We start from the raw sequence: 55,601 nt of genomic DNA on the forward strand, positions 1-55,601 counted from the left end.
CTCAAACTGTTTCAGCAACGCCGAAGCAGAAACAGCAAACGAGTGGCTCAGATCCTTTGCCTTCGCATGGAATCAGCTTATCTGAACACTACCGTTCGGCCCGGTCAGTCGAGCGAGACGACGACCTTCCCCTGGTGGTCGCCGCGCTCGACGTACCGGTACGCCTCGCTGACCTCGTCGAACCCGAAGGAGCTGTCGACGACCGGCGTCGTGCCCGTCGCCGCCAGCGCATCGGTCATGCGCCCGAACATCGCCTGACTGCCCACGCCCATCACGCCCTCGACCGTCAGCCCCTTCCCGAGGATCGGGCCGGGGTGGACGCGCCCCTCGCCGCCGGCGAGGACGCCGATGAGGTGGATGTGACCGCCCGGAGCCGCGGCGTCGAGCGACTGCTGGAGGGTCCCCGCGCCGCCGACCCCGACGACGTGGTCGACGCCGCCGGTCGCCTCGGCGACGGCGTCGCCCCCTCTTGAACCTCGTAGGCTCGCATGGCCGACGATCGGGGCCGGACGGGTATGCGCTCACGGCTCGTCTAACTCCTCGCCGCCACCGCCACCGAAAAGTCGGCGGGAAATTCCGGCCGTCGGGGACGCCCGTCCAGAGAGGACACCCGCCCGCCGAGCGCGCTCGTCGGCCCGCGTGGTCGAACGATCGGCCCGGACGCTCACCCGGTTCAGGCGCTCAGTCGGTCCGGGTGCTCGGTCGGTCTCTCGATTCAGCTCTCCTGTTCGGTCGGCCGGATTAGCAGTTCGTTGAGGCTCACGTGGGCGGGCTGGGCGACGGCGAAGCGGATCGACCGCGCGATGTCCGCCGGCTGGAGCGCGTCGAGCGACCCGACCCACTCCTCGGTCTGTGCCTTGATTTCCTCGTCCGGGATGTGCTCTTGGAGTTCCGTCTCGACCAGTCCGGGCTCGACGATAGTGGTGCGGATGCCGTCGGCGGCGACCTCCTGACGGAACGCCTCGGTGAACCCGTTGACGCCGAACTTGGTGGCGTTGTAGCCGCTGGCGGTCGCGGAGGCCCGCCGCCCCGCGACCGAGGAGACGTTGACGACGTGGCCGCCGTCCTGTTCCTGCATGACCGGCAGGGCGGCGTGGGTGGCGTTCATCAGCCCGAGGAGGTTCACCTCGACCATCTGCCGCCAGTTGTCCGTGTCGGCGTCCTCGACGGCCTCCAGCAGCATGACGCCGGCGTTGTTGACGAGCACGTCCAGTCGGCCGAACTCGTCGACGGTCGTTTCGATCAGATCCTCGACCGCCGCCTCGTCGGTGACGTCGGTCGGGACGACGAGGGCCTCCCCGCCGTCCGCCTCGATGCGGTCGGCCACCGTTTCGAGCGCCGCCTCGCGGCGGGCGGCCACCGCCACGCTGGCCCCGGCGTCCGCGAGCGCCTCCGCGGTCGCCGCGCCGATACCGGAGGAAGCGCCGGTGACGATCGCGACCTCTCCGTCGAGCGACGTCGGTTCGAATGACATCGATTCAATCGTCGATTCGACGACAAAAAAGGGTGTCAGAACCCGCACGGACCGAGGGGGAACGCAGGATTGAGTACCCCCCGTTCCGGGAGGTGCGCCGTCGGGCGAGGACGGTCACGCCTCGGGAACGAACACGTTCATCGACGGCGTCTGGATCCCCTGGAACTTGTTCTTCCAGTTGTACGCGATGTTCAGCACGCGCCGCCGGTCGTCCGGCGGTCCCGTCACGACGCTCACGGAGGTGCCGTCCTCCGGGATCTCGATCCGCGTGTCCTCCCACTCGAAGCCCGCGAGCAGGTCCGACGGGTTCTCGGCGGTCACCGACCCGGTGTTCCTGTTCACCTCGTAGAGGCGGTAGGCGTCCGTCTCGATCAGCCGCTTGATCTCGTCGAGGTCGCGGTCGAAGTGTTCTTCGAGCGCGTCGGCCGTGTGGTAGCCGCAGACGATCAGGTGCGCGAACGTCTCGATCGCTCGGGGGTCCTGCGCCGCCGCGCGGAGGTGATCGAAGTACGCCAGCTTTTCTTCCCTGTCGAGTTCGAGGATCTCGTTGATGATCCGCGCCGCCTCCCGCTCCGCCTCCGAGGCGTCCGGGTCCGCGAGGACCTCGTCGGCGCGCGACCCCGTGTTCTGGCCCCGCGACACGTCGACGACGTTCTTGAGGTGTTTCGCGCGGTCGTACACCGCCGACTTGTACGACCAGTCGCGGGCGTCGTCCGGGTAGTCGTCGAACTGCCGGAGCAGCGCCTCGCGGTCCTCGGGGAACCCGATCTCCTCGCGGAAGTCGCTCCACGCGGTGGCGTCTCTGAACAGGCCGAAGTCGGTCAGGGTGTCCTGGCCGAGGTTCGCCCGCGTGCCGCCGCTGGCGACGAACTTGGCCTCGACGAACGTCTCGCCGTCAGAGGACTCGACGATCAGGTCCCCGAGCGAGTCGTAGGAGTTGCCGGCGTGTCGCACCGCGGTCCGGTCCGGGAAGTCGCTCCGGAGCCGGTCGGCGAGCGCCTCGGCGAGGTCGGGTCGGCCGTCGTCCGTCAGGTCGTCGTCGGGCTCCGCGCCGTTCGCGAGCAGCGCCGTCAGCTTCTCCGTGGCCTCGACCCAGCCGCGCTCGTGTTTGCCCATGTGGTGTGCCGCTCGGCGGGGGAGGAATAAAAAAGCACGTACGGCGGCGGTCCGCCCGCTCGGGCCTCCGGCGGCCTACTCGTTGACGAGCAGGAGCTTCCCGACGAAGTCGCCGGCCTCGGCGCGGCGGTGGGCGTCCGCCACGTCCGCGAAGGCGTACCGCTCGTCGACGTGCGGGGCGACCGCGCCCTTGTCGACGAGCGAGGCGATCGTCTCCAGTTCGTTCCCGACGCGCTCCTGTCCCTCGCCGAGCAGCACCGGGAGGATGACGAGGACGACGCCGAGCGAGAGCGACGTGGCGTGCATCGGCGACAGGTCGACGCCGTCGGCGTCGCTCGACTCGGTCGTGACCACGGAGCCGAAGGGACGCACCGCCTCGAACGACGCGTTCAGGTGGTCGTCGCCGACCGGGTCGAAGACGAGGTCGAAGCCGACGCCGCCGGCGTGCTCGTCGACGTACGACTCGACGCTCGTCGCCGTGTAGTCGACGGTCGCGTCGGCTCCGAGGTCCGCCGCCAGCGACCGCTTCTCGGCGGTCGACCCGGTCGCGGTGACGGTCGCGCCGAACCAGTCGGCGAGCTGGACGCCGACGTGGCCGACGCCGCCCGTCGCGCCGTACACCAGCACGTCGTCGCCGACGTCGACGCTGCCCTTGTCGGCGAGCATCTCCCACGCGGTCAGCGCGACCACCGGCAGCGCGGCGCTGTCTTCGAGCGGGATCGACTCGGGGGCGTGCGCGAACGTCCCCGCGTGACCGACGACGTAGTCGGCGAGCGCGCCCTGCCGCCCCGCGCCGCCGGGCATTCCGTACACCTCGTCGCCCGGTTCGAAGGCGTCGACGTCCTCGCCGACGGCGTCCACGACGCCCGCCACGTCGCAGCCGAGCGTCGCCGGGAACGCCGGCGCGAAGTCGGGGATGTGGCCCCCGCGGATCTTGTAGTCGACCGGGTTGACGCTGGAGGCGACGACCTCGACGCGGATCTCGTCCGGATCGGGGTCGGGAACCGCGACGCTGCGCCGCTCGAAGGCGTTCGGGCCGCCGAACTCGTCTATCACGTACGCGTCCATCTCGGAACTCATCTCGGGTCGGGGTTGGCGACTTCGCGGGGTATATCCGGCGTCGGGGGAGAGCCGTGTGGGCTTTCGGAGGATAGTACACTCCCGTCGATGGGATCAAAACAGGACGCAGGCACGCCTCAAAGAAGTGAGAACGGGAAGAGCCTAGGCCGAGATTTGAACTCGGGGTCTCGTCCTTACCAAGGACGCGCTTTACCGCTAAGCTACCCAGGCGCGATTGGTCGTTGCGCGGAATCGACTTTAGGGGTTTCGATTTGGCGGCGCGGCGTCGGGGGATCGACCGCGCCCCGTCGCCCGTGTCGGATCACCGGTCCGTCGCGCTGACGGCGCGCTCGGAGATGTCGGCGATGCGGTCGGCGGTCGCGTCCGGCAGCGCGCTGCTCGCGGGCGGGAACTCGCCGTCGCAGTCGGTCGCGAGGTCGCGGGCGTATTCGAGCAGTTCCTCGGGCGGGTCGCCGCCGACCGCGGTGGTGCCGGCGACGACCGCGAGTTCGAGCGCGTCGACTTCCAGGTTGCGGTCGAGCGCGGCCGCGGCGTCGGCGTCGACCCCCTCGCGGTCGCGCAGGGTCTGGTCGCGGCCGAACGCGCGCACCACGTCGACCGCGGGGCGGGCCGCGTCGGTACATGCTAAAAGCGAGAAGCCGCGCGAGACGAGCACGTCGGCGGCGAGGATCTCCATGTCCGCGTCGATGTCTGCCGCGGCGGTCGGCGCGGTCACCCACGGCTCCTCGCGGGCGACCGTGCGGGTGAGGCGTAACCCCTCGTAGATGAGTTGCACGCCCGCGGCGCGGTCGGCCACGTCGCCGAGGTCGACCTCCGGCTCCAGCGCGCGGGCGGTGACCAGCGCCAGCACGCCGGGGGTCACCGCCGCGTCGCCGATCCGGGAGTCGAGGGCCTCGCGGAGCTGTTCGGGTTCGACGTCCGCGAGCGCCTCGCGCGCGGCGTCACGCGCTCGCGCGGCATCGTCCATTGTCGTTCGGTAGACGAGCGAAGGGCAAAGACCTTTGGAAACGAACGGGACCACGTCCCGTGATCCGAACCCGAACCGACGCCGACGTGCGCGTCGTCACGCTCGACCGCCCCGCGGCGCGGAACGCGCTCCGCCCCGACGACCTGCCCGCCCTGCGCGAGGCGTTCGAAGCGTCCGAGGGCGAGGCGCACCCGCCGGTGACGTACCTCCGCGGCGCGGGCGACGCCTTCTGCGCCGGCGCGGACCTCGACGCGGTCGCCGACCTCGACGACCCGGAGGCGTTCGCGCGACGGGGGCAACGCGTCGCCGCCGCGATCGAGGAGTCGCAGTCGGTCGTCGTCTGCGGGGTCGACGGCGCGGCCCGCGGCGGCGGGGTCGAACTGGCGCTGGCGGCCGACGTGCGCGTGGCGACCCCGCGGGCGACGTTCGGCGAGCCGGGCGTCGACTTCGGGCTGTTCGGCGCGTGGGGCGGCACGGTCAGGCTCCCGCGCGTCATGCGCGAGGGCGACGCGCTCGACTTCGCGCTGTCGGGGCGCGTCCTCGACGCGGAAGAGGCCCGCCGAACGGGACTCGTCTCGCGCGTCGTCGACGACCCCCGGTCGGTGGCCGACGAGGTCGCGGCCGGCGAGTCCGACGCGCTCGCGGCGATCAAGCGCCGGCTCCGCGACCGACGCGACGGGGAGACGCAGGCGGACGCCGAGGCGACGGTGTTCGCGGAGCTTCACGACGCGCACGCGGCGGAGATCGCTCGACTGCGGAGCGAGTGAGGCGTCGCGTCGGCGGCGGGCGCGCCGTCCCGATGTCAAAGACTTAAGTGAGTCTCCGACCAACCTCGGGATGCGAAGCACGCACCGGTAGTGTAGTGGTATCACGCAACCTTGCCATGGTTGCAACCCGAGTTCAAATCTCGGCCGGTGCATTTNGCACCGGTAGTGTAGTGGTATCACGCAACCTTGCCATGGTTGCAACCCGAGTTCAAATCTCGGCCGGTGCATTTTGCGAACGAAGCGAGCGAATTCACCGAGAGAGATTTGAACGCCGTCAGTCGCGCGCAACGAGCGGCGTGTCGGGATTCTATTTATATTCGGACCGGTGCTACGGCGAACACCGCCAAAGCCCCAGCCGGCGAGGACGAAGCACGGCGACCGGCCCTTCGATTCCCGCCCGGCACAGCACCCTCACCTCCCTAGCCTCGTCACCGGCGCTACGCGCCGGTTGTAAGCGAGAGCGAAGCCCTCGCCCTGTCGGCGGCTCCCCGCCGGTCGCCGCCGACTCCAGCGAGAATCGGAGGTTCTCTGGCAGCGAGGGACGCGGTCCCTCGCGGCTCAGCCGCGGAGCGGCCTCACAGGCACGCGCCACCGGTCTTTTCTCGAAATAGCTCGGAACAGAACTCGTCGTCACTCGGCTACCGCACGCGTTCGCACCCGTCAGGCTCGTGACCGTGACACGGGTATCGCGCGCGTGGACCGACGCCGACGGACCCCGTCCGTTTAACAGCGCGTGCGTACTCTGTTCGCGCATATGGTAGAGATTCTTCTTCTCGTGGGAGTCGCGGTGGCGGCGTTCGTCGGCTACAACATCGGCGGGGCGACGACGGGACCGGCGTTCGGGCCAGCGGTGGGCGCGGACGTGTTGTCGAAGTCGGGCGCGGCGGCGCTGATGTCCGTGTTCTTCTTCGTCGGAGCGGGAACGCTCGGCCAGCGGGTGGTGACGACGCTGGGGGAGGACCTCGTCACGGGCGCGAACGTGTTCACGCTGGAGACGAGCATCATCGTCCTCTTTTTCATCGGCGGCGCGCTGTTCGTCGGCAACTTCGCCGGCGTCCCGGCCTCGACGTCGATGACGGCCGTCGGCTCCATCGCCGGACTCGGCGTCGCGACGAACACCCTCGACTGGGCCGTGATGGGGGAGATCGCGATCTGGTGGCTCGTCGCCCCGATCATCGGGTTCTGGGTGTCGGGCGTCGTCGGCCGGTACTTCTACTCGGCCATCGACGACTGGGTGGCGATAGACAGCACCGAGGGGGCGCTGTTCGAGTTCGACCGGTCGGGGCTGATCCCGAAGCCCGTCCCCGGGCCGAACACGACACGCCGCGAGCTGTTCGGCGGCTTCGTCGTCATCGCCATCGGCTGTCTGATGGCGTTCTCGTCGGGGACCTCGAACATCGCGAACGCCATCGCGCCGCTCGTCGCGCTCGACGGCGTGGAGATGACGCCGATGATCCTCCTCGGCAGCGCCGCGGTCGCGGTGGGGGCGTTCACCATCGCCCGGCGGACGCTCGACACGCTCGGCAACGACATCACGGACCTCCCGCTGACGGCCGCCATCGTCGTGGCGGTCGTCTCCTCGGGGATCGTCATCAGCCTCTCCGCGGTCGGGATCCCCGCCTCGTTCGTTATCATCGCGACGATGTCGATCGTCGGGCTGGGCTGGGGGCGCGCGACCCGCACGGTGACGGTCCGACAGGGGATCAGCGGCGAGAAGGAGCCGACGGTCTCCGTCGGCGCGCTGGCGGCCGACGAGATGCCGGAGATCGGCGAGGGGGACGCGAGCGACGTCCCCTCGGCGTCGGACCTGTTCAACCCGGGGACGAGCGCGCGCGTCGTGCTGATGCAAAACGTCGTGCCGATCCTCTCCACGGTCGGCGCGCTGGTGACGTTCACCCTGCTCTTCGCGTTCGTCTGGTAGCCGGACCTCGGCGGCCGAAGGCGGTTACCGGCCGAACCGCCGCTGTCTGTCCTGGAAGTCCAGGACCGCGCGCAGGTACTCGCGCCTGCGGAAGTCGCGCCAGTTCACGTCGGTGAAGTAGAGCTCGGCGTACACCGACTGCCAGATGGCGAAGTCGGAGAGCCGCTCGGCACCGGTCTTGATCACGAGGTCCGGCTCCTCGGGGAACAACAGGCGGTCGGCGACGTCGGCCTCGTCGATGGCTTCCGGCGTTATCTCTCCGTCGGCCACGTCGTGCGCCAGTTCGCGGACCGCGCCGGCGAACTCCGCTTTCCCGCCGAGACCGACGAGTATCCGGACCGGGGCGTCCGCGTCGCCGTCGTCGACCGGGTCGCCGGCGGGCCCTGCGGTGGACTCGTCGGCGTCCGGACCCCGGACCACGGTCTCGGCGGGGGCGTCGAGCCGGCGCAGCTCGCGGACCAGCGTCGGGGCGACCGCCCGGTCGAGGACGGAGACGGAGACCGTGACGCGCTCGGCTCCGTACTCGAACGCCCAGCCGATCGCCGACGACAGCGTGTCGAACGCGCCGTCCGCGAGGAGGTCGCGCTCCGTGACGACGAGCGCGACGTGCGCCGGCGGCGCGGCGTCGTGGAGGCGGTGGCGCGTCGCGAGGTACGCGTCGTAGAGACCCACGTGAGAGCGATCCGCTCGCACGTATAAATGGCTTCCCGCCGACGAGGGGTTTAATTCGCCGACGCACCTACCGTCGTCGATGGCAGACAGCTATCGCGGGGTGTTCGGCGCGATCCCCTACGCGTTCCGCGCGACCGAGTCGTGGACGATGCGCGCGTACGCCGCCCTCGGCGCGCTGACGGCCGGGTTCGTCGCGGTCGTGGTCACGCTCGGGCTCGTCGTCTGGATGGGCGAGACCGTCTCGGCGCAGGGGGGGACGTTCCTCTTCTCGCGGTCGCTGTTCGTGGTCGCCGGCCTCGCCGCCGTCGGGCCGCTGCTCGCACCGATCCTGTTCGTCGCCCGCCGCCACCGCCGGGACGACCCGGTCGCGGCCGACTACGACCGGTGGATGGGCGTCGCCGGCTTCCTGTTCCTCGTCTCGCTGTACCTCGCGATGGTGATCTCGGCACCCGCGGACCTGCGGGACCCGAGCGGCTCGGCCGTGATCAACGCGCTGTACGCGCTCCCGCAGCTGGCGGGGTTCGTTCCGCCCGTCGCGGCCGCGCTCGTCGTCTTCGCGACGCACTTCCGGCTCCGCGGCGGGTCGGACGCCGGGGCGACGCCGGAGACCGACGCGGCGTAGCGGGGCCCCGCCGCGGCTCGAAAGCCGGAAGTCGCCCGAGCGTCTACCGGAGCGTAATGACCGACGAGAAGGAGAGCACGTTCCTCGTCACGCACGTCGAGAGCGACTCCGCCGTACTGAAAGACGTCCACGACGGACAGGTCCACACGCTGAGTTCGAACCCCGGACTCGACGTCGACGACGCCGTCGAGGCGACCGTCTCCCCCGACCCGCCGATGGAGGTCACCTATCAGGTGATCGAGGTCGCGGAACGTCGCCCGCTGTCGATCGAGGAGAGCCCCGAGCCGCCGACCGTCCACGAGCGCGAACTGGCCGCGGAGACGCCGACCGGGGAGCTGGCCCGGGAGGAGCGCGCGGGCGTCGGCGAGGTCCACGTGTTGACGCCGCCGGAGTCGGAGACGGAGGCCGCCGTCGCCGACGTGATCGACGACCGCGAGGGGACGCTCTCGCGGGCGGCTCGCCTCGGCGTGAATCGCGTCGAGATCCGGTCGGAGCCGGGCGTCGTCGCGGTGCGATACCTCCCGTAGCGCGGACGGTCGGAGCGCGCGCGACGCCGTCGCGGCTCACCAGATAAGAAGGCTTATTCGCGCCCGCAGGGGAAGCGGTGATTATGGTAGCGATCGAGGTGCCGGACGTCGACTACACCGACTACACCAACCGGCAGCTTGCGGCGGTGCCGCTCGCGTTCCTGGTCCTCGCGCTGGCGATCATCGGCGGGTGGTTCGTCGTCACCGGGGCCCCGGCGAATCTCGGACTGGAGTTCACCGGCGGCGTCGAACTGCGGATCGCCGACGACGGGGACAACGTCGAACAGCAGATCCAGACGGCCTTCGACCGGGAGCCGGACTCGACCCGCGCGATCCCCGGCGACGACGTCGTGGTGGTCACCTTCCAGGCGGTCGAGGACGACCCGGATGGCCTCGCGAACGACCTCCAAGACCAGGCGGACGCGGCGGGGTTGACCACGACCGCGGTCGACCAGGTGTCGCCGAGCTTCGCGAGCGACACCGCGCGGACCGCCCTCTTCGGCGTGGCCCTCGCCTTCCTCGGGATGAGCGTGCTCGTGTTCGCGCTGTTCCGGACGTTCGTCCCCTCGATCGCGGTCGTGGCGTCCGCGTTCTCCGACCTGGTGATCCCGATCGCGGCGATGAACCTGCTCGGCATCCAGATGACGCTCGGGACGATCGCGGCGCTCCTGATGATCATCGGGTACAGCGTCGACTCGGACATCCTGTTGAACGACTCGGTGCTGCGCCGGACGGGCGCGTTCTACGAGTCGGTGAGCCGCGCGATGCGGACCGGGGTGACCATGACGCTCACCTCCATCGCGGCGATGATCGTGATGGCGGTCGTCGCCTCCCTGTTCGGTATCGGACTCCTCCGTGACATCGGGATCATCCTCTCGGTCGGGCTGTGCGCCGACCTGATGAACACGTACCTGATGAACGTCTCGCTGCTTCGCTGGCACAAGTTCGAGGGGGTGGCGCGGTAATGCTCGAACCGATCAAGGAGAACTGGCGGATCCTGCTGCTCGTCGTCGTCGTGCTCGGAGCCACCGTGGCGCTTTTCGCCCCCGGATTCGGGCCGGAGCCGGCTCCCGGCGAGGACGTGAGCGAGGCCCGAGAGGGGATCACGAACCTCCAGTACGGGCTGGACCTGGCCGGCGGGACGCGGATCCGCGCGCCGCTGTCCGGGTACACCGCGACCGACGTCGAGTTCGGCGGCGACAGCCCGACGACGGTCGCGGAGACGGTGGCGGCCGAACTCGACAACGCCTCGGCGCGGAACGTCGGGGCGGTTCCCGGGGAGAGCGCCGTGGAGGTCACGGAGGCGTCCGTCTCCGAGGACCAATTCAGACGGGCGATGGACGCCAGCGGCTACGCGTACGGCGACGTTCGGCCGGGCGTCACGCAGGAGACGCGCGACGAGACGATGAACGTCATCCAGGGGAAGATCAACGAGGCGGGGCTTTCGGGCGGCAGCGTCCAGCAGGTCCAGTCGATCACCGGCGAGTACTTCATCCTCGTCGAGGTGCCCGGCGAGGGTCGACAGGACGTGGTCGACCTCCTCGAAGAGCGCGGGACCGTCCGGATCGACATCGCGTACGCCGACGGGAACCGGACCGCCGTCGACGAGGGCGTGCTGGTCCAGGAGAACTTCGACGAGATCGGGACCGCCACGCAGAGCGACCAGGGTACGGGGTCGTACGTCCCGGTCACGGTCCGCAACACCGACGAGGACGGTCAGTCCCCCGCCTACTCCTTCCAGGACGCCGTGGTCCAGCGCGGATTCCCCGACTCGTACAACACCCGAGCCGACCAATGTGAGTACGCCAACGGGTCGCTTTCCGGCGAGCGGAACCCGTGCCTGTTGCTCGTCGTCAACGACGAGGTCGTCAACTCCTTCGGGATGGACTCGGGGCTCGCGGACAGCATGGGCGACGGCTCGTGGGCCGAGACCGGGCGGTTCCGGCTCACGACCGGCGAGTTCAGCGAGGCCCAGACTATCTCGCTGAACCTCCGCGCCGGCGCGCTCCCCGCCGACCTCGACATCAGCGGCGAGGGGACCTCCTCGTCCATCTCGGCCTCGCAGGGGGAGAACTTCCGGACGTACTCGCTCGTCATCGGGCTCCTCTCGGTGCTCGCCGTCGCGGGGATGGTGTTCCTCCGCTACCGCGAGCCGCGCGTCGCCCTACCGATGATCGTCACGGCGCTGGCCGAGGTGTACGCGCTGCTCGGGTTCGCCGCCCTGCTCGGCTACCCGCTCGAGCTCGCGGTGATTGCGGGCTTCATCGCGGTCGTCGGGACCGGCGTCGACGACCTCGTCATCATCGCCGACCAGGTGATGAGCGAGGGCGACGTGAGCTCCCGGACCGTGTTCGACTCGCGGTTCCGGCAGGCCTTCTGGGTCATCGGCGCGGCCGCGGCGACGACCGTCATCGCGATGTCGCCGCTGATGGTGCTCTCGCTCGGCGACCTCTCCGGGTTCGCCATCTTCACCATCCTCGGCGTGCTGATCGGCGTGCTGGTCACCCGCCCCGCGTACGGCGACATCCTCCGCCGCCTCCTGACGGTCAGGTGATCGGCGACCGGAGGGGGTAGGACCCGCTCCGAACGCCTCACCGCCGCTCCTCCCGCGCCCTTCTTCCGTCGCTCTTCTTGCTTTCACTCCTCCTGTTTCACTCTTCCCGCCGCCGTTTCACCCGCCGCGAGGACCGGTCGCACGTCCGTCGTCTGCCTCGCGTCCCCGAGTGGATGTGACGATCGATCAGTTCCGTCGCGCATGTCGGCGCGAATCCATCGTTCGTCGTTCGGGTCGGACGAAAAGCGGCGTGCCTCACGTGCCGGGAGACGGTCCGACAAACTATTAATTTAGACCGGTCAAAAACCGTCCATGCCCACCGACACAGTCGAGGACTATCTCAAGGCGATCTACCGGATCGAGTCGCGGGGCGGTCCCCCCGTTTCCACATCGCAGATCGCGGAGGCGCTGGAGAAGACCCCCGCGACCGTGACGAGCATGGTCGAGACGCTCGCCGACCGCGGGCTGCTCTCCCGCGAGAAGTACAAGGGGGTCGAACTCACGCCGGCCGGCGAGGTCGCCGCGCTGGAGGTCGTGCGCCGACACCGGCTCATCGAGTCGTTCCTCGCCGAACAGCTGGACTACGAGCCGACGGAGGTCCACGACGAGGCCGACGCGCTCGAACACCACGTCAGCGAGGAGTTCACGCGGCGGGTTGAGCGGCTCCTCGACTACCCCGCCGCCGACCCCCACGGGGACCCGATCCCCCCGGCGGACCTGTCGACGCCGGAGGACTCCGGGACGACGCTCGTCGCGGCGCTGGAGCCGGGCGAGCGGGGAACGGTCGTGCGCGTGAGCGACCGCGACCCCGACGTGTTGGAGTTCCTCGTCGACGCCGACATCACGCCCGGAACGACCGTCGAGGTCGTCGAGGTCACGTCGTTCGGACTGGTCACGGTCCGGACCGACGGCGGGGACGAACACGGCCTGCCGGAGGCGGTCGCGGACCGCGTGTACGTCCGCCGCGCGGCGGACTCGACCGCGGCGACCGACGGGCAGGAGGCGGGCGACGCATGACCGGCTACGTCGAGATCGTCGCGATCGCGTTCGCCGCACAGCTCGCCGTGTTGCCGGGCGAGAAGGTCCAACTGATGATCGCGGGGCTCGCGACGAGGTACGACCCGAAGATCGTCGTCGCCGCGGCGGGGTCCGCGTTCGCCGGCTGGACCGCGGTCGAGATCGCGTTCGGACAGGCGCTCCAGTCGGCGCTCCCGCCGCTCGCGCTGGACGCGGTGACCGCGGTGCTGTTCTTCGCCTTCGCGGTCCTGCTGTACCGCTCCGCGCCGGAGCGAGGGACGAGCATGGAGGCGGAGCGCACCGACGGCGGCATGGCCCGCTTCGACGACCTCTCGCTTCCCGGGCGGCTCGACCGGTACAGCGGGTCGCTCGGCGGTTTCCTCCCTATCTTCGCGCTCACCGCGACCGGCGAGTTCGGCGACAAGACCCAGATCATCACCTTCACGCTCGCGGCCCAATACGGCGCGACCTCCGCCATCTGGGCCGGCGAGATGCTCGCCATCATCCCGGTCAGCCTCGCGAACGCGTACTTCTTCCACACCTTCGCCGGTCGCTTCGACATGCGCCTCGCGCACCTCGGCTCCGCGCTGCTCTTCGCCTTCTTCGGCGCGGACACCGTGCTGTCGATCGCGACCGGGTTCTCCGTGTGGGAGACGTTCGTCGGGACGGTCGGCGGCCTCGTTGCCGGACTGTTCTGAAAACGCCGCCCCGCGGCCCCCGCAGTTCGGAACTCAGAACTCGTCTAACCCCGACTGCTCGGCGGCCGCCAGCGCGTCCTCGCAGGTTGCCCACGACTCGCGCGCGCAGTCCGGCAGCGTCCCGTGGTCGCCGACGTACGCGGCGATGAACGACCGGGTGGCCGGGTCGCTCGGGTAGCCGCTGCCGACGCCGTCGTACTCGGGGTAGGCGGCGTCGACGGTCGCCATCTCGGCGTCGCGGGTCACCTTGGCGACGACGCTCGCGGCACCGACGAGCGGGTCGTCCGCGTCCGCGCCGTGCGCGGCGGTCACGTCGACCGCGGGAACGGGGTCGCCGCTCTCCGGTCGCTCTCCGTCTCCGTCGTCACCCGCCGCGACGGACTCCCGGAGCCGGCGGGCGAACCGCTCCTCGCTGGTGTCGCCCGCGTCGGCGACGACGCGGACCGGCTCGGCGAGCCCGGCGGGGCGGTCGGCGAGCGCGGCCCGGACCGCCCGCGCCTGTCCGCGGACGGTGAGCGTGTTCATGTCGGTGTCGGGGCGGTCGATCTCCGACGGCTCGACGCGCGCGACGCCGACGGCGACGTCGGCGTCGTCGTCGAGGGCGGCGGCCATCGCCTCGCGCCTGTCCGGCGCGATCCGCTTGGAGTCGTCCACGTCGGCCGGGAGGCTCGACGGGGCGGCGATCACCGCGGCCGCGACCATCGGTCCGAGCGCGGGTCCCTTGCCGGCTTCGTCGACGCCGAGGTACACGCGTCGGTGGTCGGGCGGCGGGGAGAAATACCTTCAGAAAGGCGGACGCGGACTCAGTCGAGCAGGACCGCGTTGACCTGACCGGTCTGGCCGGGTCGCGAGGTGACGCGCGCGCGGCCGGCGGACGTCTCGATGACCGCGCCCTTGGTGACGATGTTCCGGCGGGCGTAGTTGACGTTCGCGGGGTTGTCGACGACGTTCTCGATCTCGGCCTCGCTGACCTCGCCGCCGTCGGCGACCTGCGCGACGTTCGTCGAGAGCGCGCGGACCTTCTTGTCCGTGCCGCGGGCGTCGATGTACTGGAGGCGCGTCTCGCCGACCGTGGTCTCGGCCGGCTCGCGGCCGAGCTGGTGGCGCTTCTTGTTCGAGGCGTGCTTGAGTCGGCCGCCGGTGCGCTTGCGCGTGGAGCGTCCCTGGTCTTTCATACGGATACGAACAGCCAGCGAATACTTGAAGCGTTCGACTCGTCCCGGCGCGGCCGTCTCGACGCGGAGCGCGGGGCGCGCCGCGCGCGAGGGGCGGCCTCAGGCGAACGCGCGCTCGAACGCCCGGACCCCCTCGTCGGTGCCCGCGACGACGAGTTCGTCGCCCCGCTCGATCCGGGTCTCCGGCCCCACGTCGCTGACGAGCTCGTCGTCCCGCTCGATCGCGATGACGGTACAGCCGGTCCGCTCGCGGACGGAGGCCTCCCCGATGGTCCGGCCGACCAGCGTCGGCGTCTCGCTCCTGACGACCTCGACGTGCGTGTCCAGGGAGAGCACGTCCCGGTCGGTGAGGACCGCCGACGCCGACATCCGCCCGGTCACGGCCGAGAGGGAGAGGACGTAGTCCGCGCCGGCGCGGTGCATCTTCGGTACGCTCTCCGGGTCCGCGACCCGCGCCAGTAGCTCCACGTTCGGCGCGAGATCGCGGACCACGAGCGTCGCGAACTCGGCGGTCGCGTCGTCCGGAAGCGCGAGGACGACGGTCTGGGCGTCGGCGACGCCGGCCGCCCGCAGCGTCTCCGGCTCGGTCGCGTCGCCGACGACGTCGACCCCCTCGCCCTCCTCCCGGTCGACGACGGTGACGGGGAGGTCGGCGGCCCCGAGCGCGTCCGAGACCGACTTCCCGACCTGCCCGTGGCCGACGACGACCGTCTCGCCCGCGCCGAACCGCCGCGCCGCGGAGTTGGTCAGGTCGACGAGCCGCTCCACCTGTCCCTCGGTCCCGGACACGAGCAGGACGGTGCCGGCCGACAGCGTCGCGTCCGGCGACGGTGCCGCCTCGAACGCCCCGTTGAACCACGCGCCGATCACGTCGACGCCGGTCCGCTCGCCGATCCGGCTGCCGGCGAGCGTCGACCCGGCGAGGCCGCTCCCGTGGTGGACTGACACCTCCGCGATCCGCAGCGACTCGCCGATCGCCACCGCCTCGTCGAGGTCGGTCCGCACGGCCGTCGTCACCTTGGCGGCGAGGCTCTCGCCGAGCAGCGACCGCGGGGAGAGCACCTCGTCGGCCCCGGCGAGCCGGTGGTACCGCTTGCGGCTCGGATCTTCGACGACGCTTATGACGCGGACATCGGTGGAGACCTCCTTCGCGGCGAGGACGATGCTCGCGTCCACGCGGTCGGAGACGTCGGTGACCAGCGCGCGGGCCGACCCCAGACCGGCCCCTTCCAACCCCGCGGTCGTCTCGGGGTCCGCGCGGATCGCCCTGTGGCCGGCCTCGTACAGCGCCAGCGCGCGGTCGGGGTCGGGCTCGACGACCACGTACGGGACGCCCTCGGACTCGAACTCGTCGAGCAGCGCGTCGGAGCGCGTGGTGTCGGAACAGACCACGACGTGCCCGGTCGCGTCGTCCTGAAGGGACCGGGGGACGGTCGTCGAGAACGCGGACTCCAAGAGCGGCGTGGCGACGACCGGCAGCGCGCCGATGAGAAGCACCATGCCGACCAGGTCCATCACGGCGATGAACGCGTGCATCTCCTGGGTCTGCCAGTCGGAAGAGTCTCCGCCGAAGCCGGTCGTCGTGAACATCTCGATCGCGAACTGGAACGACTCGATCAGCGTGCGCGGGTCGCTCTCGAACACGCGCATCCCCCATTGGTAGGTGAGCGCGGTGAACGTGATCACGACGCCGAGGAACGCGACGTACAACACCACGCGACGCTTCCACGAGTCCATCGGTACGGCGTACGCCACCGCCACACAAAAGCGGGCGGCATCGCGACCGTTCGCCGACGCCGGGACGCGGCGAGGGGCGCGGCGGCCGTCGTCGGACGATTTTCGATCCTTTAAGTTCGGCGGGCCGAACCGTCACGCATGGTGCGGGACCCGTCGCGAGACCCGGAGCCGCCGTCGGTCGACGAGGTGCTCGACGCGCTGGCCGACGACGCGGCCCGTCGGATCGTCGCGGCGCTCACCGAGCCGAAGACCGCGAGCGAACTCTCCGAGGAGTGCGACATCCCCCTGTCGACGACCTACCGGAAACTGGAGATGCTCACCGACGCCTCCCTGCTGTCGGAGTCGACCGACATCCGACGGGACGGACAGCACACGACGCGGTACTCGGTGTCGTTCGACGCCGTCACCGTCTCCGTCGACGACGGCGCGGAGAACGCCGAGGACCGCCGCGAGTTCGACGTGGAGTTCTCCCGGCCGGAACGGACCCGAGACGAGCGACTGGCAGACCTGTGGTCTGAGCTACGAGAGGAAACATGAACCCGTACATCGACCTGACTATCATCGCCGCAAAGACAGCCATCCTGGTGCTCGGTGGCAGCATCACCTACTACGCGCTCCGCGCGTACGACCGGACCGGAGACCGGTCGCTGCGGGAGCTCGGCATCGGCTTCGGCATCGTCACCGTCGGCGCGCTGCTGGGCGGCGTCTCCCACCAGATCATCGGAGCCGACCTCGCGGTCGGGATCGCCGTCGACGGCCTCCTCACGGCCGTGGGGTTCGGCGTTATCGTCTACTCGCTGTACCTGGAGTGACGCTCGGTTCGCGGACGAGGCGGACGGGGTTCGGAGGCGCGCGGACCACTCTCGGCGACCCCACGATGTCGACGCGCGACGAACCCCGCTTTCGGTAGCCTTTTGCGGCGTTCGGTCCTCAACTCGCGGTATGAGCGACGCACGCGAGGAGCTCTCCCGCCGGATCGCCGGCGAGATAACGCTCAGCGACGACCCGGGGGCGACCCTCCGGAAGTGGCGGACCGACTTCGACGTCTCCCAGACCGAGCTGGCCGACCAGCTCGGCGTCTCCTCGTCGGTCATCTCCGACTACGAGAGCGGTCGCCGCGAGAGCCCCGGGATCGGGGTCGTGCGCCGGACCGTCGACGGCCTCTTAGACATCGACGAGCGCCGCGGCGGCGGTCGGCTCCGGCAGCACGCCCGAGTGCTCTCGGCCGGGTTCGAGAGCGACATCGTCCACGACCTCCGCGAGTACTCGACGGCGGTCCCCCTAGAGGAGTTCTACGAGGCGATGGGCGCGACGGAGATCGTCCGCGGCGACCACGACCACGTGAACGGCCACACGGTGATCGACTCGATCCAAGCGATCACGCGGCTCTCCAGCGAGGAGTTCTACCGGCTGTACGGCCAGTCGACGAACCGCGCGCTCGTGTTCACGCGGGTGACCCGCGGCGAGTCCCCGCTCGTCGCGCTCCGCGTCGTCAGCCCGACGCCGAACGCGGTCGTCCTCCACGGCATGGAGGACGGCGACCTGTGGGACCACGCCGCCGATCTCGCCCGCGTCGACGGCGTGTCGCTGGCGACCTCGAACCGCGACCTCGACGACTGCCTCGCGGACCTCCAGGCGCTGTGAGGCCGGCGACGGGGCCGTCGGCGGCGACCGCGCCGACGCCCCCGATCTCGGCCGGTCCGACCGCCGAACCGCGGCCCTGAAACCGCGGGCGACCGTCGGACCGGGTATGAGCGACGACTACGCCGAGCGGCTCCGCGCGAACCGCCGGGAGAAAGACGAGTTCTTCGCAGAACACCAGCAGTCGCCGATCCCGCCCGAGCAGCGCGACGAGTTTGACGGGCTGGACTACTTCGAGCCGGACCCGACCTACCGGGTGGAGGCGACCGTCACCGTCCACGACGAGCCGGAGCCGGTCGAGATGGAGACGACCGCGAGCAACCCGGTCCGGTACCTCCGAGTGGTCACCTTCGCGTTCGAGATCGACGGCGAGGAACACACGCTCGCCGGGTATCGACAGGAGGGCGACGACGGGGCCATCTTCGTCCCCTTCCGCGACAAGACGACCGGCCAGCAGACCTACCATCAGGGCCGGTACATGGAGCTCGCGCCCGAGCGGGACCTCTCCGACGGCGACACCGTCACCGTCGACTTCAACCTCGCGTACAGCCCCTTCTGCGCGTACAGCGAGACGTTCTCCTGTCCGCTCCCGCCGGAGGAGAACTGGCTGGAGATCGTGGTCCCCGCCGGCGAGCGGACGCCGGACCTCGACTGACGAGTCGGATCTCGACCGAACGGCGCGGCGGTCGCCCTCTTCGGGGGAGCGGAATCGGTCGGAAAAGTCGGAGTCAGCGGTCGATCGGGTCGCCGGCGGCCCGCCGCGGTCGGTCTATTCGAGCGTCTCGCTCGTGACGAGCGTGTCGTCTTCGAGGTAGTGCTCGAGGTGGTGACCGTGTTCCTCGACGGTTTCGAGGATCTCGCGGAGCTGTTCCTCGGTGTTGTAGTCGCCGAGGTTGTTGGCGAGTTGGACGTGCTCGCGGAGCTGCTCGGTGATGTCGCCGAAGATCTCGAGGTCGTGTTCCAGCGACGTGCGGATGTCGTAGGCGTCGGCGTCCTCGGGAGTCACCGGCGCGTGTTCCTCGTAGTTCGCGCCGCCGGAGAGGGGCACGCCGCCGAGCGCCTGCGCGCGCTCCGCGAGCACGTCCGCCCCTTCTTCGAGGTCGCCCGCGACCTCGCCGAGGTACTCGTGGATGCCGAGGAACTCCGCGCCCTCGACGAGCCAGTGGTGCTTTTTGATCTGGTGGTAGAGGACGTACGTCGCCGCCAGATCGCTGTTGAGCGCGTCGACGAGCTGTTCGGCCTTCTCTTCGGGGACGCGGAGCGCTTCGCTCTCGTGAACGTCGCCGTACCGTTGACGGGCCTGCTTCTGGGTACTCATCTCAATTGTACATACGCGCGCGACCCACTTAATGGTTCCTACTGTGAAAACTACTCTTTCATCATTAGAAAAATTATTTTCTACGAGTCGCCCACGGCTCCGACGAGGTCCCGCTGTGTCGCGAGCGTGTCGCGGTCGAGCGTCGCGGTCAGCGTCGTCGGCTCCCGGTCCAGTTCGGCCGCGAGCGCCCCGTCCGGTCGGGCGACGAGGGAGTTGCCGGCGTACGCGGCCTCGGCGGCGTCTCGGTTTCCGCCCGCGGTCCCGGTCCGACCGGCACCGACGACCCACCTGACGCCGTCGAGCGCGCGGGCCCGGCACAGGAGCCGCCAGTTCGCGGCGTGGTCGGCGGGCCACGCCCCGACGACGACCAGCGCGTCGACCGCGCGCTCGGCGAACCACGCGCTCTCCGCGACGAAGTTGAGGTCGTAGCAGGTCAACAGGCCGGTCGGGCCGGCGGGCGTCTCGACGACGACGCGGTCGCCTCCCGGCTCGACCCACTCGGCCTCCTCGTCCCACAGGTGCCGCTTGCGGTAGACGGTGGCCGGAGCGCGGTCCTCGCTCGGGGTGTGATCCGGGGGCGGGACGTACGCGCTCGCGTTGTACACGCTCCCCTCCTCGCGCTCCGCGTACCCCGCTATCACGGCCGCGTCTGCGGCGGCCGCGATCGTTTCGAGCCGCTCTATCGCCTCGGGTCGCCGGAGCGCGGCCTCCCGGAGGCGCTCGTCGGCCGCGAACCCCGTGAGCCCGTACTCGGGGAAGACGACGAGGTCGACGGCCGGAGAGAGGGCGGCGGCGCGGCTCCGGAACCGGTCGACGTTCGCCTCGACGTCGAGGTCGTCGACCGGCGTCTGCGGGACGGCGACGGTCGGGTCGTCTGGTGGTCGGTCGCTCACGTCGTCGCCTTCGGCGCGGCGACCGAAAACGTCCGGGGCGTCGACCCGAGGCTGCCGGAGCGTCGACCGGCCTCCGAGGTGGGGGTCGCCGACCGCGTCGCGGCCGCAAGGACGATACCGACGGGGCACCGACGGTCGGGCATGACCTTCGCCGACCTGTTCGACCGCGCGGCAGCGGTCGGCGGCGACGTCGACGAGGCGGACGTGCGACGCGCGCTCGGCGACGTGCGCTCGACGGCGACCGCGGACGCCGAGGGCGACGGCGGCGGGAGGAGCGACGACGAGAGCGGCGACGACAACGGGAGCGACGCGGGGGACGGGGCGGGCGACGACGCGGTCCTCGACCCCCTCGATCCGGAGCCGGCCCGCGTCGTCGCCGACGCGGACGCGCTCGCCGCGGACCTCCTCGTGGGCGGGGCCGCCCGCGACGCCCTCGACGTCCTCCGGTCGCACGCGTGGACGACGCTCGTCGCCAGCGACCGACTGCTCGACGACGCGGAGGCGGTGATCGCGTCGCTCGCGGACCCGGAGTTGGCGGCCGACTGGCGGGGCGCGGTCGCGGCGTGGCGCGAGCCGGTGGCCCAGCCGCGGGGCGACCACCCCGCGCTGGCGTCCGCGTACCGGGGCGGCGCGATGCAGGTCGTGAGCCTCGACCCCGCGCTGACCGGGCCGGGGGCCGCCGCGGGGTTGCGCGACCGCCTGCCCGTGAGCGTCCGGGAGCCCCGGGCGTTCGCGACGGTGTTCGACCCGGCGAAGCTCTACCCGGAGGCGGTCGGCGGGGAGTACCCCGGTCCAGACCGCGACCCGCGGACGATGGCGTCGGCCCGCGCCGACGGCGACCAGCACCGATAAACCGCCGCCGGCCGGACCGGGGACATGACCGATTCGGACGGCGCGGCCGCGGACGCGAGCGACGACCCCGAGGCCGTCTCGGGCGGCGACTCCGAGGCGGACGGCGGCGGGGTAGACGGCGGCGAGGGCGACGCGCCGGACCTCCCTGACGACCTCGGCGCGGTCCGCGACGCGCTCGTCGACTGGTACGAGGCGGACCATCGGGACTTCCCGTGGCGGCGCACGGAGGACCCCTACGAGATCCTCGTCAGCGAGGTGATGAGCCAGCAGACGCAGCTCGACCGGGTCGTGCCGGCGTGGGAGGACTTCCTCGACGAGTGGCCGACGACCGCCGACCTCGCGGCGGCCGACCGCGCCGACGTGGTCGCCTTCTGGTCGGATCACTCGCTGGGGTACAACAACCGCGCGAAGTACCTCCACGAGGCGGCCGGACAGGTGGAGGACGACTACGGCGGGGCGTTCCCGGAGACGCCCGGCGAGCTACGGGAACTGATGGGCGTCGGGCCGTACACCGCCAACGCGGTGGCGTCGTTCGCGTTCGACAACGGCGACGCCGTCGTCGACACGAACGTGAAGCGGGTGCTGTACCGCGCATTTACGGAAATCCATAATGCGGACGATCCGGACTACGAAACCGTAGCGAACGCCCTCATGCCGCCTGGAGAGTCCAGGATCTGGAATAACGCGATTATGGAGCTCGGTGGCGTCGCGTGTCAAAAGAAGCCTCGGTGCGATGAGGAAGGTTGTCCGTGGCGTGAGTGGTGTCACGCGTACCAGACCGGCGACTTCACTGCACCCGACGTGCCTACACAACCGAGCTTTGAGGGAAGCCGTCGTCAGTTCCGTGGTCGAATCGTTCGTGCTCTTTCGAACCACGATGAACTCACACTCGATGAGCTTGGACCGAAGATTCGTGTAGACTATTCACCGGATGGGGAACACGGTCGAGAGTGGTTAGAAGGACTTCTGACTGATCTGGCCGATGATGGCCTCCTCGACGTCGAAGAATCAGATGACAGGACGGTAGCGAAGCTTAGTGAGTGATAGGTCCTGCTGCGTTGGTTAAATTACCTTGGCCGACTGACTGGGCAGTATGTTAGAGAAACCCCTTGATGAGATAACTGAAGATGATATCCAGGAACTTGTCGATGATTCTGTAGAAGAATCGAAAGAGCTGGAATACAAGCAATATCTCGACCCAGCGAACAAAGACAAACATAAAACAAGTCTCCTCGCTGAGGTCACGTCCTTCGCAAATTCCAGAGGAGGTGACTTGATAGTGGGTATTGGCGAGAATAACGGTGTTCCACAGAAACTCGGAGGACACCCTCTAAACAAGTCTGCTGACAAAACGGTGGAAACCTGGGGAAATATACTCCGGAGACAAACCGAGCCAAAGCTTCCCACGAATATACACGATATTAGAGCCATCTCACTTTCTAATGGGAACCACGCTATAATTGTTCGAGTAAACCGAAGCTGGCAGGCTCCACATAGAGTTCGTACAAACGATAGGTTCTATGGCCGCCACGCAAGCGGGAAATTCCCTATGACAGTCGGAGAAATTCGAGACCAGATGGTTGCAGGAGAAAGTCGAAAGCAGGACTTGGAAGAATTCCGAGCAGACCGTATATCGGAGATGATTTCAGGAGACTCACCAGTACCCGTAACTGACGGGCCGAAACTCTTCCTTCATCCCGTTCCATACGATGCGTTCTCCCCTGGCGACAATATTGACCTTTCAGCCGGAAGTTGCCTGAGTAAGTCATCTCCGGTGATGTTCGCTCCACGGGGCATTGGCGGTGGATGGGGAGACAGATTCATGGTCGATAGTGTGACCCAGTATACCGGAGAACGCCAAAATCAGCATTCCTTCTACGTGCGCACGTTCAAAAATGGTGCTATTGAAGCCTATACGAGCGTTCCTTTCGATTCATACAATACAGAGAGCGAGGGGCTTCCTTCATTTCCTGTACACGCTGATGGTGAAATACAGTATCTACTCGCTGAGTTCGTAGAGAATTCATTCGAACGAGCACTTCCGAACTACATTGAATTCATCAATGAACAAGGGATGCAACCTCCACTCTATCTTCTATTGACGGTCCTAAATGCTGAGGAATATACCTTTATCAGTGAGGATCAGGGAGTACCTATGGACCCGATTAGTTTCGACGTTGAAATATTACAGATACCATCGGAGGTTATCGAATCATTTGATGATGACCCAGAACCGGTAATTTCGTCGATAATGAATTCGTTGTGGAACGCCGCAGGAAGACGGGATGCTACAGATATTTAGATCCGATCTACAAGGTGTCGCCTGCTGTCAAGGCCGGAACTACGTGGATGTAGTGTGTTTTAATTCGGTCAGTCTCCTACGCTGACGGGATGACTGCCCGCGTCTACTACCATCATCCCGAGAATACTCAATATTCTCTCGCGTATGTCACTCAAGACAGGGATGAGATAACGACGTCCGGGCAAGATGCGATCATTGAGCGCTACGATTTCGATGAAGAGTTCTTTGTACTGTATACGAATCGCGGGGCAAGCGGTACGGTCGAGGACCTTGACGACGAGTTCGAAGATGTCCTCGATGAGATGTCACCGCAGGACCGGACGATCACGGTGCGGTTGCTTCAGATATTCGAGGAGATCGTCGAGGAAAAAGAGCTGGAAGAGGAAGCGAAGCTCGAAATTTACAAGCAGATCGAATTAGAGCGGATTCCCGACGCCATCGCACGCGTTGATTGGAACGGTACTGCTGTCGATGTCGCAGGGAAACTTATGTCCACGCTGATTCTGAAACACGCGCTACCCAACGCGAATCACCGAACTTCGATCAGTATGGCTCAGTGGTATCTGGAGAGCATCGAAACTGGGTTTTCATTTCCTGACTTTGCTACCGAAGCATACGACTGGAAGACGTGGGTCAACGAGTACATTACCGAATCGAAGCGACTTCTCACGGTTCGAAGGAACACGACGGCGTTCTCGTTACTTTCTGAGTGGGGGTGTGATACGGTCGTACGGAAGAATGGCATCGAAATCGTTCTTGCGGAGTACGACCTCAATTTCACTCGTTCAGAAGCGTACGCGCACTATGGAGACGTGCATACCGAACTCTGTACGAACTTCCTCGTCGAATCCATCACACGTGCTGGACACGACGAACTCATCAGTACCGAAGGTATCGGAAAAGCGGAGTTCGTCTCGTTCCTCGAAGAGACAGAATAACGCGTTAGTCCTGAAGATCCGCGACGGTGCGCCCAAGCTCCCGGGCATGTTCGCTCTCGCTTACGTCATACCGCTCTTCTAATGAGCGGAGTTGTTCTTGGAAGGTCATCGTTGGAGCCTCCAGATGGGCCTACTCTAACTGAGGCGGTTCTCGCGTAAGAACCTTTCCCGGCTGCCGAAGATCGGGTTTGAGATATCAAAACGGCCGAATAGACAGTTCACGTTCACTCTGACTGGGAACCGTTCTTACCGCGCGTTCGACGTGCCGGACGACGACGACGCGTTCGAGCGGGTCGCCTCGGAACTCATGCCGGCGGGCGAGTCCCGCGTCTGGAACAACGCGATCATGGAACTCGGGGGCGTCGCCTGCGGGAAGTCGCCCCGCTGCGACGAGGCGGGCTGCCCGTGGCGCGAGCGGTGTCACGCCTACCAGACCGGCGACTTCACCGCGCCGGACGTGCCCGAGCAGCCGAGCTTCGAGGGGAGCCGCCGGCAGTTCCGCGGGCGGATCGTGCGGCTGCTCGGCGAGCGCGACGAGATGGAACTGGATGCGCTCGGCCACCGGATCCGGGTCGACTACGCCCCAGACGGGGAACACGGGCGAGAGTGGCTGAGCGGGCTCGTCGACGACCTCGCGGAGGACGGACTGGTCGAGACCGAGACGGCGGACGGGGGAGTCGTCGTCTCGCTGCGTCGCTGAGAGGGTCGGATCCGGGGCTCGGTCCGCCGGGAGAACCGTCACCCGTTTATTACGGGAGCCGGAAGGGAGAGCCATGAGCGAGACCGTCGATTCGGACCTGTACACCCGTACGAAGGCCCTCCTGGAACCGGGCGACATCGAGCTGCTGGGCTGTATCGTCCACACGACCCTCGACGGCCAGCAGGACCTGGAGATGCACGAGCTGACGGTCGCCGCCAACGAGGTCATCGCCGACCACGCGGGGAAAGGCGAGACGTACATCGAGGCGGGCAACGACGACACGGACTTCTCGTCGAACCAGTTCCAGGGGCTCACTCTCGACGACGAGGCGTTCGTCTGGGAGTGTCAACAGCTGTTGCGCGACGGCGCGTTCGACATCGTGTTCTACTACGAGGCGACCGTCGATCAGGAGGCGCTCGCGGCCGACCTCGCGGCTCTCGACGACGTCGACCGCGTGACGCAGGTGCCCTGAGCGACCCCGAACGAGATCCGACGCCACCGCATCCGTGAGCGACACCGTCCTGATCCCCGGCGGCCGCGACGTGCGCGCCACCCTCGACACCGCCGCGAGCGACGGCTCCCGCGCCGACGCGGTCGTCGTCGCCTGCCCGCCCCATCCCCAGCAGCGCGGCCACCGCGGCGACGAGCGGCTGGTGGCCGCGAGCGACGCCCTGACCGACCGCGGGGTCGACTGCCTCCGGTTCGACTACGGCGACTGGGACGAGGGGTACGGCGAGAGCACCGACGCGGACGCGGCGGTCGGCTGGGCGGCCGAGCGCTACGACCGCGTCGGGCTGTTCGGCTTCTCGTTCGGCGGGACAGTCGCGCTCGTCACGGCCGCGTCTCGCCCCGGCCTCGCTGGCGTCTGCGCGCTCGCGCCGACAGCACGGCTGAATCCCGACGTCGACGCGGTCGCCGCGCTCGACGATCTCGCCGAGCTTGGCGTGCCGGTCCGGGTCCTCTACGCGACGCGCGACTCGACCGCCGACTGGGAGCCCGTCGTCGAGCGCGCGGGGGAACTGGGGATCGAGACGGAGGGGTTCGAGTCGGACCACTTCTTCGTCGGGCGGGCGGGGCGCGTTGGGGAGGCCGTCGCGGCGTTCCTCGCGCCGCGGCTGCGGGACGCCTGAGAGCGTTCACCGCAGGTCGTCGATCAGTTCGGCGGCCATCCGCTCGCCGCGGGCGGGGTCGTACCCCTCCATCCGGAGGTGCGCGAGCGGTGCCACGTACGGGTTCCGCTCCCAGTGGGCCCACACCTCCGTCGAGCCGTCGGGGGCGGGAAAGAGGCGAACGTGGACCTGCCAGTCGCCGGTGAGTCCCTCGGGCCGGTGGACGAAGCTGCCGACCTCGTGGACAGTTTCGCCGTCGCGGTCGTACGCGTGGAAGTACGCCCGGACGAGCTCGGAGAATCCCTGCTCGGGGAGTCGCTCGCGAGTCTCGGCCGGCGTCGTCGGCAGCGTCCCCGCGAACTCGTCGTCCGGCGGCGGGAGCACCTGAACGTGGTCGGGAGCGCCCTCGTCGGGCAGCAGCGCGAGCAGCCTGCCGAGCGCGAGCCGCGCCCGCCAGAACCCGAGCGCGCGACCGACGAGGAAGGCGGCGGGGAGCGTCGCCGCGAGGACGGCGAGGGCGCGCAGCGTGCGCGGCCACCGGCGAGCCGGTCGCTCGGATGCCGCCATCGCGGTCAGTTGTATCCCCGCCAGCGGTGGCCGCACTCCTTGCATTTAAAGAAGCGCGTCGGCGGCTCGTCGGCCGCGCCGGTCTGTTTGATCGTGTACCACGCCTCGCCGTGGCCGCACTCGTCGCAGACGACGTCGTTCGCGGTGGGTTTCCCCTCGAAGTTCGCGCCCTCCTCCGTCTCGATGACCTCCTCGCCGGTCTGTTCGGTGGTCGACTCGAACTCGGCGGCGAGCCCTTCGTCGCGCTCGGCGGTGCCGCCGCAGTCGTCGTTCTGACACACCATCTCCCCGTCGCGAGAGACCATCATCGAGCCGCAGTCGTCACAGAACTGCATATACTGAGGAGACACGGGGGCGAGCGGTTTAGGTCCGATGGCTGGCGGAGACTTCTGACGGCGGGACATCGGAGTAACTGTGCCGACCGTCGAAGCCCCAGTCGCTCGGCGATACGCAGGCATCGACTTGAACACGACCGCCGAAGCCCCAGCCGCGAGGACTCGATGCGCTCGCTGTGGTCCTCAGTCGCTCACTCCGTTCGCTCNCCTTCGATTCCCACCCCGCCCCGCACCTCACACCTCCCCAGCCTCCTCGGCGGTCCTCCGCTTCGCTTCGGACCGCCGACTCCCTCGCGCGGCGCTCCTCGCGGCCGCCGAGGGCGGCCGCTCGGAGGCGCGCGCCACCGCAGGGACTCGGTTATGCCATGCGTTCCCACGCGAAGTGGACGACGATGCCGGCGACGAACGCGACGCCGAGGTTCGTCGCTATCGCGAGCAGCCCGATCCCGACCGAGAGGGCGCGGTTCCCGGAGTCGGTGACGTTCCGGGCCAGCGAGACGGCGACGATGGCGAGCAGCGCGCCGAGCATCGCCAGCGGGAAGGCGGCGACCAGCGCGGGCGTGGCGAACAGGGCGGCGACGAGGTAGCCGACACCCAGCACGACGTTCGCGCCGCCGGTGCGCGCGCCGAACGCGTACTTGCCGGCCACGCCGTCGCAGCCGTGACACATCGGGATCCCGCCCAGCGGCACGGCGATCAGGTTCGTGATCCCCATGCTCGTCGACAGCTCGTCCGGCGTCACCTCGGCGTCCAGCAGGTCGGCGAAGAGGAGCGAGGTCGCGAGCGCGGCGTTCCCGATGGTCATCGCCAGCTGCGCGACCGCGCCGTCGAGGGTGGCGCGCGTGAGCGCCTCGCCGAACGCGGGCGTCGGGGGCGCGCCGGGCAGGCGGGGGGTCGGCACGCCGGCGACGACGAGCGCGGTCGCGACGCCGACGAGCGCGACGGCCAGCGCGCTCGCCTTCCCGCGGCCCGCGAGCGCGAGCGCGGCGGCGACCGCGACGCCGACGAGCGCCACCGCCGGGTCCTCGACCGCGAGTCCGATCCCCGTCTCCAGGAGGACGAGCCCGACCGCGAACTGGACCCCGCGGATCACCGGCTCGCCGATCCACCGCTCGACGTACGCGAGCGTCCCCGTGAGCCCGATCGCGAGCAGCAGGACCCCGAGGACCAGCCCCGCGAGCGCGAGTTCGGCGTAGGTCAGCGCGCCGGCGATGGCGAGCGCGGCCAGCGCCTTCATCGGCTCGACCGACACCGGCAGGCCGTACCGGACCCCCCAGACGACCTGGAAGACGCCGAACGCGACCAGCGCGTGCGGCAGCGACACGTCCGTCAGGAGCGCCAGCGCGACGACGAGCGGGATGACGGTAATCGAATCCCCTATCGCGCCGGTGACGGCCCCGGATCCGAACGCGACGGACCGACGCGCCTTCGAAGCGGATGCTGTCACGTGATATCCGCTCTATCGGGCGGACGTGCTTGAACGTGTTCAGAAATCGGGCGGGGTCACTCGGCGGTCTCGAAGAAACCGATTTAGATTACTCCGGCGCGCGGACTACTCCCCGTCGAAGGCGGGGTCGTCCGCGTCGATCATCGGACAGTTCCGGACCCGGAACCGGGAGAAGTCGACCGACTCGACGATCTCGGTCCCCTCGTGGGTACACGCCGTCTCCGGCGGTTCGGAGAAGTGCGGACACTGCTGGCAGTAGCTCCGCTTGTCGATCACGCGCTCGTCGCCGGCCGCCGCGCCCCTCGGTCCCGGACCGCCGGACTGCGTCGCCGCGTCTCCGGCCTCGCCGCCGCCCGCGACCCCGGCGTCGAACTCGGCTGCGCCGCCCCCGACCGAGGTCTCCTCGTCGAGCGCGTCCCACACGTCCTCCTCGCCGACGTCGCCGACGTCCATCGACTCGAAGGGATCCCCCTCGCCGGCCGCGTCCCCGGAGTCCGCGTCCAGTTCGGCGAACGGGTCGTCCGCCGGCGCACCCGGTTCCGGGTCCGCGTCCGAGTCTACATTCGCGCGCGAGGACGCGTCGGATCCCCCGTCGTCGACGCCCTCGTCGCCGAGCGCCGCGAAGGGGTCGTCGGGGTCGTCGAGGTGCTCGTCGTCGAGGGAACCGTCCGCGAAGGGGTCGCGGTCGGAGCGGTCCCCGCCGTCGCCCTCGGAGTCGTCGTCCGAGCGGTCGCCGCTCATCGGCGGTCCCCGTCGGGTCCGCCGTCGCTCGCGGCGGCGTTCGTCCCGTCGGCCGATCGACTCGCCCCGTCGCGGTCGCCGTCCGCGACGTCGCCGTCGATGGCGGGCCGGTCACCGACGAGGAGCCGCGACGTGCCGAGGAAGCCGGTGTTCGGCTCCAGGTCCTCGAACCGACGCCCGCAGTGGGGGCACTCCGGCGTCGACAGCAGACCGAGTTCCACGCCCCCGCCACAGCGGTCGCAGTCGGCGGTCCGCACGCCGTGCCGGTTCGCCGTCCGCGTCAGCGCGTCCAGCCGCTCGCGGTCGGCGCGGTCGCGCTCGGCGGCGTCGAGCCGGCGTTTGACCTTGACGACCGCGTTCGCGACCCGGGAGAGCTTGTCGTCGATATCGGACAGGTCGTCGGCGGAGATGCCGGCCACCTCGGACTCGATGCTCGCCACGCGCTCGTCGAGGTCGTCGGTGCGAGCGTCGACCCCGGTGATCCGTTCGTCGACGCGGTCGTCGAGGGCGTCGATCCGCTCGCGGAGGGCGTCCAGTTCGTCGAGCCGCTGGTCGAGGGCGTCGAGCCGGTCGGCGAGGTCGTCGACCCGCTCCGAGGAGGCGGAGTCGGCGATCGCCGCGTCGAAGCGATCCAGCCGGGCGGCGGTCGCCTCCAGTTCGTCGGCGAGTTCGTCGAGTCGGTCCGCGTCCGCCGCGTCCCCGTCTGCGTCGCCCTCCCCGGCTTCGAGCGACTCCACCTCCCGGTAGAGGTCGACGAACCGCTCGCGGAGGTCGGCGACCTTCTCGTCGAGGTCCGCGTCGAGGTCGTCGAGGCGCGCCTCCAGCGCCGCCACCTCCTCGGCGTCCGGGACGTCGATCCCCTCGGACTCCGCGAGGGCGACGAGCGCGCGCTTGAGGAGCTCCTCGCGGCTCACGCCGGCGTCCTCCGCAGCGGCGTCAAGGGCGGCGGCCGCCGTATCGGGGTCGCTCATCGCGGGTCCTCCGTCATCTACGTGCCGTTGCGCCGCGAGGCTTAAGTAACCTGCCGCGGCGTTCTCCCGATCGATACTCGGCGTGGGGAGCGAGAGGACGGTTCGGATCGGCCGACGGAGCGGCGTTCGCTACCGGATCTTGCGCACGTCGCTGATGTCGAACCCGCCCTCGTGGATCTCGGTCTCGAAGCGGACGATGTTCTCGGCCTCCAGCCGGGAGAGCACGCCGCGGAACTCGCGGACGAACATGGTCCGGGCGCGCTGGGAGCCGCCGCTCTCCCACGAGAACTGGAGGGTGCCGCCGGCGGCGTCCATCAGCGTGCCGAACTCGCGGTCGCGGAGCGCGTCGGTGTTCACCAACACGAGGACCAGGGCGTCCCACTCGTAGGCCGCCTTCTTCAGTCCCTTCATCACCATCGCCACGTCGCTCCAGTCGGTGTCGTCGGAGACCATCGAGACGAGGTCCGTGACGGAGTCGATACAGACGAGGCTCCCCTGCCCGTGTTCGGAGAGGTAGTCGCCGAACGCGGTGAGCACGTCCTCGTACTCGCCGCGGTCGCCGAGTTCGGTGATCGACGCCGTCGCCGTCTCATACCAGTCTCGCGGCACCGGCGACAGCTGGAAGTACTCGGGCGAGAGGTCGCGGAACTCGATCTCCGAGACCGCCGCGTCGACGATCTCGTCGGCCATCGTGTATCCCATCTCCCGGGTGATCGCGCCGGTGTCGGCCGTGAAGGAGATGTAGTGGACGGACTCGGGGACGGACGCGTCCGCGTCGATGTCCCCGTAGTACAGGTCGAACAGCTCCTCGTCGGCGCGCGCTAAGGCGTTCATCGCCGCGCTGGTGTACGCGAACTCCCGAGCGCCGGCCCCCGCTTCGCCCGCGAGCAGGACGACGCTCCCCGGGGGTGCGCCGCCGCCGAGGATGGAGTCGAGACGCGCGACCCCGAACGGAAGACGTGCCATGGCTTACGCCCCGTCGCCGCGGGGCTTAGTGTTACCCCTCTCCGAGTCGGTCGATCGCGGATCCGCCCCGTTCCCGTCGGCGATCCGTGCGCCGTCGTCGTCGGCCCTCGCGCCGTCCTCGGCGAGCCGCGCGCCCTCGTTCGTCGCTCGGACCACCGACACCGCTCCCCCGACGCCGGCCTCGCCGAGCGCGCGCTCGCCGGCTTCGGCCGCGGCGTCGGCGTGGGCCGCGTCGGTGACGCCGTACACCGTCGGTCCCCACGAGGACTGGCCCGCGCCGAACACCGCCGAGGCTTCCGACAGCGACGCGACGACCTCGCCCACCGGCGGCCGGTAGACGCCGCCCTGCTCGTCGGCGTACCACGCGCCGTTGAGCCGGCCGATCTCGGCGACCGCCGCGCCGAACGCCTCCGCGTTCCCCGTCGCGATCGACGGGAGGACGCGCCGGGTGACGATCCCGCCGATCCGGTCGGCGATCGCCGGCTCCGCGCGCTCGACCGCGGTCCGCATCGCGTCGTCCTCGACCGCCCCGCTCCGGCCGGCGTCCGCGTCCGGCTCGACGAGGAGGAACCGCCAGTCGTCGGGGACGGCGTGGCGGGCCGCCACCGGCGGGACGGTCCACTCGCCGTCCGCCGGGCGGTCGGTGGTGAAGCGCGCGGTCGGGTGGCCGGCGTCGAGAACGAACCCGCCCTCCTCGAACGTCGCGACGCCGACGCCGGAGCGCCCGCCGCGGCCGAACGCCGGAGCGCGCTCGCGCACCCGGGCCGGCTCGCCGTGGGCGGTCGCGACCGCCGCGAGCGTCGCCGCAGCCAGCCGCGTCCCGCTGCCGAGCCCGGCGTGTCGCGGGAGCGACTCGCGGACCGCGACCCGCGCGCCGGCGACGCCGAGCAGGTCGGTCGCCGCGGTCGCGTACCCGCGGACGTCCTCGCGCACGGCGCTGGCGGACTCGCGCACGGGGCGGGGGGACTCGGGCGACTCCTCGGCCGTCGACGCTTCGACCGTCACGTCGACCCCCGAGCCGGGCTCCGCGTCGACGACGACCCGCGGCTCCGCGAGTCCGACGCCGAGCGCGCCGTACAGCCGCTCGTGCGAGAGGCTGAGGTTACAGAAGCCGAAGTGGAGCCGCGCCCCGACGCTCGCGCGTGCCATCTCGTCCCGACGTTAGGGGCGGACTGATAAAGGGGTCGTGACCGTGGCGGGAGTTGCCACGGAATTCCCGTGAGGCCGACACTGAGGCGGCCGAACTGGTGCGCTTTTGAACGCGGGGGACCTCACTTCGCGTATGACCGAAACGCTCAGGCTCGCGACCCGCGGGTCGGATCTCGCCCTCCGACAGGCCGAGACCGTCCGCGAGGCGCTGTCGAGCCGTCGCCGCGACGTCGAACTCCGGCAGGTGGAGACGCGCGGCGACCAGATCCCCGACGAACTGATCCACCGCCTCGGGAAGACGGGGGCGTTCGTGCGCGCCCTCGACGAGGAGGTGCTCGCCGGCGACGCCGACCTCGCCGTCCACTCGCTGAAGGACCTTCCGACCGAGGAGATGGAGGACTTAGTCGTCGCGGCCGTCCCCGAGCGCGCCCCCTCGGGCGACGTGGTCGTCACCCCCGACGGACTCGGCATCGAGGACCTCCCCTCGGGGGCCGTCGTCGGCACCGGTTCGCTCCGCCGCGGCGCGCAGATCCGGGCGGCCCGGCCGGACCTCACCGTCGAACCGATCCGCGGCAACGTCGACACCCGACTGGAGAAACTGCTCGCGCCGGGCCTCCAGGCGGAACACGAGCGGCGACTGATCGCCGCCGGAGAGATCGCCGCGGAGACGGCGGAGGGCGAGGAGTCCGGGGGCGACGCGGACGAGGGCGACGGAGACGAGGACGGCGAGGAGTTCGACGAGAGCGTCGAGGAGTGGTTCGACTCGCTGTCGGACCTCGAACGCGCCGCGATGGAGCGGAAGGTCGAGACCGAGTACGACGCGCTCGTCCTCGCCGAGGCCGGCCTCCGTCGCTCGAATCTCTTCTACGAGGTCGAGACGACGCGGCTCCCGCGCGAGGAGTTCGTCCCCGCGGCGGGACAGGGCGCGATCGCGGTCACCGCGAGCGACCCCGACGTGATCGAGGCGGTCCGCGAGGCGGTCGATCACCCGCGGACCCGCGTGGCCGTGACCGTCGAGCGGACGATCCTCGGCGAACTCAACGGCGGCTGCGTCGCGCCGATCGGCGTCTCCGCGCTCGTCAAGGGCGAGCACGTCCACGTCCGGGCGCGGATCCTCTCGACGGACGGGACCGAGGAGGTGGTCGACACCCGCGACCTCCCGATCCGCTCGCACGCGGCGGCCGCCGCGGAGTTCGCCGCCGACCTCGCGGACCGCGGCGCGGACGACCTGATCGCCGAGGCGCGCGAGGAGGCGGGGGCGGAGAGCGATGAGTGAGGGCGACGACGGCACCGGGACCGGGCCGAGGGCCGGCGGCGACGAGCCGCCGACCCGCGGCCGCGAGGACGCGGTCGGCACAGTCTTCCTCGTCGGGTCCGGCCCGGGCGACCCGGACCTGCTGACGGTGAAGGCGAAGCGGCTGATCGAGTCGGCCGACGTGGTCCTCCACGACAAGCTCCCCGGCCCGGAGATCCTCGGCGAGATCCCCGAGGCGAAACGCGAGGACGTGGGGAAACGCGCCGGCGGCGAGTGGACGCCCCAGGAGTACACGAACCGGCGCATGGTCGAACTGGCCGAGGCGGGGAACCGCGTCGTCCGGCTGAAGGGCGGCGACCCGTTCGTCTTCGGCCGCGGCGGCGAGGAGGCGGAGCACCTCGCCGAGGCCGGGATCCCCTTCGAGGTCGTCCCCGGCGTCACCTCCGCTATCGCCGGGCCGGCGGTCGCCGGGATCCCGGTGACCCACCGCGACCACGCCTCGTCGGTCTCGTTCGTCACGGGCCACGAGGACCCGACGAAAGAGGAGTCCGCCGTGGACTGGGACGCGCTCGCGGCGACCGGCGGGACCATCGTCGTGCTGATGGGCGTCGGCAAGCTGCCGGCGTACACCGCCGAACTCCGCGACGCCGGCCTCGACGGCGACACGCCGGTCGCCCTCGTCGAGCGCGCCACCTGGCCCGACATGCGGGTCGCGGCCGGCACGCTCGACACCATCGTCGAGGCCCGAGACGAGGCGGGGATCGAGCCGCCCGCGATCACCGTGATCGGCGACGTGGCCGCGACCCGCGACCGCGTCGTGACCTTCCTCGAAAACGCCGGCTCCGCGCCGGTCCGGTCGGCGAGCGAGGACGACGCCCCGGCGGAGGAAAGCGCTTCGACGGAGGGCGACGGAGACGACGCGCCGACCGGCGGAGGTGACGAGACGTGAGCGACGACGGGGACCGGGGGCCGCGTGTGGCGGTCTTCCGCCCGGACGACGAGCGGATCGAGACGGCGGTCGAACTGCTCCGGTCGCTCGGCGCGGACCCGGTCGCGGACCCGATGCTCGAAGTCGAGCCGACGGGGGCCGTCCCGGAGGGCGCGCCGCTCGTCGTCCTCACGAGCAAGACCGGCGTCGAACTGGCCGCCGAGGCGGGCTGGGAGCCGGGCGACGCCGACCTCGCGGCCATCGGGCCGGCGACCGCGGCGGCCGCCCGCGAGGCGGGCTGGACCGTCGACGTGGTCCCCGAGGAGTACACCTCGGCCGGCCTCGTCGCGGCGCTCGAACCGCGCGTCGCGGGCGGGCGCGTCGTCGTCGCCCGCTCCGACCACGGGAGCGACGTGCTGCTCGACGGGCTCCGCGAGGCCGGCGCTGACGTGACCGAAACCGTGCTGTACCGGCTCTCTCGACCGGGGGACGCGGGCGACTCGGCGACGGCGGCGGCAGCTGGGGACCTCGACGCTGTCGCGTTCACCTCCTCGCTGACGGTCGAGAACTTCCTCGCGGCGGCCGCCGACCGCGGCGTCGGCGACGAGGCGCGCGCCGGGCTGGCGGACGCGGTCGTCGGCGCGATCGGTCCCCCGACCGCCGAGGCGGCCGCCGAGAACGGCGTCGAAGTCGACGTGGTCCCCGACGAGGCGTCCTTCGAGGCGCTCGCGACCGCGGTCGTCGACGCCCTCGACGGCCAGAGCGGGGGGGACGCCGACCGACGGTAGCCCCGTTCGCCCGTCGGGGTCGGTCCGGTCGACGTACCGCGGAGGCGACACGTCTGCGAGCCGACCGTCGGTTCCGAATCTCTCGGGCGAAAACGTGACCCGGCGGGCTCGTGGACGGTCGCGGGAGAACCCGTATTAAGGGGGTTTTCGGCGCAGTTCGCGGAGCCGACGTGTCCGCCTCGGTATCAGTAGTGATATTCTAAGCCGCAGTTTTATAATCAGGAGTGTGATATCGGAGGGCATGGAACCGAGCGAGCGCTGGCTGCTGCGGGTCGAGGACGGCGTCCTCGTGGTCGAGTTCCCTCACGGGACTGGACTGAGCCCCGCGGACGGCGAGGCGCTGCTCGATCGGTGGCGAGACGTAGCGACTCCCAGCGCGGTCGAGGCCGTCGTGATCGTCGTGCGGACGAGCCGGGCGTGTTCGGACGCCGGGCGGCGGGCGCTCCGCGAGTCGGCGCAGATCGCGGTCGCCCGCGGCGTCGACCGCTTCGCCGTCGTCGGCGAGCGCTCGAAGCGGCAGTTCCTCAAGCGGACGATAGACGTCGAGGACGTCGAGGTCGAGGCGTTCAACGACCCGTCGGCCGCGGCGACGTGGGCGTCGCCCCCCGACTCCGATTCGTCGCTGACCATCGAACCGACGCTGTGAACGCGCCGCGTCCCGCCTTCACCCGCCGTCTTTGCCGATCCGACTGAGTCGACTCAGACGGGTGCGTCCGTCTCGATCCCGGCCCTCTCGACGACGCGTTCCGCCTGCCGAGCGGCGCGCTCGCGGACCGCGGCGGCGTTGACGCCGACGTGCTCGCCGTCGGCGTAGCGGACCTCGCCGTCGACCATCGTGAAGACCACGTCGTCGCCGTGGGCGGCGTACACCAGATGCGAGAGCGGGTCGTGGAGCGGCGTCGCCCGGGTCAGATCGGTCGTGATCCCGATCAGGTCGGCGCGCTGGCCCTCCCGGAGAGTCCCGAGGCGGTCGAAGCCGGCCGCGCGAGCGCCGCCCGCCGTCGCCATCTCCAGCACGGTCGCGGCCGGGAGCCGCGTGGGGTCGCGGGCGTCGACCTTCCCGAGGAGGCTCGCCTGCCGCATCTCGGTGAAGGGGTCGAGCGTGTTGTTACACGGCGGGCCGTCGTTGCCGAGCGCGACCGTGATCTCCCGGTCGAGGTAGTCCTGGACCGGCGCGATCCCCGAGGCGAGCTTCATGTTCGAGGAGGGGCAGTGGGTGACGACCGTGTCCGTCTCGGCGAGCACCTCGCGCTCGCGCTCGTCCGTGTGGACGCAGTGCGCGAGCGTCACGTCCGGACCGGTCAGCCCGACCTCGTCGAGCCAGAGCACGTTCCGCTTCCCCGTGTCGGCCTCCACCGTCTCGATCTCGTCCTCGTTCTCGCTGGCGTGGGTGTGGATCGTCACGCCGTCGTACCGGTCGGCCAGTTCGCGGCAGCCGCGCAGGCACGCCTCCGTACAGGTGACGGCGAACCGCGGCGTGACCGCGTACCGAACGCGGCCGTCCGCCGCGCCGTGGTACTCCCGGATGAGGGCCTCGCTCTCGGCGAGCGCCGCGTCGGTCTCCTCCAAGAGGCCGTCGGGCGAGTCGCGGTCCATCAGCACCTTCCCGAGCCGCGCCCGGATCCCGGTGTCGATCGCGGCCTCGAACGCCTCCGCGGCGTGGTTCACCGAGAGGTGGTCGACGACGGTCGTCGTCCCCGATTCGAGACACTCCAGGTAGCCCAGCTCCGCGGCGGCCCGCGTCGCCTCGGCGTCCATCGCGGCCTCCATCGGCAACACGGCGTCGAACAGCCAGTCCAGCAGCGCGGCGTCGTCGGCGATCCCGCGGCCCAGCGACTGGACGGAGTGGACGTGGCCGCCGACCAGCCCCGGCGCGACGATGTCGAACTCGCGGCGCTCGTGGTCGGGGTAGCGCTCGCGGAGGGCGGTCTCGTCGCCGACCGCGGCGATCGTTTCCCCCTCGACGACGACAGCGCCGTCGGGGACGACGGTCTCCGAGTCGGCGACGACTGTTCCGGCTATCAGCATATCCGTCCGTTCCTGTCGGTCGGTGTATAAGAGGCTGTCCGTTCGACGGCCGACCGCTGAACCGCGTCTCGACCACGGATCGGGACGAGATCCATACCGTGGGCGGTGGCGCGTGCCTGCGAGCGGTCGCCCTCGGCGACCGCGAGTCAGCACGCGCGAGGGAGTCGCTGGCCCCGGAGCGAAGCGGAGGGTGCCAGCGACGAGGCTGGGGAGGTGTGAGGTGCGGTCGCTGTGCGGTGCCGGGTGGGATTCGAAGGGGCAGTCGCGAGGACGAAGACGCGCGACGCAAGGACCGCAAGGAGCGAACGGAGTGAGCGACTGAGGACCACAGCGAGCGCATCGAGTCCTCGCGACTGGGGCTTCGGCGGTCGTGTTCCAGTCGATGACCGCGCATCGAGTCCTCGCGACTGGGGCTTCGGCGGTCGTGTTCCAGTCGATGACCGCGTATCGCCGAGCGACTGGGGCTTCGGCGGTATCCGTGCCGATCGGTCATTTATAAACAAGAACGCGATCGTATCGCCGAGCGACTGGGGCTTCGGAGGTGATCAGCACCGCTCCGCAGACATATATTTATAAATGAGCGGCCGTAGTCGCCAGCGTCCCACAGTCGAACGCTTATAAAATCCTACCGTGACAAACGGACTCCGTTTATTCCAGTCGCTTGTCGCGGAACGCGCGTATCACGTCCTGTCGCGCGATGATACCGACGATCCGTCCCTCGTCGTCGACCACGGGGACGCGGTTGATGTCGGGGTCGTCTCCGACGAGGAGGTCCAGCACGGCGTCGACGCTCGCGTCGGGCGTCACCGTCGCCACGTCCGCGCTCATCACCTCGGAGATCGGGCGGTCGGCGTTGCGGACCATGTCGACGCCCAGGTCGAGGTCGGCCCATGGCCGCTTCACCTGATACGAGAGGGTGTCCACGAACGGCGGGAGTCCGATGGGGATCCACAGCGTCTCGTCTTCGGGTTCGAACAGGTCCACGAGGTCGGACTCGGTGATCACGCCGACCACCCGCTCGTCGTCGTCGACGACGGGGAACCCGCTGAACTCGTACCGGGCGAACCGCTTGAACACCTCGGCGACGTCGTCGTCCGGCGACACCGTCTTCACGTCCGATTCCATCAGGTCGCGGGCGGTCAGCGTCATAGCGGACGGTCACGGCGGGAGGCCGTAGGCGTTTCGCCCGGAGGGACACGACGGGAATCCGACGTAACGGACTTACGCAGCGGCAACACAGTCGATCGTATGTACCGAAACGGCCACATCGGGGCGTCGCTCGTCGTCTACGCGCCGTTCGGGTTCCTCGTCGCCGCGCTCGTCTCGATCGAGGCCGGGGCGGTCGGCGCGCTCGCCGTGGCGTCGACGGCGATGGTGCCCGACCTCGACGTGCGCGTCCCGTTCGTGAAACACCGGGGGATCACGCACACCGTCTGGTTCGCGCTGCTCGCCGGGGCCGCGTTCGGGCTCGTCGGGGGAGCGCTCGGGTTCCAGACCGGCGTCGCGACCGCCCTCCTGTTCGGCGGCGTCGGCTTCCTGTTCGGCGCGGGAACGATCGTCTCGCACCTCCTCGCCGACGCGCTCACGCCGATGGGGATCCGGCCGTACGCGCCCGTGCGAGACACCGAGTACACGCTCGACCTGTTCACGGCCGCGAACCCGGTCGCGAACTACGCGCTCCTCGCGCTGGGCGGCGTCGCCGTCACGGTCGCGCTCGTCGCCGGCGACGCGGTTCCGGTGTGAGAGTCGTCGATGAAGAAGAGTCGTCGCTATCGGAGCAACGACCTCGAGGAGTGGCCGGGGTGGGCTCCGAACCCACGATCTCCGCATGTCCCAGGTCCGAGGCTCGGCGGAGCCACGGGAAGGACGCGGACGCTTCCAAGGCGTCACCGCACCGAATCTCTGAACCCTATGAGTGCGGCGCTATGTCCAGCTAAGCCACCCGGCCTCACCCTTTCGTACCGCGATGAGACTCTTTAACCTTCCCATCCGTCGGAAGGTTGTGAACCGATCGCAGATCGCCGCGGGCGACGCGTCGGGCGGTCGGGGGCCGAATTTGACCCGTAGCCACGGACGGGATCCCGGCCACGTCCGTCGCGTTCGCCGCCGACCCAGCGGATTTATGCCGGGCGCGGCGCATCCCGGGCGTATGAGCCTTCCCGAACTGCTCGCGGGGACCGTCGGCGACGAGGACGTCGTCGCCGAGGTGCCGCTGGGCGGCGGCGATCGACTCGCGGTCACGCCCACGCGGACCCTCGTCTACCGCGGTGACGGGCTCCTGTCCGACGAGTCCGTCGACGAGTACGGCCACGACGTCGAGCGCATCGAGGTCTCGACGGGCCGCCGCAAGGCGAAGATCACCCTCGGGTACGGTCTCGACGGCGACGAGACCCTCTCGGTCCCCGCGAAGCGCGTCGACGACGTCCTCCATCCGATCCTCGCCGGCGTCCTCTCGAAGAGCGGCGTCACGGGGACGGGCGAGACCGTCGTGCGCACCTTCCGCTTCTCCGAACTCACGCTGATCGTCACCAGCGAGCGACTGGTCAAACACGTCGGGTCGGCGGTCTGGGACTCCGAGTTCGAGGAGTTCCACTACGCGGACCTCACCGGCCTCGACTTCGAGGAGGGGACCGTCGCCACCGCGGTCGTCCTCGCGCACGGCGGGCGCTCGGAGCGGTTCAAGGCACCGAACGAGTCCGCCCGGGCGGTCCGGGAGACGCTCGCCGACGCGGTGTGTTCGTTCCACGGCGTCGACAGCCTCGAGGAGTTCCGCGTCGCGGCCGCCGAGGAAGAGGGGCCGGCGACGGACGCCGACCCGAGCGGCACGACCGACTTCGGCGAGGGACCGGACCCGCTCTCGGCGTCCCCCGTCGCCGACGCGGAGGCGGAGAGCGACGGACCGGCGGCGGACGCCGGCGAGGCGTCCGGGGCCGCCGACCCCGCGTCCCGGTCGGAGCCGGCCGTCGACGCGGGGGCGGACGCCGCGGAGGCCGACCCCGGCAAGGCGTCGGCCGCCGATCCGTCCGGGTCCGACCCGTCCGCCGCCGACTCGACGACCACGGGTCCGTCCGGAGCGGGCGGCGACGACGACCCGCTCGACGGGGACCCGCTGGACGCGGACCCGCTCGCCGCGGACGCGACCGTCGACGGCGCGGCCACCGGCGACGCCGCCGAACCGGACCCCGGCGACGCGGAGGCGACGACGGCCGCGTCCGTCGCCGAGGAACTCGAGCGGGAGCCGGGAGACGACGCCGCGTCGGCGGTCGACGACCCCGCGGCCGCCGACCCCGTCTCCGAGGCCGGAGCCGTCGGCGGCGGCGACGCGGTCCCGGACGACGACGCGTTCGACGGGTCGCCGTTCGAGAGCGCCGGCGTCGAGGACGCGGACCTCGCGAGCGAGGTCGCCGCGCTGCGGCGCACCGTCGAGGCGCAGTCGGAGCGGCTCGACCGACAGTCGACCCTCATCGAACAGCTTATCGAGGAGCTTCGGCGGGGCCGGTGACCGGGAGAGTCCCCGCCGCACCGCGCCGCGCCGAAGGGTCCGGCACGATTCTCGTCGTTGAGACTCGCGTCGAACGCGTTATCCGGCCGGCGACGAACTCACGACCGTGATAGGCGGACTGGGCACGCGGGTCGGTGCGGTGTTGAGCGACATCTCGACCACGGAGGGACGAATAGCGGTCACCGCCGGCATCGCCCTCGTGACGCTCGCGGTCGGCTGGCTGCTGCTTCCCAGAGCCGTCCGCGCCGGAGAGCGGACCGTCTCGGGGTGGATCGAGCGGCTCCTCGACGGGCGGATGGACGGCTCCGCCGCCGGGGCGATCGAGACGCTCCGCGAGGGCGTTCCGGGGTCGTTCCTCCTGCGGATGGCGGTCGGCCTCTCGCAGCTCGGGCTGTTCGCGCTCGCCGGCGTCGCCGCCCTGACGGTGTGGGGGCGCTTCGACGTCGTGGTCGCGGCCCTGCCCGTCGCCGAGAACGCGGTCAGGGTCGGGGGACAGGTGCTCGTCTCGGCGCTGCTGCTCGGCGGGGCGTACGTCGCCAGCGACGCGCTGGAGGCGTACGTCGCCGACATGTCGGCCGACAGCGACCGGATCACGGCGCATCAGGAACAGCTCCTCACCCGGCTCGCGCAGGTCGGCCTGCTGATCCTCGCCGCGATAACGGTGCTCGGCATCTGGGGCGTGAACCTCGGCGGACTCCTGGTCGGGGCCGGCTTCCTCGGGATCGTCCTCGGGATGGCGGCCCGGCAGACGCTGGGGTCGCTCATCGCCGGCTTCGTCCTGATGTTCGCCCGTCCCTTCGAGATCGGCGACTGGGTGGAGATCGGCAACGAGGAGGGGTTCGTCACGGACATCACGATCATGAACACCCACATGCGCAACTTCGACGGGGAGTACGTCGTGGTGCCCAACGACCTCGTCGCCAACCAGGCGATCACGAACCGGAGCCGCGAGGGTCGCCTCCGGATCCACATGGAGGTCGGGATCGGCTACGACGACGACCCGGACGAGGCGGCGGAGATCGCCGAGGAGGTCCTCGACGGGATCGACGCGATCGCCAACAACCCCCAGCCGTACGCGATCCCCTCCGGGTTCGGCGACTCGGCGATCCTGCTCGACCTCCGCTTCTGGATCGATCCCCCGACGCCGCAGGCGCGGTGGCGGTCGAAAGCGATCGCGGTCGAGCGGATCCAGGACCGCTTCGCCGACGCCGGCATCTCGATCCCGTACCCGCAGCGGACGGTCTCGTACCCGCCCGAGACGGCGGAAGCTGAGGAAACGGTCGAGCGCGTCGAGCGGATCGACGAGGACGGAGACGGGCGGTCGAGCGACCGGCCGGCCTGAGGCCGCTCGACAGGCTTCGTTAAACCACTCAGCAGTTGAGGAGTTCATCGCCTCGATCGCCCGGTTCATGTGATGTCGTGACTGCTCGGTCAGATCGGTACGGTGGCGCGCCTGCGAGCGGCCGCCCTCGGCGGCCGCGAGCCAGCCCGCGAGGGAGTCGGCGGCGACCGCCGGGAGCCGCCGACGCGGCTGGGGCTTCGGTCGTGTCCGTGTCGATCGGTCGCTGATAAACGACACCAACAGCGTATCGCCGAGCGACTGTGGCTTCGGACGTGTTCACCGCACCAGCGTCGATCGCGTTTATAGCACTAACAGCAGCCACCAAACAACGGTCCTGTAAGCGCTTCTATCAGTCGGCCGTTTCAAACGAAACCGTATCCAAAGAACGGGTTTCCACAGATCCGCTCAACTCGAACCGCCTCGCTATCGGTCGGACGGCCCGGTGTAGCCGCTCGGAAGCTCCGCCCCGCGGCCGGTGAACAGCCGCTCGAACTGTTCGATGCGGTCCAAGACGTAGTTGAGCGCCGCGGTGAGCGAGTCCGCGCCGATGGACAGCAGGTGGCGCGCGCCCTTCGTCCGGTCGGCGTGATAGAAGCTGATCTCCCCTTCCGGCCTGGTGTTGCGCTCGGGCATCACCACGAGGTCCTGTCTGGTCGGCCCGTGTCGGAAGACGAGCACGTCCGTGAGCGAGTCCGCGCCGTAGGTGACCACGTCGTGGAGGACGCTCCACTTCGCCGGCGTCTCCTCCGCGAGCGCCTCCGCGTCGACGACGTTCCGCATCGTCGTCGCCGTCGAGACGCCCTCCAGCGCCGCGCCGCGTCGCTCCCGAAGCCACGTGAGCAGTCGCTGGACGAGGTCTCGCAGCCCGTCAGGGGCCGAGAAGCGGCCCGCTGACCGCTCCCGCGGCAGCGACCCCCGCGTCACTTCGGTCCGCTCTCCCATACGAGTACCCCCGGTCTCATCGTGTTAATAGATACCGGTCGGGACCACGTCCGAGCGCGACGGCGGGCCCGACGCCGGGAGTCGCCGTCTCACGCGTCGCGCGTGACGTTCAGATCCGTCCGCACGTTCTCCGCGAACGGCGACTCCCTGACGTCGATCTGCGTGTCGTTGGCGCGGAGCGTGTTCGTCGCGACGACGCCGTCCGCGCCCGACCGGACGAGGACTCCAGTGTCACAGTCGTTGATCGCGTTCCCGGTGACGGTGAAGCTGTACGGGCGCTTCGTCCGCCGGTACTCGTCCTCGTCGTCCTCGTCGACGGGGACCGTCCGGGAGATGAAGCCGACGCCGCAGTTCTCGACGTGGTTGTTCGCGACCGTGACGTCGAAGGAGGTCTCGTCGGCCGTCCCGGCCACGTCGTCGCTGAGATGCGTCTCCTTGTACTCGATCTCGAGGCCGGCCTCTCCGCCGGGGTCGGCCGCGATCGGCTCCAGTTCCAGGTCGCGGCAGACGTTCCCGACGATCGTCCCCTGCTGGGCCGGCGAGCAGGCGATGAGGCTGTGGCCGCCGCGGTAGCAGACGTTGCCGACGACGCCGAAGTTCGCGGCGCTGTACGGGGCGATGTTGTTGAACGTCACGTCGGTGACGCGGTTTCCCCGTATCAGCACGTCGCGCGAGCGCCGGAGGTCGAGGTCGTCGCGGGCCCCGCGAGTGGTGATCCCGTACCAGTTGGGGTCGATCACCTCGTTGTCGCGGACGACGACGTTCTCGCAGTCGGTGAACGACAGCGCCATCTGGAACCCGTTCACCGTCCGGTTGTCGGCGATCACCAGTCCGTCGCAGTCCTCCGCCTGTACCGCGTGGTTGTCGAGGCGGGTCCCCGCCGCGTCGAACTCGATGCCCGTCACCGCGGCGTTGTCGCCGCGAACCCGGAGCAGGTCGTGGCCGACGTCGAGTTCGCGCTCGGTGAACCCCACCCGCGACCCTGTTGCGGACGCGACGAACCGGGTGCCTGACCCCCCGGTCAACAGCGTCCCGTCGCCCATCTCCGCGGGGCCGCCGAACCGGAACTCGTCCGCGTCGGCGACGACCGTCCCGCCGTCCTCGGGGACCTCGTCGAAGGCGTACTGGAACGCCTCCTCGGCGTTGCGGTCCGCCGTGACGGTGAACTCCACGCCGCCCTTCCCGCCGCTCGCGACCCGGTACTTACCGTTCGACCGATACACGTGGTAGGTGGCACCCGACGGCGCGGGACCGCCGTTCCCCGGGGCGTCACTCCCGGGGCCGTCGCCCGCCCCGCCGTGGTGGCTCGCCAGTCGTTCGAAAACCGATCCCAGTCCGGTCGCCGCGCCGACGCCGCCGACGAAGGAGCGTCGGCTCGACGCGCCGACCGGCGTCGCGGCCGTCGATCGCGCGTTGTCAGTGTCCATCGTTTCGTGTGTCCGGTGGCGTTCGCTCGCGGGCTCCGCGGCCCGGTCCGTCCGTCTCGCGGGCGGTCGCCCACGGCGTTCCCCTCGATCAGGAGTGAAATGAACGCTGCTATGAGCGGAACATATCCCTCAATAGCGGTCGGATCCGAGTGCGGCGGGGCCGGCCGAACCGACGACGGCGACGTTTATTCGGGCAACCATCGAGTCACCGCAGACCTACCGATCCCGTCCGAAGCCGGCCGCGAACGTCTCCGCGTCGACGGAGAGAACGGTGGGGCGACCGTGCGGGCAGGCGTACGGCCGGTCGCACTCCCCGAGGCGATCGAGGAGGTCCCGGAGGTCGGCGTCGTCGAGGTCGGCGAAGTCCCCCCGCTTCAGCGAGGGGTGACACGCGAGGTCGGCGAGCAGGGCGTCGCGGGCGTCCCCCGCCGCGCCTCGGCCGCCGTCAGACCCCGACAGTGCCGCCAGCGCGTCGCGGAAGGCGTCCGCGTCCGCGGTCCGGCCGAACGGCGCGGGGACCGTCCGCAGCCGGCGCGTGCCGCCGCCGAACGCCTCGGTCTCGAAGCCGAGCGCGGCGAGGTCGTCGGCGTAGGCCCGCGCGGCCGCCGCCTCGTCGGTCGACAGCGAGACGGTCGCCGGCGGGTCGAGTGCGGCGGTCGGCACCGGCTCGCCGTCGAACGCGCGGGCGAGCCGCTCGTAGTTCACGCGCTCGTGGGCGGCGTGCCCGTCGATCACGAGCAGGTCGTCGCCGGACTCGACGAGGACGTACAGGTCGCGGAACGCGCCGATCGGCTCGGCGTCCGCGAACGCCCCGGCCCGCGAGCCGTCCTCGTCCCCGACCGGGTCGAGCGCCGATTCGAGGTCGGTGGCCACGTCCGCGGAGCGCCGGAGGTCAGCGCCGGTGAGCGCGTCCGCGACGACCGACGCCACCGCGTCCGCGACCGCGTCGGCGTCGCGGAGCCCCACCTCCCGCTTCGCCGGGTGGACGTTCGGGTCGACGCGGTCGGGCGGGAGCGACACGTCGACCGCCGCGACCGGCTCGCGCCCGTCGGGGAGGAGGCGGCCGTACCCCTCCCGGACCGCGGCGGCGAGCCGGTCGTTCCGGACCGGCCGCCCGTTGACCGAGACCCGGACGTGGTCCCGGGTGGCCCGGGTGACCGACGGGTACGCGAGCGCGCCCGAGACGCCGGCGTCGGAGTCCGGTCCCACGTCGACGCTCGCGGAGACGGTCGTCGACCGGCTCGCGGTGTCGCGGTCGTACACGCCGAGCAGGGCGTCGGTCCGGTCGGTCCCGGGCGTCGTCAGCCTCGTCGAGCCGCCGTGTTCGAGAGAGAACGCGACGGAGGGGGTCGCCAGCGCGTAGTCCGCGACCAGCGAGGAGATCCGCGCGAACTCGGCGTTCGCGCCCGCCAGCGACTCCCGGCGGGCCGGCCGCGTCGCGAACAGGTCCTCGACGACGACCGTGGTCCCTTGGGCGCGACCCGCCGGTTCGACCGCGGGCTCTGGCCCTTCCGCGTTCCCGCCGGTCTCCCCCGTTCCGTCGACGACGACCCGCGTGCCGACCCCGTCGCCCGGACTCGTCACGAGTTCGAGCCGAGCGGCCTCGGCGACGGCCGCGAGCGCCTCGCCGCGGAAGCCGAGCGACTCGACGCCGACCGGGTCGCCGTCGGGGGCTAGCTTGCTCGTCGCGTGGCGCTCGACGGCGCGGGTCGCGTCTGCCCGCGTCATCCCCCGGCCGTCGTCCGCGACGCGGATCCGGTCGGTGCCGTCGCCGTCGACGGCGATCTCGACCCGTGACGCGCCGGCGTCGAGCGCGTTGTCGACGAGTTCGCCGACGACCCGCGCGGGCCGCGTCACCACCTCGCCGGCGGCGATCCGGTCCACCGTCTCCCGGTCGAGCCGGCGGACGCGATCCCCCCCGGGAACGCCGCGCCCGGCGTCTCGCTCACGCGTCATCGTCGGCTCGCGACTGGAGGTCGTGGAGGGCGTTCAGCGCCTCTATCGGCGTCATCCGCGCGAGGTCGAGGCTCCGAAGCTCCGCGATGAGATCGGGCGGCGCGTCGGCCGCGGCGGCCCCGTCCGCGTGGTCGCCCCCCTCTCCGCCCCCCGCCGACGCCTCCTCGGCGAGGAACTCGCGGAGCGACGCGTCCTCGGGGTCGTCGGTTCCGTCCTCGGTCTCCGTGCTTCCCTCATTCCCGTCGTTGAGCGGTTCCCGACTCGAAGAACCCGAGCTCGAAGCCCCCTCGACGGCGGGGTCGTCGGCCGGGGTCTCGGCCGGTTCCGACTCACCTCGCCGGTCCCCTTCCTCGGCGACGAGGTCTCGGGCGCGGTCGACGACGGGGCCGGGGACGCCGGCGAGTTCCGCGACCTCGACGCCGTACGACGACGAGGAGGCCCCGGGGACGATCCGGTGGAGGAACGTCACGTCGCCGTCCTCGCGGGTGGCGGTGAAGTGGAGGTTGAAGACGCGCTCGCGTTCGTCAGCCAGGTCCGTGAGTTCGTGGTAATGCGTCGCGAACAGCGCGGTCGCGCCCAGTTCGTCGTGGAGGAACTCGGCGGCCGCGCGGGCGATGGCGCGGCCGTCGGTGGTGGCCGTTCCCCGCCCGACCTCGTCCAAGAGGACGAGCGAGTCGGGCCCGGCGTCGTGGAGGATCTCCGTCAGCTCGCTCATCTCGCGCATGAACGTCGACTGGCCGCCGGCGATGTCGTCGGAGGCCCCGACGCGGGTGAACACGCGGTCGAAGACGGGGAGCGAGGCGGCCTGCGCGGGAACGAACGACCCCGTCTGCGCCAGGACGACCGCGAGCGCGACCGACCGCATGTACGTCGACTTCCCGCTCATGTTCGGCCCCGTGATCACGGCGACCGAGCCGCGGGGCAGGTCCGCGTCGTTCGGGACGAACGACGCCTCGGTCCGCTCGACGACCGGGTGTCTGCCGCCCTCGATCGCGATCCCCGCGTCTGCGTCCGTCTCGGAGCTGTCCCGCAGTTCGGGACGGACGTAGTCGTGCTCGACCGCGACCGTCGCCAGCGAGGCGAGCGCGTCGAGTTCGGCGAGCGCGTCCGCGAGCGCCTGAATCCGCTCGGTCTCGCTCGCGACGCGCTCGCGGACGTCGACGAACAGCTCGTACTCCATGGCGTCCGCGCGCTCCGCGGCCCCGACGATCGCCTCCTCGCGCTCCTTCAGCTCCGGCGTGACGTACCGCTCGCTGTTCTTCAGGGTCTGTCGGCGGCGGTAGTCGTCGGGGACGCGGTCGGCGTTGGCGTCGGTCACCTCGATGTAGTAGCCGTGGACCTGGTTGTGCCCCACCGACAGCGAGTCGATCCCGGTGCGCTCGCGCTCGCTCGCTTCGAGGTCCGCGACCCACTGGCGACCCTCGCGCTCGGTCGCGCGGAGGTCGTCGAGGTCGTCGTCGAACCCCTCGCGGATCACGCCGCCCTCCGTGATCTCCTGCGGCGGATCGGTCGCGACCGCGGCGTCGATCAGCTCGCGGACCCCGGTCAGCTCGTCGAGGCGGTCGCGGAGGTCGCCGAGGTGGTCCGTTCGGGGGTACTCGGGGTCGCCGTCCCCCTCGGTCTCGGACTCGCCGTTTGCGCCCGCGAGCGTCGCCTTCAGCTCCGGCACGATCGCGAGGGTCCGACCGAGCGAGCGCAGGTCGCGGGCGTCGGCCCGCCCCCGTGAGACCCGGCTCACGAGGCGTTCGAGGTCGTAGGCGGTCGCGAGCGCGTCGGCGACCCCCTCCCGGGCGAGGCTCCGGTCGGCGAGTTCGCCGACCGCGTCGTGGCGGCTCCGGATCGCGTCGGCGTCGACGAGGGGACGCCGGAGCCACCGCTCCAGACAGCGCCGACCGAGCGCGCAGTTCGTCTCGTCGAGCGCGTCGAACAGGGTGTCGCTCGCCCCGAGCCCGCGGTTCTCGAACAGTTCGAGGCTCCGCTGGGCCGCCGCGTCCAGCCGGAGGCGGTCGCGGGGGTCGTACCGCCGAATCCGCGTCACGTACGAGAGCGGGCCGTCGTCGCCCTGCGTGTACTCGGCGTACGCGAGCACCGCGCCCGCCGCCCGAAGCTCCGCGTCCGCCTCGAAGCGGCGCTCGGGTGCCGGGAGGTACGGCTCCAGCCGCTCGGTCGCGGTCCGGCGGTCGAAGGCGTCCGCGTCGTACTCGTGGGTCTCCCAGCCGCGCTCCGCGTCGCTCGGTTCGAACGCCGGTGCGGCCGGTCCCGCGATGAGCTCCGCCGGCGCGACCCGGTCGAGTTCGCCCGCGACCGCGTCCGCGTCGCCCGACGTGACGAGGCACTCCCCGGTCGAGACGTCGACGGCGGCGAGGCCGACGACGCCGTCGGATTCGGCCACGGCCGCGACGTAGTTCGTCGTCCCCGATTCGAGGAGGTCGTCCTCGACGACGGTCCCGGGCGTGATCACCTCGGTGACCGCGCGGTCGACGAGGCCGGACGCCTGCTCCGCGTCCTCGACCTGGTCGCCGAGCGCGACGCGGTAGCCCGCGTCGAGCAGCGATTCGAGGTAGGGGGCCGCGTTGTCGATGGGGATCCCGGCCATCGGGTAGTCGCCGGTGGAGTCGGACCGCTCCGTCAGCGTCACCTCGCAGACCCGCGCGACCGTCTCGGCCGCCTCGCAGAACGCCTCGTAGAAGTCGCCGACCTGAAACAAGACGAGGGCGTCCCCGTGGGCGGCACAGAGGTCGGCGTACTGCGAGAGCATCGGCGTGAGCGCCTCGCGGGCGGCCGCGATCCCGGGCGGCAGCCCCGTGGCCGTCTCTCGGTCCGCCGGTTCCATACCCCGTACCCGGGCGGCCGCGGGCATAAACGGTGCGGAGGCGACGCCGGCCCGCGGGAGAGTCCGTCGGCGAGAGCCTTACGGTCCTCCGACCCCGAATGCGGCCGTGACGAATCGAACGATCGTCGTGGGGCTCGCCGGGACGTTCGTCGGCATGACGGCGCTCCTCGTGATCGGCGGGATCGTGCTCCACCCGATCGCGTTGGCGCTCGCGGTGCCGTTCGGTGCCGTCTCGTACTTCCTCTGGTACCACGCCAGCGGACGCCTCCACGATCAGGCCCGGCGGTCCGCCGAGCAGGCGGGGCCGACGGAGCGCGAGCGCGCGAGACAGCGCGCCCGTGCCGAGGCCAACCGGGAGCGCGCGTACCGCGCCGCCGGCGCTGCCGACGGCGGTCGAGGTGCGGGGCCGGGCGGGAGTCGGCGCGGCGCTCGCGGTCCGGGCGGTCCCCGCGGGTCCGGGGCGAGGGACCCCCGAGATCGCGCGCCGTCAGCCGACCGGATGACGGAGCGCGAGGCGTACGAGACGCTCGGCCTCGACCGCACGGCCGACGGGGAGACGGTGCGCCGGACGTACCGCGAGCGCGCGAAGCGGCTCCACCCGGACGGCGAGGACGGCGACGAGGAGGAGTTCAAACGGCTCAACGAGGCGTACGAGACGCTGACCGACTGACGCCGCGGCCGGCGGACCCGCTTCTTTCCGACTCAGGCCGCGTCGACCGCGGCGGCGACCGCCCGCTCCGCCTCGTCGAGTTCGGACCGCGTGTTGACGTTCGCGAACGTCTGTTCGGTCGTCAGCGACCGGATCGCCTCGTCGTCGACGACGACGGCGTCCACCTGGTCCACCAGCGCGAGCACCTTGCGGTCGCCGCGGTCGAGCGCGCGCTGGCAGGCCTCCGCGGCCGGCTCGGTCGCGTACACCGCCTGGGTCGTCTGATACCAGCGGTCCTCGAGCCGCGGGACGGCCGCCTCGGCCCCCGACTCCGCGACCGCCTCGCGCATCGCCGCGAGGAAGGCGGGGTCGACGAACGGCATGTCGCAGGCGACGACGACGGCGTACGGCTCGGTGGCGGCCCGGCAGGCGTTCCCGATCCCGGCCAGCGGCCCGAGGTCCGGTTCCTCGTCGATCGCCCACCGGACGGGGAGCGGAACGCCGGACAGCGCCTCGGCGATCGCATCCCGCTGGTCGGGCCGGCAGTTGACGGCGAGTTCGTCGACGACCGCGTCGCCGCCGCTGGCGCGGTCGGCCCCGGGCGGAACGGGGCCGTCGGTCCCCGCGAGTCGGTCGGCGACCCGGCGGACCATCGGCACGCCGGCGATCGGTGCGACGGACTTGTCCGCGTCGCCGAAGCGCGTCGAGCGCCCGCCGGCGAGGATCGCTCCGGTAGTCACGGCCGTCACTCGGACGGGCGGGGACTTCGCCGTTGCGGTGGTTCCGAGCGAGCGGCGCTCCCCCGAACGGGTTCGGGCGCGAGCGGCGCTCTCGACCCTCCCATCCTCCCGAAAGCGACCCGTTAAGTGGCCGGCGACCCAACCGATATCCATGCCAGAGGCCACGGACCTAGAGGAGCTGAAGCGCGGGACCGAGCTGGTCAAGCGCGGCTTCGCGCAGATGCAGAAGGGCGGCGTCATCATGGACGTCGTCAACCGCGAACAGGCCCGGATCGCGGAGGACGCGGGCGCGGTCGCCGTGATGGTGCTCGAACACGTCCCGGCCGACATCCGCAAGCGCGGCGGCGTCGCGCGGATGCCCGACCCCGAGCGCGTCCCCGAGATCATCGACGAGGTCTCGATCCCGGTGATGGGGAAATCGCGGATCGGCCACCGGAAGGAGGCGGAGATCCTGGAGGCGCTCGGCGTCGACATGATCGACGAGTCCGAGGTGCTCACGCCCGCGGACGACGAGTACCACACCGACAAGCGCGACTTCACCTCGCCGTTCGTCTGCGGCGCGCGGAACCTCCCCGAGGCGCTCCGGCGCATCCACGAGGGCGCGGCGATGATCCGGACGAAGGGCGAGGCCGGCACGGGCGACGTGAACCAGGCCGTCAAACACCAGCGCACGATCAAAAAGCAGATCCGGACGCTCACCGGCCTCAACTACGAGGAGCGCGAGAAGTGGGCCCGCGAACACGGCGCGCCCCGCGACCTCGTCCACGAGACCGCCGAGGCCGAGCGCCTCCCGGTCGTCAACTTCGCGGCCGGCGGCATCGCGACGCCCGCCGACGCCGCGCTGATGATGTACCACGGCTGTGACGGCATCTTCGTCGGCTCCGGCATCTTCGGCGCGGAGGACCCCGCGGCGATGGGCAACGCGGTCGTCGAGGCCGTCAACAACTGGGACGACCCCGAGGAGCTCGCCCGCATCGCCAGCGGCACGGGCAAGGGGATGAAGGGCCAGTCCAACGAGGACATGAAGGAGGAAGAGCAGCTTCAGGGCCGCGGCGTCTGAGCGGTCGAACGGACACGCAGTCGGCACAAGACGTGTTTTTTTCGGGCATCGGGCCCACACCACATGACCCCTCCCGGTGACCCGCCCGATGGCGGTCGACTCGGCAGCGACAGTCCCGACCGCGACCCCGACAGCGATCGGCCGGGCGGCGGTCGGACCCGCCGACACGCCCTCGGCGACCGCCGGCAGCGCCGGCTCCTCCCCCTGTCGGTCGGCGTCCCGCTCGCGGTCGCGTCGGTCGCGTTTCTCGCGGGGGCGAGCGTCGGTCTCTACGCGTTTTCCGGCTGGATCGCGATCGTGCCCGCGATCGCCGTCGCCGGCGGACTCGCCGGGTCGGGCCTCGCGTCGACGGCCGGGTCGCTCGGGCTGATCGCCGTCTGAGGGTACGCCTTTCCCCCGCTGGTCGGCTCCCTCACCGGCGAGTGGACGGGTGGATCCCGGTACACCTACCCGCGGATGCTGGGGTTCGCGCACGGGTCGGCCCGGGCCGAGCTAATCGTCGGGCTGGTGTCGGTCATCGAATTCGGCCTGCCGCTCGCGGTCGTCCCCGGAACCGTCGGCTACGCGGTCGGCATCGCCGTCCGACCGGTGGCGCGTCGCGCGGCCGCGCGACGAGCGATGAATCGATATCCGCCCACCACAGACCACGCGGCTACCGAACGGACGATGCCGCCGATGATGTGCGTGCGTCGATACCGCGGCTTCCGACTCGTGTACGGGATATGCGATGACCCGCGGGCGAACGGATCTGGATTGTATCAAAACCGATAATTTTTCCAGAAGAGTTTTGAATTATATACGCGACAGTCACGTTATGCCCTCTCGCTTCGATGATCGCGGGATCTCACCGGTCGTCGGAGTGGTTCTCATGTTCGCCATCGTCGTCGCGCTCGCGGCGACGACGACGGTACTGGTCCTCGGCTTCGGCGACACGCTAGAGTCGCCGCCGCCGTTTGTCGCGAGCGAACAGTCCATCGAAGTGGAGATCGGCGGAAACGAGACGCGACACACGCTAGAGTTCGTTCACCGGGGTGGCGAGTCCGTCGACATCGACGCGCTCTCTGTCGTAATCGGAGAGGGAGACAGTCAGACTCGGGTCCCGTTGTCGGAGCTTGACGCCGGGGCGTTTGCGGACGGGACGTGGGCCGCCGGCGAGCAACTGGACGTGGAACTCGACGAGTCGACGGTCTGTGACGCGGACACCGGCGAGGTGTCCGTGGATATAACCCATAACGGCGGCGGCGGGGGCTACATCCTCTCTTCGCGTACGATTCCGGTCGAGCGCGGTGGGTTCGTCATTGACGGCAGCCGGGTGGAGGCGACAACCGACTACACGGCGAACGTAAAGTTCGTTGGGACGGGGTGGTCGTCCGAGACGGCCGACCCGCCGGTGAACGTCAGCGTCCATCTCGGCGGCGAGCGCGTCCATGCGTGGACGGCACAGAACGACACCGACGAGGTCGTCGGATCGTACGGCATCTCTAGACAGGATCCGGAGACGGATGTCGAGATCCAAGCGGCGGGCGCACAGCCCGAGTACGACTGTAACCTGTTGGGATTTGATTGCGAGTTCGTCGGGTACACGTGGACGCACGTCTCCAGCACCGAGAACTCCGACAACGTCCGCGTCTACCGCGACGGCGACGAGGCACCGTCGTTCAGCAGCGGCGAGGGACAGCAGTCCGCGGCGGCGTACGTCGACCCGTACATCGATAACGGCGAGGTGACGCTCGACGACAACCAGGCGGTGTACCTCTTCGAGTTTAACGAGGGAGCGGATCGCGACTACCAAGACGCGGTCGTGCTGGTGTCCTTCTTCACCCAGCACGAGGAGGTAGGCGTCTACGAGTCGAAGGCCGAGGACGTTATCTTGTGCCCCACGGAGACGATGTCGGCGAACCCGAACGGGGCCGGCGACGGTGGCAACGATAGCGAGAACGGGAGCGACGGAAACGACTGAATCGTCGCTACGGCCCTTCGACCGGCCGCCCCTGCTACCGCGTACCATCCCCCGCCGGGGCGGCGCGCATGGGAGACAGGCTCGATTGATTCGTCCGCTTCAGCGACCGGCCATTTCGTTCAATCCCGCGTTCGCCCGAGAAGCGTTCGACGGGATCTCCCGTCGGGTCCTCTCACCGCCGACCCCTCGGCCTCGGTGAACGCCTCGGAGTCCCCCGGTTCCTCCCGCGTTCAATTCCGCAGCGCCTCGACCGGCCGCTCGTTGGCGGCCTTCCACGCGGGGTACGCGCCGCTGACGAGTCCCACGCCGACGCCGAAGACGAGCGCCAGGAGGAGGTAGTAGCCGTTCGTCGGGTCGAGCGCGAGCGCGACGTCGACCTCCTCGGCCGCGACCACGAGGCCCGCGACGAGCAGGACGGTGAGCAGCGTGCCCGCCGCGGCCCCGACCGCGCCGATCAGGCCGGCCTCGGCGAGGAGGACGCGCAGCACGTCGCGGCGGGCGACGCCGACCGCGCGCATCACGCCGATCTCCTGTCTGCGCTCGACGGTGCTCATCAGCATCACGTTGAGAATCGAGACGCCGGCGACGACGAGCGAGATGGCCCCGAGACCGAGCAGGAACGTCGAGAGGAGGCCGAAGAACTCGTTGATCTCGTCGACGAGCGCGGCCAACTCGAACAGCTCAACGCGCTCTTCGCGCGCGTTCACCTCCTCGCGGATCGCGTCGGCCGCGACGCGCGCCGCCTCGCCGGAGTCGGAGACGACGAGGGCCTGCGCGTACCCGTCGGCCGAAAACGCCGACTCCGGGAGGTAGACCGCGTCGTCGGGGGCCACCGGGCTGAACGTCTGGCTCTCGACCAACACCGCGATCACGCGAACCTGCGAGCCGGCGATCTCCACGGTGTCGCCCGCCCCGGCCCCGAGGTCCGCGGCGATACCCGCGCCGAGGATCGCGCCCTGTCGGTGGCGGTCGGGGAGTCTCCCCTCCGCGGCCTCGTACGCGAGCGCCGGCTCCTCGACCCCGTACACCGTCGCGAACGTCTGGTCGCCCTGCCGCGCGACGGTGGCGCTGTCGGAGTACAGCGGGACGACCGCCGCCCCGCCGCCGGCGGCCCCGTCGACCGCGCGCCGGATCGACGCGACGTCCGCGTTCGACAGCGACTCGACGCCGGCGTCCGCGTTCGGCGAGACGACGACCTGCGTCCCGATGTCGCCGATGGCGTCGTCGGCCCCGAGCGCCAGCACGTTCCCGAAGATGCCGAGCGCCGCGACCGCGAGGACGCCGATACAGACGCCCAGCACGGCCAGCGCGGTCCGCACCCGGTTCCGGCGGAGGTTCCGCGACGCCATCGACACCGCGGGGCCCCACCCGCGGAGCCAGCCGGCGAGTCCGTCGGCGCTTCGGTCGCTCATCGGTCACCTCCGGCGGTCGCGGGGTCGTCCGCGGCCGCCGGGTCGTCGTCGGTCGCGGACTCACCGTCGTCGGGCACGGGCGCGCCTGCGTCGTCAGAATCAGATTCGCCGCCACCCGGCAGCCCGCCGGTCATCTCCCCGTCGGTGAGGTCGACGACGCGGTCGGCGTACTCCTCGACGAGCGGGTCGTGCGTGACGGCGACGACGGCGACGCCCTCCCGTTTCACGCGCTCGAACTCGGCGAGGATCGCCTCGCCGGTCTCCGTGTCGAGGTTCCCCGTGGGCTCGTCGGCGAGCAGCACCGACGGCTCGTTGATGAGCGCGCGGGCGATGGCGACGCGCTGCTTCTGGCCGCCGGACAGCTCGCTCGGCTCGTGGTCGAGGCGGTCGCCGAGGCCGAACCGCGAGAGGAGGTCCGCGGCCCGGTCGCTCGCGTCGCCGGGATCGAACGCGGTCGGCATCGCGACGTTCTCGACGGCGGTCAGCGTCGGGAGGAGGTGGAAGTCCTGAAAGACGAACCCGA

Annotated in this window: 55 protein-coding genes, 4 tRNA genes and 3 pseudogenes (1 of these 62 running past the window's edge); 33 read left to right on the forward strand and 29 right to left on the reverse strand. The window is 70.4% G+C overall.

From position 1 onward, the window contains the following. Positions 1–85: pseudogene (locus tag C472_RS17085) on the forward strand (IS6 family transposase); the annotation flags it as partial. A gap of 19 nt (positions 86–104) precedes the next feature. Here the strand turns inward: C472_RS17085 and C472_RS13800 are convergent. The 6 genes and pseudogenes from C472_RS13800 to C472_RS13825 all read right to left on the reverse strand — a co-directional run. Then, positions 105–464 (reverse strand): annotated as a pseudogene (locus C472_RS13800) (zinc-binding dehydrogenase); the annotation flags it as partial. A gap of 251 nt (positions 465–715) precedes the next feature. Beyond that, positions 716–1,474: an SDR family NAD(P)-dependent oxidoreductase gene (locus C472_RS13805; RefSeq protein ID WP_006630468.1), complete on the reverse strand. Its 759-nt coding sequence runs from the start codon at positions 1,472–1,474 to the stop codon at positions 716–718. Between the two features lie 114 nt (positions 1,475–1,588). After that, complete coding sequence (locus C472_RS13810; RefSeq protein ID WP_006630469.1) at positions 1,589–2,590, reverse strand: hypothetical protein; 1,002 nt, start codon at positions 2,588–2,590, stop codon at positions 1,589–1,591. A 75-nt stretch (positions 2,591–2,665) separates the two neighbouring features. Continuing rightward, entirely contained in the window at positions 2,666–3,670 is a 1,005-nt protein-coding gene (locus C472_RS13815; RefSeq protein ID WP_049906674.1) for a zinc-binding dehydrogenase, read from the reverse strand. 138 nt (positions 3,671–3,808) lie between these two features. Then, positions 3,809–3,880, reverse strand: a tRNA-Thr gene (locus tag C472_RS13820). Positions 3,881–3,971: 91 nt separating this feature from the next. Next, positions 3,972–4,637 carry a DUF7114 family protein gene (locus tag C472_RS13825; RefSeq protein ID WP_006630471.1) on the reverse strand — a complete coding sequence of 222 codons (666 nt, stop codon included), beginning with the start codon at positions 4,635–4,637 and terminating at the stop codon, positions 3,972–3,974. Between the two features lie 59 nt (positions 4,638–4,696). Between C472_RS13825 and C472_RS13830 the strand changes: the two genes are divergently transcribed. The 4 genes from C472_RS13830 (at position 4,697) to C472_RS13845 (ending at position 7,325) form a co-directional block, all read left to right on the forward strand. Continuing rightward, entirely contained in the window at positions 4,697–5,404 is a 708-nt protein-coding gene (locus tag C472_RS13830; RefSeq protein WP_006630472.1) for an enoyl-CoA hydratase/isomerase family protein, read from the forward strand. A gap of 81 nt (positions 5,405–5,485) precedes the next feature. After that, a tRNA-Gly gene (locus tag C472_RS13835) sits at positions 5,486–5,556 on the forward strand. 4 nt (positions 5,557–5,560) lie between these two features. Beyond that, positions 5,561–5,631, forward strand: a tRNA-Gly gene (locus C472_RS13840). 527 nt (positions 5,632–6,158) lie between these two features. Continuing rightward, a complete protein-coding gene (locus C472_RS13845) occupies positions 6,159–7,325 on the forward strand; it encodes an inorganic phosphate transporter (protein ID WP_049906676.1) in 1,167 nt (388 codons plus the stop codon). A 24-nt stretch (positions 7,326–7,349) separates the two neighbouring features. On the opposite strand, the gene C472_RS13850 is transcribed toward C472_RS13845, so the two are convergent. Next, a complete protein-coding gene (locus tag C472_RS13850; protein WP_006630474.1) occupies positions 7,350–7,997 on the reverse strand; it encodes an undecaprenyl diphosphate synthase family protein in 648 nt (215 codons plus the stop codon). Between the two features lie 79 nt (positions 7,998–8,076). Here C472_RS13850 and C472_RS13855 point away from each other — a divergent pair, with 79 nt between their 5' ends. From C472_RS13855 to C472_RS13880, 6 genes are all read left to right on the forward strand, one after another. Further along, on the forward strand, positions 8,077–8,619 hold the full coding sequence (locus C472_RS13855; protein ID WP_049906678.1) for a hypothetical protein: 543 nt from the start codon (positions 8,077–8,079) through the stop codon (positions 8,617–8,619). Positions 8,620–8,675: 56 nt separating this feature from the next. Next, the gene (locus C472_RS13860) at positions 8,676–9,146 is read left to right on the forward strand and encodes a DUF5812 family protein (protein ID WP_006630476.1); all 471 of its coding nucleotides are present in this window, start codon (positions 8,676–8,678) and stop codon (positions 9,144–9,146) included. An 83-nt stretch (positions 9,147–9,229) separates the two neighbouring features. Further along, positions 9,230–10,111 carry a protein translocase subunit SecF gene (secF, locus tag C472_RS13865; protein ID WP_006630477.1) on the forward strand — a complete coding sequence of 294 codons (882 nt, stop codon included), beginning with the start codon at positions 9,230–9,232 and terminating at the stop codon, positions 10,109–10,111. Further along, complete coding sequence (locus C472_RS13870; protein ID WP_006630478.1) at positions 10,111–11,700, forward strand: preprotein translocase subunit SecD; 1,590 nt, start codon at positions 10,111–10,113, stop codon at positions 11,698–11,700. Before secF ends, C472_RS13870 begins: the two co-directional genes overlap by 1 nt. Positions 11,701–12,012: 312 nt before the next feature. Then, positions 12,013–12,717 carry a metal-dependent transcriptional regulator gene (locus tag C472_RS13875; RefSeq protein ID WP_006630479.1) on the forward strand — a complete coding sequence of 235 codons (705 nt, stop codon included), beginning with the start codon at positions 12,013–12,015 and terminating at the stop codon, positions 12,715–12,717. Then, positions 12,714–13,415, forward strand: coding sequence for a TMEM165/GDT1 family protein (locus C472_RS13880; protein ID WP_006630480.1), 702 nt, complete (start codon positions 12,714–12,716; stop codon positions 13,413–13,415). The genes C472_RS13875 and C472_RS13880 overlap by 4 nt, the downstream gene beginning before the upstream one ends. Before the next feature lie 33 nt (positions 13,416–13,448). Here C472_RS13880 and rnhB read toward each other — a convergent pair whose 3' ends face one another. The 3 genes from rnhB to C472_RS13895 form a co-directional block, all read right to left on the reverse strand. Next, positions 13,449–14,165 (reverse strand): ribonuclease HII, encoded by a 717-nt coding sequence (rnhB, locus tag C472_RS13885; protein ID WP_006630481.1) that lies wholly within the window; start codon positions 14,163–14,165, stop codon positions 13,449–13,451. Positions 14,166–14,218: 53 nt separating this feature from the next. Beyond that, positions 14,219–14,590 (reverse strand): 30S ribosomal protein S8e, encoded by a 372-nt coding sequence (locus C472_RS13890; RefSeq protein ID WP_006630482.1) that lies wholly within the window; start codon positions 14,588–14,590, stop codon positions 14,219–14,221. Positions 14,591–14,689: 99 nt separating this feature from the next. Then, positions 14,690–16,327 carry a potassium channel family protein gene (locus tag C472_RS13895; RefSeq protein WP_006630483.1) on the reverse strand — a complete coding sequence of 546 codons (1,638 nt, stop codon included), beginning with the start codon at positions 16,325–16,327 and terminating at the stop codon, positions 14,690–14,692. Between the two features lie 138 nt (positions 16,328–16,465). Between C472_RS13895 and C472_RS13900 the strand changes: the two genes are divergently transcribed. From C472_RS13900 to C472_RS13915, 4 genes are all read left to right on the forward strand, one after another. Then, the gene (locus C472_RS13900; protein ID WP_006630484.1) at positions 16,466–16,864 is read left to right on the forward strand and encodes an ArsR/SmtB family transcription factor; all 399 of its coding nucleotides are present in this window, start codon (positions 16,466–16,468) and stop codon (positions 16,862–16,864) included. Beyond that, positions 16,861–17,139: a DUF7521 family protein gene (locus C472_RS13905; RefSeq protein ID WP_006630485.1), complete on the forward strand. Its 279-nt coding sequence runs from the start codon at positions 16,861–16,863 to the stop codon at positions 17,137–17,139. The genes C472_RS13900 and C472_RS13905 overlap by 4 nt, the downstream gene beginning before the upstream one ends. 130 nt (positions 17,140–17,269) lie before the next feature. Beyond that, complete coding sequence (locus C472_RS13910; protein WP_006630486.1) at positions 17,270–17,971, forward strand: helix-turn-helix domain-containing protein; 702 nt, start codon at positions 17,270–17,272, stop codon at positions 17,969–17,971. Positions 17,972–18,077: 106 nt separating this feature from the next. Continuing rightward, positions 18,078–18,623: a DUF1684 domain-containing protein gene (locus tag C472_RS13915; RefSeq protein WP_006630487.1), complete on the forward strand. Its 546-nt coding sequence runs from the start codon at positions 18,078–18,080 to the stop codon at positions 18,621–18,623. Positions 18,624–18,737: 114 nt separating this feature from the next. On the opposite strand, the gene dpsA is transcribed toward C472_RS13915, so the two are convergent. After that, on the reverse strand, positions 18,738–19,286 hold the full coding sequence (gene dpsA / locus C472_RS13920) for a DNA starvation/stationary phase protection protein DpsA (protein WP_006630488.1): 549 nt from the start codon (positions 19,284–19,286) through the stop codon (positions 18,738–18,740). 80 nt (positions 19,287–19,366) lie between these two features. Then, positions 19,367–20,179 (reverse strand): carbon-nitrogen hydrolase family protein, encoded by an 813-nt coding sequence (locus C472_RS13925; protein ID WP_006630489.1) that lies wholly within the window; start codon positions 20,177–20,179, stop codon positions 19,367–19,369. 141 nt (positions 20,180–20,320) lie between these two features. Between C472_RS13925 and C472_RS13930 the strand changes: the two genes are divergently transcribed. The 7 genes and pseudogenes from C472_RS13930 to C472_RS13960 all read left to right on the forward strand — a co-directional run bounded on the left by C472_RS13930 (position 20,321) and on the right by C472_RS13960 (position 26,101). Then, positions 20,321–21,031: a DUF7384 family protein gene (locus C472_RS13930; RefSeq protein WP_006630490.1), complete on the forward strand. Its 711-nt coding sequence runs from the start codon at positions 20,321–20,323 to the stop codon at positions 21,029–21,031. A gap of 24 nt (positions 21,032–21,055) precedes the next feature. Continuing rightward, positions 21,056–22,075 (forward strand): A/G-specific adenine glycosylase, encoded by a 1,020-nt coding sequence (locus tag C472_RS13935; RefSeq protein WP_006630491.1) that lies wholly within the window; start codon positions 21,056–21,058, stop codon positions 22,073–22,075. A 49-nt stretch (positions 22,076–22,124) separates the two neighbouring features. After that, the gene (locus C472_RS16425) at positions 22,125–23,333 is read left to right on the forward strand and encodes an AlbA family DNA-binding domain-containing protein (RefSeq protein ID WP_006630492.1); all 1,209 of its coding nucleotides are present in this window, start codon (positions 22,125–22,127) and stop codon (positions 23,331–23,333) included. Positions 23,334–23,422: 89 nt separating this feature from the next. Then, positions 23,423–24,271, forward strand: coding sequence for a hypothetical protein (locus tag C472_RS13945; protein WP_006630493.1), 849 nt, complete (start codon positions 23,423–23,425; stop codon positions 24,269–24,271). A gap of 247 nt (positions 24,272–24,518) precedes the next feature. Beyond that, a pseudogene (locus C472_RS13950) lies at positions 24,519–24,971 on the forward strand (A/G-specific adenine glycosylase); the annotation flags it as partial. A 73-nt stretch (positions 24,972–25,044) separates the two neighbouring features. Then, the gene (locus C472_RS13955; protein ID WP_006630495.1) at positions 25,045–25,443 is read left to right on the forward strand and encodes a DUF5778 family protein; all 399 of its coding nucleotides are present in this window, start codon (positions 25,045–25,047) and stop codon (positions 25,441–25,443) included. A 34-nt stretch (positions 25,444–25,477) separates the two neighbouring features. Then, a complete protein-coding gene (locus tag C472_RS13960) occupies positions 25,478–26,101 on the forward strand; it encodes an alpha/beta hydrolase (protein WP_006630496.1) in 624 nt (207 codons plus the stop codon). A 6-nt stretch (positions 26,102–26,107) separates the two neighbouring features. Here the strand turns inward: C472_RS13960 and C472_RS13965 are convergent, their stop codons facing one another. The 7 genes from C472_RS13965 to C472_RS13995 form a co-directional block, all read right to left on the reverse strand. Then, positions 26,108–26,647 carry a hypothetical protein gene (locus C472_RS13965; protein ID WP_006630497.1) on the reverse strand — a complete coding sequence of 180 codons (540 nt, stop codon included), beginning with the start codon at positions 26,645–26,647 and terminating at the stop codon, positions 26,108–26,110. A gap of 5 nt (positions 26,648–26,652) precedes the next feature. Then, a complete protein-coding gene (locus tag C472_RS13970) occupies positions 26,653–26,982 on the reverse strand; it encodes a transcription factor S (protein ID WP_006630498.1) in 330 nt (109 codons plus the stop codon). A 358-nt stretch (positions 26,983–27,340) separates the two neighbouring features. Further along, positions 27,341–28,429: a putative sulfate/molybdate transporter gene (locus C472_RS13975; RefSeq protein ID WP_006630499.1), complete on the reverse strand. Its 1,089-nt coding sequence runs from the start codon at positions 28,427–28,429 to the stop codon at positions 27,341–27,343. A gap of 105 nt (positions 28,430–28,534) precedes the next feature. After that, the gene (locus tag C472_RS13980) at positions 28,535–29,170 is read right to left on the reverse strand and encodes a hypothetical protein (RefSeq protein ID WP_006630500.1); all 636 of its coding nucleotides are present in this window, start codon (positions 29,168–29,170) and stop codon (positions 28,535–28,537) included. Further along, on the reverse strand, positions 29,167–30,141 hold the full coding sequence (locus C472_RS13985) for a hypothetical protein (RefSeq protein ID WP_006630501.1): 975 nt from the start codon (positions 30,139–30,141) through the stop codon (positions 29,167–29,169). Before C472_RS13985 ends, C472_RS13980 begins: the two co-directional genes overlap by 4 nt. A gap of 129 nt (positions 30,142–30,270) precedes the next feature. After that, positions 30,271–31,107 (reverse strand): RAD55 family ATPase, encoded by an 837-nt coding sequence (locus C472_RS13990; RefSeq protein ID WP_006630502.1) that lies wholly within the window; start codon positions 31,105–31,107, stop codon positions 30,271–30,273. Positions 31,108–31,110: 3 nt separating this feature from the next. Further along, positions 31,111–32,256: a beta-ribofuranosylaminobenzene 5'-phosphate synthase family protein gene (locus tag C472_RS13995; protein WP_006630503.1), complete on the reverse strand. Its 1,146-nt coding sequence runs from the start codon at positions 32,254–32,256 to the stop codon at positions 31,111–31,113. A 133-nt stretch (positions 32,257–32,389) separates the two neighbouring features. Between C472_RS13995 and hemC the strand changes: the two genes are divergently transcribed. The 4 genes from hemC to C472_RS14015 all read left to right on the forward strand — a co-directional run bounded on the left by hemC (position 32,390) and on the right by C472_RS14015 (position 35,873). After that, complete coding sequence (gene hemC, locus C472_RS14000; protein ID WP_006630504.1) at positions 32,390–33,532, forward strand: hydroxymethylbilane synthase; 1,143 nt, start codon at positions 32,390–32,392, stop codon at positions 33,530–33,532. After that, positions 33,525–34,460 carry a uroporphyrinogen-III C-methyltransferase gene (gene cobA / locus C472_RS14005; RefSeq protein WP_006630505.1) on the forward strand — a complete coding sequence of 312 codons (936 nt, stop codon included), beginning with the start codon at positions 33,525–33,527 and terminating at the stop codon, positions 34,458–34,460. The genes hemC and cobA overlap by 8 nt, the downstream gene beginning before the upstream one ends. Next, on the forward strand, positions 34,457–35,227 hold the full coding sequence (locus tag C472_RS14010; RefSeq protein WP_006630506.1) for a uroporphyrinogen-III synthase: 771 nt from the start codon (positions 34,457–34,459) through the stop codon (positions 35,225–35,227). Before cobA ends, C472_RS14010 begins: the two co-directional genes overlap by 4 nt. Positions 35,228–35,468: 241 nt before the next feature. Beyond that, entirely contained in the window at positions 35,469–35,873 is a 405-nt protein-coding gene (locus C472_RS14015) for a hypothetical protein (RefSeq protein ID WP_006630507.1), read from the forward strand. A gap of 53 nt (positions 35,874–35,926) precedes the next feature. Here C472_RS14015 and C472_RS14020 read toward each other — a convergent pair whose 3' ends face one another. Both C472_RS14020 and C472_RS14025 read right to left on the reverse strand, forming a co-directional pair. Then, on the reverse strand, positions 35,927–37,255 hold the full coding sequence (locus C472_RS14020; protein ID WP_006630508.1) for a 5'-deoxyadenosine deaminase: 1,329 nt from the start codon (positions 37,253–37,255) through the stop codon (positions 35,927–35,929). A 648-nt stretch (positions 37,256–37,903) separates the two neighbouring features. Beyond that, a complete protein-coding gene (locus tag C472_RS14025; RefSeq protein WP_006630509.1) occupies positions 37,904–38,404 on the reverse strand; it encodes a CBS domain-containing protein in 501 nt (166 codons plus the stop codon). A 99-nt stretch (positions 38,405–38,503) separates the two neighbouring features. On the opposite strand from C472_RS14025, the gene C472_RS14030 reads away from it, so the two are divergent. After that, positions 38,504–38,998, forward strand: a complete 495-nt coding sequence (locus C472_RS14030; RefSeq protein WP_006630510.1) for a metal-dependent hydrolase — start codon at positions 38,504–38,506, stop codon at positions 38,996–38,998. 51 nt (positions 38,999–39,049) lie between these two features. Here C472_RS14030 and C472_RS14035 read toward each other — a convergent pair. Beyond that, positions 39,050–39,203: transfer RNA gene (locus tag C472_RS14035), tRNA-Met, on the reverse strand. A gap of 201 nt (positions 39,204–39,404) precedes the next feature. Between C472_RS14035 and C472_RS14040 the strand changes: the two genes are divergently transcribed. Next, a complete protein-coding gene (locus C472_RS14040; protein ID WP_006630511.1) occupies positions 39,405–40,757 on the forward strand; it encodes a DUF7115 domain-containing protein in 1,353 nt (450 codons plus the stop codon). A 106-nt stretch (positions 40,758–40,863) separates the two neighbouring features. After that, a complete protein-coding gene (locus C472_RS14045) occupies positions 40,864–42,099 on the forward strand; it encodes a mechanosensitive ion channel family protein (RefSeq protein WP_193788354.1) in 1,236 nt (411 codons plus the stop codon). Between the two features lie 423 nt (positions 42,100–42,522). Here the strand turns inward: C472_RS14045 and C472_RS14050 are convergent, their stop codons facing one another. The 4 genes from C472_RS14050 to mutS all read right to left on the reverse strand — a co-directional run bounded on the left by C472_RS14050 (position 42,523) and on the right by mutS (position 49,257). Next, a complete protein-coding gene (locus tag C472_RS14050; protein ID WP_006630513.1) occupies positions 42,523–43,041 on the reverse strand; it encodes a hypothetical protein in 519 nt (172 codons plus the stop codon). An 89-nt stretch (positions 43,042–43,130) separates the two neighbouring features. Then, positions 43,131–44,468 (reverse strand): right-handed parallel beta-helix repeat-containing protein, encoded by a 1,338-nt coding sequence (locus C472_RS14055; protein WP_006630514.1) that lies wholly within the window; start codon positions 44,466–44,468, stop codon positions 43,131–43,133. A gap of 216 nt (positions 44,469–44,684) precedes the next feature. Beyond that, positions 44,685–46,424 (reverse strand): DNA mismatch repair endonuclease MutL, encoded by a 1,740-nt coding sequence (gene mutL, locus C472_RS14060; RefSeq protein WP_006630515.1) that lies wholly within the window; start codon positions 46,422–46,424, stop codon positions 44,685–44,687. Then, positions 46,414–49,257, reverse strand: a complete 2,844-nt coding sequence (gene mutS / locus C472_RS14065; protein WP_006630516.1) for a DNA mismatch repair protein MutS — start codon at positions 49,255–49,257, stop codon at positions 46,414–46,416. Before mutS ends, mutL begins: the two co-directional genes overlap by 11 nt. 106 nt (positions 49,258–49,363) lie before the next feature. Between mutS and C472_RS14070 the strand changes: the two genes are divergently transcribed. After that, entirely contained in the window at positions 49,364–49,927 is a 564-nt protein-coding gene (locus C472_RS14070; RefSeq protein ID WP_006630517.1) for a J domain-containing protein, read from the forward strand. A gap of 32 nt (positions 49,928–49,959) precedes the next feature. On the opposite strand, the gene mobA is transcribed toward C472_RS14070, so the two are convergent. After that, a complete protein-coding gene (mobA, locus tag C472_RS14075) occupies positions 49,960–50,646 on the reverse strand; it encodes a molybdenum cofactor guanylyltransferase (RefSeq protein WP_049906685.1) in 687 nt (228 codons plus the stop codon). A 151-nt stretch (positions 50,647–50,797) separates the two neighbouring features. On the opposite strand from mobA, the gene pdxS reads away from it, so the two are divergent. The 3 genes from pdxS to C472_RS14090 all read left to right on the forward strand — a co-directional run bounded on the left by pdxS (position 50,798) and on the right by C472_RS14090 (position 53,666). Beyond that, a complete protein-coding gene (gene pdxS / locus C472_RS14080) occupies positions 50,798–51,706 on the forward strand; it encodes a pyridoxal 5'-phosphate synthase lyase subunit PdxS (protein ID WP_006630519.1) in 909 nt (302 codons plus the stop codon). 63 nt (positions 51,707–51,769) lie between these two features. Continuing rightward, entirely contained in the window at positions 51,770–52,087 is a 318-nt protein-coding gene (locus C472_RS17850; protein WP_006630520.1) for a hypothetical protein, read from the forward strand. A gap of 433 nt (positions 52,088–52,520) precedes the next feature. Next, complete coding sequence (locus C472_RS14090; RefSeq protein WP_082238263.1) at positions 52,521–53,666, forward strand: type IV pilin; 1,146 nt, start codon at positions 52,521–52,523, stop codon at positions 53,664–53,666. A 230-nt stretch (positions 53,667–53,896) separates the two neighbouring features. Here C472_RS14090 and C472_RS14095 read toward each other — a convergent pair whose 3' ends face one another. Further along, entirely contained in the window at positions 53,897–55,078 is a 1,182-nt protein-coding gene (locus C472_RS14095; protein ID WP_006630523.1) for an ABC transporter permease, read from the reverse strand. Then, positions 55,075–55,601, reverse strand: partial view of an ABC transporter ATP-binding protein gene (locus C472_RS14100; protein ID WP_006630524.1) — the 3' portion only. The gene runs 346 nt beyond the window's last position; only the last 527 of its 873 coding nucleotides appear in the window; its start codon lies beyond the right edge, outside the window — the gene reads right to left on this strand; its stop codon occupies positions 55,075–55,077. Before C472_RS14100 ends, C472_RS14095 begins: the two co-directional genes overlap by 4 nt.

The sequence above is a fragment of the Halorubrum tebenquichense DSM 14210 genome (genome assembly GCF_000337415.1).
In the GTDB taxonomy this organism is placed as follows: domain Archaea; phylum Halobacteriota; class Halobacteria; order Halobacteriales; family Haloferacaceae; genus Halorubrum; species Halorubrum tebenquichense.

Coding starts and splice junctions, on each gene's coding strand:
- C472_RS13805 (WP_006630468.1), bottom strand. CDS start 1,474: ATGTCATTCGAACCGACGTCGCTCGACGGAGAGGTCGCGATCGTCACC.
- C472_RS13810 (WP_006630469.1), bottom strand. CDS start 2,590: ATGGGCAAACACGAGCGCGGCTGGGTCGAGGCCACGGAGAAGCTGACG.
- C472_RS13815 (WP_049906674.1), bottom strand. CDS start 3,670: ATGAGTTCCGAGATGGACGCGTACGTGATAGACGAGTTCGGCGGCCCG.
- C472_RS13825 (WP_006630471.1), bottom strand. CDS start 4,637: ATGGACGATGCCGCGCGAGCGCGTGACGCCGCGCGCGAGGCGCTCGCG.
- C472_RS13845 (WP_049906676.1), top strand. CDS start 6,159: ATGGTAGAGATTCTTCTTCTCGTGGGAGTCGCGGTGGCGGCGTTCGTC.
- C472_RS13855 (WP_049906678.1), top strand. CDS start 8,077: ATGGCAGACAGCTATCGCGGGGTGTTCGGCGCGATCCCCTACGCGTTC.
- C472_RS13860 (WP_006630476.1), top strand. CDS start 8,676: ATGACCGACGAGAAGGAGAGCACGTTCCTCGTCACGCACGTCGAGAGC.
- secF (WP_006630477.1), top strand. CDS start 9,230: ATGGTAGCGATCGAGGTGCCGGACGTCGACTACACCGACTACACCAAC.
- C472_RS13870 (WP_006630478.1), top strand. CDS start 10,111: ATGCTCGAACCGATCAAGGAGAACTGGCGGATCCTGCTGCTCGTCGTC.
- C472_RS13875 (WP_006630479.1), top strand. CDS start 12,013: ATGCCCACCGACACAGTCGAGGACTATCTCAAGGCGATCTACCGGATC.
- C472_RS13880 (WP_006630480.1), top strand. CDS start 12,714: ATGACCGGCTACGTCGAGATCGTCGCGATCGCGTTCGCCGCACAGCTC.
- C472_RS13890 (WP_006630482.1), bottom strand. CDS start 14,590: ATGAAAGACCAGGGACGCTCCACGCGCAAGCGCACCGGCGGCCGACTC.
- C472_RS13895 (WP_006630483.1), bottom strand. CDS start 16,327: ATGGACTCGTGGAAGCGTCGCGTGGTGTTGTACGTCGCGTTCCTCGGC.
- C472_RS13900 (WP_006630484.1), top strand. CDS start 16,466: ATGGTGCGGGACCCGTCGCGAGACCCGGAGCCGCCGTCGGTCGACGAG.
- C472_RS13905 (WP_006630485.1), top strand. CDS start 16,861: ATGAACCCGTACATCGACCTGACTATCATCGCCGCAAAGACAGCCATC.
- C472_RS13910 (WP_006630486.1), top strand. CDS start 17,270: ATGAGCGACGCACGCGAGGAGCTCTCCCGCCGGATCGCCGGCGAGATA.
- C472_RS13915 (WP_006630487.1), top strand. CDS start 18,078: ATGAGCGACGACTACGCCGAGCGGCTCCGCGCGAACCGCCGGGAGAAA.
- dpsA (WP_006630488.1), bottom strand. CDS start 19,286: ATGAGTACCCAGAAGCAGGCCCGTCAACGGTACGGCGACGTTCACGAG.
- C472_RS13930 (WP_006630490.1), top strand. CDS start 20,321: ATGACCTTCGCCGACCTGTTCGACCGCGCGGCAGCGGTCGGCGGCGAC.
- C472_RS13935 (WP_006630491.1), top strand. CDS start 21,056: ATGACCGATTCGGACGGCGCGGCCGCGGACGCGAGCGACGACCCCGAG.
- C472_RS16425 (WP_006630492.1), top strand. CDS start 22,125: ATGTTAGAGAAACCCCTTGATGAGATAACTGAAGATGATATCCAGGAA.
- C472_RS13945 (WP_006630493.1), top strand. CDS start 23,423: ATGACTGCCCGCGTCTACTACCATCATCCCGAGAATACTCAATATTCT.
- C472_RS13955 (WP_006630495.1), top strand. CDS start 25,045: ATGAGCGAGACCGTCGATTCGGACCTGTACACCCGTACGAAGGCCCTC.
- C472_RS13965 (WP_006630497.1), bottom strand. CDS start 26,647: ATGGCGGCATCCGAGCGACCGGCTCGCCGGTGGCCGCGCACGCTGCGC.
- C472_RS13970 (WP_006630498.1), bottom strand. CDS start 26,982: ATGCAGTTCTGTGACGACTGCGGCTCGATGATGGTCTCTCGCGACGGG.
- C472_RS13980 (WP_006630500.1), bottom strand. CDS start 29,170: ATGAGCGGCGACCGCTCGGACGACGACTCCGAGGGCGACGGCGGGGAC.
- C472_RS13985 (WP_006630501.1), bottom strand. CDS start 30,141: ATGAGCGACCCCGATACGGCGGCCGCCGCCCTTGACGCCGCTGCGGAG.
- C472_RS13990 (WP_006630502.1), bottom strand. CDS start 31,107: ATGGCACGTCTTCCGTTCGGGGTCGCGCGTCTCGACTCCATCCTCGGC.
- C472_RS13995 (WP_006630503.1), bottom strand. CDS start 32,256: ATGGCACGCGCGAGCGTCGGGGCGCGGCTCCACTTCGGCTTCTGTAAC.
- hemC (WP_006630504.1), top strand. CDS start 32,390: ATGACCGAAACGCTCAGGCTCGCGACCCGCGGGTCGGATCTCGCCCTC.
- cobA (WP_006630505.1), top strand. CDS start 33,525: ATGAGTGAGGGCGACGACGGCACCGGGACCGGGCCGAGGGCCGGCGGC.
- C472_RS14015 (WP_006630507.1), top strand. CDS start 35,469: ATGGAACCGAGCGAGCGCTGGCTGCTGCGGGTCGAGGACGGCGTCCTC.
- C472_RS14020 (WP_006630508.1), bottom strand. CDS start 37,255: ATGCTGATAGCCGGAACAGTCGTCGCCGACTCGGAGACCGTCGTCCCC.
- C472_RS14025 (WP_006630509.1), bottom strand. CDS start 38,404: ATGACGCTGACCGCCCGCGACCTGATGGAATCGGACGTGAAGACGGTG.
- C472_RS14030 (WP_006630510.1), top strand. CDS start 38,504: ATGTACCGAAACGGCCACATCGGGGCGTCGCTCGTCGTCTACGCGCCG.
- C472_RS14040 (WP_006630511.1), top strand. CDS start 39,405: ATGAGCCTTCCCGAACTGCTCGCGGGGACCGTCGGCGACGAGGACGTC.
- C472_RS14050 (WP_006630513.1), bottom strand. CDS start 43,041: ATGGGAGAGCGGACCGAAGTGACGCGGGGGTCGCTGCCGCGGGAGCGG.
- C472_RS14055 (WP_006630514.1), bottom strand. CDS start 44,468: ATGGACACTGACAACGCGCGATCGACGGCCGCGACGCCGGTCGGCGCG.
- mutL (WP_006630515.1), bottom strand. CDS start 46,424: ATGACGCGTGAGCGAGACGCCGGGCGCGGCGTTCCCGGGGGGGATCGC.
- mutS (WP_006630516.1), bottom strand. CDS start 49,257: ATGGAACCGGCGGACCGAGAGACGGCCACGGGGCTGCCGCCCGGGATC.
- pdxS (WP_006630519.1), top strand. CDS start 50,798: ATGCCAGAGGCCACGGACCTAGAGGAGCTGAAGCGCGGGACCGAGCTG.
- C472_RS17850 (WP_006630520.1), top strand. CDS start 51,770: ATGACCCCTCCCGGTGACCCGCCCGATGGCGGTCGACTCGGCAGCGAC.
- C472_RS14090 (WP_082238263.1), top strand. CDS start 52,521: ATGCCCTCTCGCTTCGATGATCGCGGGATCTCACCGGTCGTCGGAGTG.
- C472_RS14095 (WP_006630523.1), bottom strand. CDS start 55,078: ATGAGCGACCGAAGCGCCGACGGACTCGCCGGCTGGCTCCGCGGGTGG.